At 71.1% G+C, this 43,647-nt stretch carries 38 protein-coding genes, 1 tRNA gene, 1 pseudogene and 1 riboswitch (1 of these 41 cut by a window edge); of the genes and pseudogenes, 15 read left to right on the top strand and 25 right to left on the bottom strand.

What is annotated here, in order from left to right:
- Positions 1-556: 556 nt before the first annotated feature.
- Positions 557-1,777, top strand: coding sequence for an acetyl-CoA C-acetyltransferase (locus IE198_RS14610; protein WP_189886516.1), 1,221 nt, complete (start codon positions 557-559; stop codon positions 1,775-1,777).
- Between the two features lie 363 nt (positions 1,778-2,140).
- Complete coding sequence (locus tag IE198_RS14605; RefSeq protein ID WP_189886554.1) at positions 2,141-2,995, top strand: hypothetical protein; 855 nt, start codon at positions 2,141-2,143, stop codon at positions 2,993-2,995.
- A gap of 33 nt (positions 2,996-3,028) precedes the next feature.
- Here IE198_RS14605 and IE198_RS14600 read toward each other — a convergent pair whose 3' ends face one another.
- Positions 3,029-3,352, bottom strand: coding sequence for a hypothetical protein (locus tag IE198_RS14600; RefSeq protein ID WP_189886514.1), 324 nt, complete (start codon positions 3,350-3,352; stop codon positions 3,029-3,031).
- 98 nt (positions 3,353-3,450) lie between these two features.
- Between IE198_RS14600 and IE198_RS14595 the strand changes: the two genes are divergently transcribed.
- Positions 3,451-3,681 carry a DUF4287 domain-containing protein gene (locus IE198_RS14595; protein WP_100107483.1) on the top strand — a complete coding sequence of 77 codons (231 nt, stop codon included), beginning with the start codon at positions 3,451-3,453 and terminating at the stop codon, positions 3,679-3,681.
- A 100-nt stretch (positions 3,682-3,781) separates the two neighbouring features.
- Here the strand turns inward: IE198_RS14595 and IE198_RS14590 are convergent, their stop codons facing one another.
- The gene (locus IE198_RS14590; RefSeq protein ID WP_189886513.1) at positions 3,782-4,654 is read right to left on the bottom strand and encodes a Bax inhibitor-1/YccA family protein; all 873 of its coding nucleotides are present in this window, start codon (positions 4,652-4,654) and stop codon (positions 3,782-3,784) included.
- 423 nt (positions 4,655-5,077) lie between these two features.
- Between IE198_RS14590 and IE198_RS14585 the strand changes: the two genes are divergently transcribed.
- Complete coding sequence (locus IE198_RS14585) at positions 5,078-5,557, top strand: DUF5110 domain-containing protein (protein ID WP_189886511.1); 480 nt, start codon at positions 5,078-5,080, stop codon at positions 5,555-5,557.
- Positions 5,558-5,641: 84 nt separating this feature from the next.
- On the opposite strand, the gene IE198_RS14580 is transcribed toward IE198_RS14585, so the two are convergent.
- A tRNA-Leu gene (locus IE198_RS14580) sits at positions 5,642-5,723 on the bottom strand.
- Between the two features lie 366 nt (positions 5,724-6,089).
- Here IE198_RS14580 and IE198_RS14575 point away from each other — a divergent pair.
- Positions 6,090-6,860 carry an ABC transporter ATP-binding protein gene (locus IE198_RS14575; RefSeq protein ID WP_100107486.1) on the top strand — a complete coding sequence of 257 codons (771 nt, stop codon included), beginning with the start codon at positions 6,090-6,092 and terminating at the stop codon, positions 6,858-6,860.
- Between the two features lie 113 nt (positions 6,861-6,973).
- Positions 6,974-9,511 carry an ABC transporter permease gene (locus IE198_RS14570; RefSeq protein WP_189886509.1) on the top strand — a complete coding sequence of 846 codons (2,538 nt, stop codon included), beginning with the start codon at positions 6,974-6,976 and terminating at the stop codon, positions 9,509-9,511.
- A 67-nt stretch (positions 9,512-9,578) separates the two neighbouring features.
- Here IE198_RS14570 and IE198_RS14565 read toward each other — a convergent pair whose 3' ends face one another.
- The 3 genes from IE198_RS14565 to IE198_RS14555 form a co-directional block, all read right to left on the bottom strand.
- Positions 9,579-10,868, bottom strand: coding sequence for a class I SAM-dependent methyltransferase (locus IE198_RS14565; RefSeq protein WP_189886507.1), 1,290 nt, complete (start codon positions 10,866-10,868; stop codon positions 9,579-9,581).
- 428 nt (positions 10,869-11,296) lie between these two features.
- A complete protein-coding gene (locus IE198_RS14560; RefSeq protein ID WP_189886505.1) occupies positions 11,297-12,676 on the bottom strand; it encodes an NAD(P)/FAD-dependent oxidoreductase in 1,380 nt (459 codons plus the stop codon).
- A 729-nt stretch (positions 12,677-13,405) separates the two neighbouring features.
- A complete protein-coding gene (locus IE198_RS14555) occupies positions 13,406-14,287 on the bottom strand; it encodes an NAD(P)-dependent oxidoreductase (protein WP_189886503.1) in 882 nt (293 codons plus the stop codon).
- 96 nt (positions 14,288-14,383) lie between these two features.
- Between IE198_RS14555 and IE198_RS14550 the strand changes: the two genes are divergently transcribed.
- Both IE198_RS14550 and IE198_RS14545 read left to right on the top strand, forming a co-directional pair.
- Entirely contained in the window at positions 14,384-14,740 is a 357-nt protein-coding gene (locus tag IE198_RS14550; protein ID WP_189886501.1) for a winged helix-turn-helix transcriptional regulator, read from the top strand.
- 235 nt (positions 14,741-14,975) lie between these two features.
- Positions 14,976-15,782 (top strand): VOC family protein, encoded by an 807-nt coding sequence (locus IE198_RS14545; protein ID WP_189886499.1) that lies wholly within the window; start codon positions 14,976-14,978, stop codon positions 15,780-15,782.
- Here IE198_RS14545 and IE198_RS14540 read toward each other — a convergent pair.
- The 11 genes from IE198_RS14540 to IE198_RS14490 all read right to left on the bottom strand — a co-directional run bounded on the left by IE198_RS14540 (position 15,779) and on the right by IE198_RS14490 (position 26,198).
- The gene (locus IE198_RS14540; protein ID WP_189886496.1) at positions 15,779-16,726 is read right to left on the bottom strand and encodes a Ppx/GppA phosphatase family protein; all 948 of its coding nucleotides are present in this window, start codon (positions 16,724-16,726) and stop codon (positions 15,779-15,781) included. The genes IE198_RS14545 and IE198_RS14540 overlap by 4 nt on opposite strands.
- On the bottom strand, positions 16,723-17,259 hold the full coding sequence (locus IE198_RS14535; protein WP_189886494.1) for a DUF501 domain-containing protein: 537 nt from the start codon (positions 17,257-17,259) through the stop codon (positions 16,723-16,725). The genes IE198_RS14540 and IE198_RS14535 overlap by 4 nt, the downstream gene beginning before the upstream one ends.
- A 19-nt stretch (positions 17,260-17,278) precedes the next feature.
- Complete coding sequence (locus tag IE198_RS14530) at positions 17,279-17,761, bottom strand: FtsB family cell division protein (RefSeq protein ID WP_189886492.1); 483 nt, start codon at positions 17,759-17,761, stop codon at positions 17,279-17,281.
- 91 nt (positions 17,762-17,852) lie between these two features.
- The gene (gene eno / locus IE198_RS14525; protein ID WP_100107495.1) at positions 17,853-19,145 is read right to left on the bottom strand and encodes a phosphopyruvate hydratase; all 1,293 of its coding nucleotides are present in this window, start codon (positions 19,143-19,145) and stop codon (positions 17,853-17,855) included.
- A 280-nt stretch (positions 19,146-19,425) separates the two neighbouring features.
- Positions 19,426-20,100: a LysM peptidoglycan-binding domain-containing protein gene (locus tag IE198_RS14520; protein WP_308426808.1), complete on the bottom strand. Its 675-nt coding sequence runs from the start codon at positions 20,098-20,100 to the stop codon at positions 19,426-19,428.
- A gap of 3 nt (positions 20,101-20,103) precedes the next feature.
- Positions 20,104-20,290, bottom strand: a riboswitch (cyclic di-AMP (ydaO/yuaA leader).
- A gap of 270 nt (positions 20,291-20,560) precedes the next feature.
- Positions 20,561-21,478, bottom strand: coding sequence for a transglycosylase family protein (locus tag IE198_RS14515; RefSeq protein WP_308426807.1), 918 nt, complete (start codon positions 21,476-21,478; stop codon positions 20,561-20,563).
- A gap of 207 nt (positions 21,479-21,685) precedes the next feature.
- The gene (locus tag IE198_RS14510; RefSeq protein WP_189886488.1) at positions 21,686-22,966 is read right to left on the bottom strand and encodes a cytochrome P450 family protein; all 1,281 of its coding nucleotides are present in this window, start codon (positions 22,964-22,966) and stop codon (positions 21,686-21,688) included.
- Complete coding sequence (locus IE198_RS14505) at positions 22,963-23,955, bottom strand: nucleoside triphosphate pyrophosphohydrolase (RefSeq protein ID WP_189886487.1); 993 nt, start codon at positions 23,953-23,955, stop codon at positions 22,963-22,965. The genes IE198_RS14510 and IE198_RS14505 overlap by 4 nt, the downstream gene beginning before the upstream one ends.
- A gap of 22 nt (positions 23,956-23,977) precedes the next feature.
- Positions 23,978-24,628 (bottom strand): SurA N-terminal domain-containing protein, encoded by a 651-nt coding sequence (locus tag IE198_RS14500; RefSeq protein ID WP_189886485.1) that lies wholly within the window; start codon positions 24,626-24,628, stop codon positions 23,978-23,980.
- A 176-nt stretch (positions 24,629-24,804) separates the two neighbouring features.
- The gene (locus tag IE198_RS14495; protein ID WP_189886483.1) at positions 24,805-25,224 is read right to left on the bottom strand and encodes a GtrA family protein; all 420 of its coding nucleotides are present in this window, start codon (positions 25,222-25,224) and stop codon (positions 24,805-24,807) included.
- A complete protein-coding gene (locus IE198_RS14490) occupies positions 25,221-26,198 on the bottom strand; it encodes a glycosyltransferase family 2 protein (protein ID WP_189886481.1) in 978 nt (325 codons plus the stop codon). Before IE198_RS14490 ends, IE198_RS14495 begins: the two co-directional genes overlap by 4 nt.
- Before the next feature lie 124 nt (positions 26,199-26,322).
- Between IE198_RS14490 and IE198_RS14485 the strand changes: the two genes are divergently transcribed.
- Both IE198_RS14485 and IE198_RS14480 read left to right on the top strand, forming a co-directional pair.
- Positions 26,323-28,839 (top strand): YfhO family protein, encoded by a 2,517-nt coding sequence (locus IE198_RS14485; protein WP_189886479.1) that lies wholly within the window; start codon positions 26,323-26,325, stop codon positions 28,837-28,839.
- A 49-nt stretch (positions 28,840-28,888) separates the two neighbouring features.
- On the top strand, positions 28,889-29,788 hold the full coding sequence (locus IE198_RS14480; protein ID WP_189886477.1) for a class I SAM-dependent methyltransferase: 900 nt from the start codon (positions 28,889-28,891) through the stop codon (positions 29,786-29,788).
- 31 nt (positions 29,789-29,819) lie between these two features.
- Here IE198_RS14480 and IE198_RS14475 read toward each other — a convergent pair whose 3' ends face one another.
- The 3 genes from IE198_RS14475 to IE198_RS14465 all read right to left on the bottom strand — a co-directional run bounded on the left by IE198_RS14475 (position 29,820) and on the right by IE198_RS14465 (position 34,232).
- Positions 29,820-31,334, bottom strand: a complete 1,515-nt coding sequence (locus IE198_RS14475) for a serine/threonine-protein kinase (RefSeq protein WP_189886476.1) — start codon at positions 31,332-31,334, stop codon at positions 29,820-29,822.
- Positions 31,331-32,008 carry a hypothetical protein gene (locus IE198_RS14470; protein WP_189886474.1) on the bottom strand — a complete coding sequence of 226 codons (678 nt, stop codon included), beginning with the start codon at positions 32,006-32,008 and terminating at the stop codon, positions 31,331-31,333. The genes IE198_RS14475 and IE198_RS14470 overlap by 4 nt, the downstream gene beginning before the upstream one ends.
- Positions 32,009-32,183: 175 nt before the next feature.
- Positions 32,184-34,232, bottom strand: a complete 2,049-nt coding sequence (locus IE198_RS14465; RefSeq protein ID WP_189886472.1) for an N-6 DNA methylase — start codon at positions 34,230-34,232, stop codon at positions 32,184-32,186.
- Between the two features lie 197 nt (positions 34,233-34,429).
- Between IE198_RS14465 and IE198_RS14460 the strand changes: the two genes are divergently transcribed.
- Positions 34,430-35,212, top strand: a complete 783-nt coding sequence (locus tag IE198_RS14460) for a DUF4352 domain-containing protein (protein WP_189886470.1) — start codon at positions 34,430-34,432, stop codon at positions 35,210-35,212.
- A 303-nt stretch (positions 35,213-35,515) separates the two neighbouring features.
- On the opposite strand, the gene IE198_RS14455 is transcribed toward IE198_RS14460, so the two are convergent.
- From IE198_RS14455 to IE198_RS14445, 3 genes are read right to left on the bottom strand one after another with little or no spacing between them, the layout of a single operon-like run.
- Positions 35,516-36,262, bottom strand: a complete 747-nt coding sequence (locus tag IE198_RS14455; protein ID WP_189886468.1) for an N-acetyltransferase — start codon at positions 36,260-36,262, stop codon at positions 35,516-35,518.
- Between the two features lie 39 nt (positions 36,263-36,301).
- Positions 36,302-37,072 carry an HNH endonuclease family protein gene (locus tag IE198_RS14450; RefSeq protein WP_189886466.1) on the bottom strand — a complete coding sequence of 257 codons (771 nt, stop codon included), beginning with the start codon at positions 37,070-37,072 and terminating at the stop codon, positions 36,302-36,304.
- 22 nt (positions 37,073-37,094) lie between these two features.
- Positions 37,095-37,961 carry an SCO6745 family protein gene (locus tag IE198_RS14445; protein WP_189886464.1) on the bottom strand — a complete coding sequence of 289 codons (867 nt, stop codon included), beginning with the start codon at positions 37,959-37,961 and terminating at the stop codon, positions 37,095-37,097.
- 90 nt (positions 37,962-38,051) lie between these two features.
- Here IE198_RS14445 and IE198_RS14440 point away from each other — a divergent pair, with 90 nt between their 5' ends.
- Both IE198_RS14440 and IE198_RS14435 read left to right on the top strand, forming a co-directional pair.
- Positions 38,052-38,630, top strand: a complete 579-nt coding sequence (locus IE198_RS14440) for a TetR/AcrR family transcriptional regulator (RefSeq protein ID WP_189886462.1) — start codon at positions 38,052-38,054, stop codon at positions 38,628-38,630.
- Positions 38,631-38,637: 7 nt separating this feature from the next.
- Positions 38,638-38,829: pseudogene (locus IE198_RS14435) on the top strand (SGNH/GDSL hydrolase family protein); the annotation flags it as partial.
- Between the two features lie 67 nt (positions 38,830-38,896).
- Here the strand turns inward: IE198_RS14435 and mfd are convergent.
- Entirely contained in the window at positions 38,897-42,430 is a 3,534-nt protein-coding gene (gene mfd / locus IE198_RS14430) for a transcription-repair coupling factor (RefSeq protein ID WP_189886460.1), read from the bottom strand.
- A 213-nt stretch (positions 42,431-42,643) separates the two neighbouring features.
- Between mfd and IE198_RS14425 the strand changes: the two genes are divergently transcribed.
- A complete protein-coding gene (locus IE198_RS14425; protein WP_189886458.1) occupies positions 42,644-42,907 on the top strand; it encodes a type II toxin-antitoxin system Phd/YefM family antitoxin in 264 nt (87 codons plus the stop codon).
- Entirely contained in the window at positions 42,904-43,278 is a 375-nt protein-coding gene (locus IE198_RS14420) for a type II toxin-antitoxin system VapC family toxin (protein ID WP_189886456.1), read from the top strand. The genes IE198_RS14425 and IE198_RS14420 overlap by 4 nt, the downstream gene beginning before the upstream one ends.
- Positions 43,279-43,379: 101 nt before the next feature.
- On the opposite strand, the gene IE198_RS14415 is transcribed toward IE198_RS14420, so the two are convergent.
- Positions 43,380-43,647, bottom strand: partial view of an ABC transporter permease gene (locus tag IE198_RS14415; protein ID WP_189886455.1) — the 3' end only. 2,303 nt of this gene lie beyond the right edge of the window; 268 of the gene's 2,571 nt are visible here — the last part of the coding sequence; its start codon lies beyond the right edge, outside the window; the stop codon is at positions 43,380-43,382.

Here is a 43,647-nt window from a genome sequence, read left to right as displayed (position 1 = left end):
GTTCGTTACGTGCTGGCCTGGGCATCGGGCCGTTCTCGCGCATCCACGTTATGCAGACCTGCCGCCCGCGGATGGCTGGGCATTGCGCCCGGCCAGGCGGTGGTCGGACCTCTCATCAGCGTCTCCGACGGCACCTCTCGGGCCCGGTGACACCACCCCCCAGGTCATCCGTTCGACAGGGGGCAAAAGTCATGCCGGGCCCGGAGGCCAGCGGCCCTCTTGCAGGACCGCGGAAAACATAACGGGGGTGCCGCTGTTCGGAGCCTCGCCGGCGATTGAGGCGCGGGGCTCGGGGCAGAGCACCGACACGACCGGCACACCCCGGCCCGTCGGCAGGTTAGGTGCGGGAGGGGGGCGGCGCCCACGTCAAGGGGCCGAGCCTGCCCCCGTTTCCGGAAGGGGCGCGGTGGGGAAGAAGCCACCGGTCACAGACGTAAGCAAGCGCCCGCTTAGAAAAGAGGCCCGCATCACAGCATCCGCACAGTGACCCAAGCTGTACGTCGGGGTAACTTCCCAACAGCCCTTCCTTCCGCCTTCCTTCCCTCATGGAGCCGTGATGCCCGAAGCCGTGATCGTCTCTGCCGCCCGTTCCCCGATCGGCCGGGCCTTCAAGGGCTCGCTCAAGGATGTCCGTCCCGACGATCTGACCGCCGAGATCATCAAGGCCGCGCTCGCCAAGGTGCCCGAGCTCGACCCGCGTGACATCGACGACCTGATGCTCGGCTGCGGCCTGCCCGGTGGCGAGCAGGGCAACAACCTGGGCCGCATCGTGGCCGTCCAGATGGGGATGGACCACCTCCCCGGCTGTACCGTCACCCGCTACTGCTCCTCCTCCCTCCAGACCTCCCGCATGGCGCTGCACGCCATCAAGGCAGGCGAGGGCGACGTCTTCATCTCCGCGGGCGTCGAGACGGTGTCGAGGTTCGTGAAGGGCAACTCCGACAGCCTGCCGGACACGCACAACCCGTTCTTCGCCGAGGCCGAGGCACGTACCGCCGCCGTTGCCGAGTCCGAGGGCTCCACCTGGCACGACCCGCGTGAGGACGGCCTCGTCCCGGACGCGTACATCGCCATGGGGCAGACCGCGGAGAATCTGGCGCGCATCAAGGGCATCACCCGCCAGGACATGGACGAGTTCGGCGTCCGGTCGCAGAACCTCGCCGAGGAAGCCATCAAGAACGGCTTCTGGGAGCGCGAGATCACCCCGGTGACGACCCCTGACGGCACCGTCGTCAGCAAGGACGACGGCCCGCGCGCCGGCGTCACCCTCGAGGCCGTGCAGGGCCTCAAGCCTGTCTTCCGCCCCGACGGCCTCGTCAGCGCCGCCAACTGCTGCCCGCTGAACGACGGCGCCGCCGCGCTCGTCATCATGAGCGACACCAAGGCCCGCGAGCTCGGGCTGACCCCGCTCGCCCGGATCGTGTCCACCGGCGTCACGGGCCTCTCCCCGGAGATCATGGGCCTCGGCCCGGTCGAGGCGTCCAAGCAGGCGCTGCAGCGCGCCGGTCTGACCGCCTCGGACATCGACCTGGTCGAGATCAACGAGGCGTTCGCCGCGCAGGTCATCCCCTCGTACCGCGAGCTCGGCTTCGACCTGGACAAGGTCAACGTCAACGGCGGCGCGATCGCGGTGGGCCACCCCTTCGGCATGACCGGCGCGCGGATCACCGGCACGCTGATCAACAGCCTCCAGTTCCACGACAAGCAGTTCGGTCTGGAGACGATGTGCGTGGGCGGCGGCCAGGGCATGGCGATGGTCATCGAGCGGCTCAGCTGAGCCGGAGCGGAGGGTAGGGGTCGCCCGAGGAACGAGGGCGGCACCTGCCCGCAGCGGTGGCGAAGCGGACCGCGACCGACAGAGCCGAGCGGCTCAGCTGCCCCGACGCCGAGTTGGACCGTGCCGATCCGAGCCGGACGCCCGCGTCGGATCTCAGTTCGTGACTGAATCTCCCCCAGGATGTGACCTACCTCCTGGGGGAGACCTCTTTACGCAGGTCACAGCCACCCCACTGCTAAACACCGGACCCAAAGTCCTGTCCAATTCGTGACGTAATGCACTGACAGGGGGCGCGGGTTCATCGCAAGCTGATGTAGAAGTCGGGGGGATCCGATTGAAACCGGGAGTACGTCAGTGAGCGCCATGTCTCTTGCCCTGCTGCTGACCACGGCCGCCGCCACGGCCGTGGGCGCCGCTGCCCTGCACGCCGCCCACGGGCTCCGTAAGCAGGTCACGGCCCTGCGCACCGAGCTCGCCGCGTCGTCCGGGCCCGCCCGTACCGCCGCCATTCCGCAGGCCCGCAGCGGTGACGCCGCCGAGATACGCGCGGCCGTCGCCGAGGCGCTCGCCGAGGAGCGGGAGCGCGAACTGGCCGAGGCTCGGGCCTTCTGGGCCGCGCAGGAGGCACGCGACGCCGCGGACGCCTCCGCGCGCTACGCCGGCGAGGGGTCCGCGTCCGCGCTGGGCGGCCTGTCCGGTGCCGGTGACGACTTCCCGCCGTTCTACGTCCCGCGCCAGGCCGACCTCGTGGGCCTGGAGTCGATGGACCTGGACGCCATCGACGGGCTCGACGCGCTCGACGACATGGCCGACCTGCCCGAGGTGACCGAGTTCGCCGAGGACTCCCCCGAACTGGCCGCGGCCCGCCGCCGCCACCCCTCGCACCCCGATTTCGTGCCGGTCCAGACGCCGGTCGTCACCGACCACGAGCGCACCGTGTCCAAGCTCGAGGAGCTGGCCGAGACGGGCACCGAGCTGGCGGACGTCCGTCCCGGCCCGCTGGGCACACTGGACGTGTACGTCTTCGCCGACGGTACGACCCTGTGCATGACCCCGGGCCACCGCGAGACCGCCGAACGCCTCGCGGACGCGCTGCGCGCGGGCGACGCCCCGGTGCTGCTGGGCGGGTCCGGCGTCTCCGGCGCGTACGCGCTGACGTTCTCCTGCGGCGAGGAGAGCGTGTACATCCTCGCTGACCGCGTGATCGCCTCCCACTGACCCTCCCGGGCGCGCGGATGCCCTGAGGGACCTCTACAGCCCCGACCTCTCGGCCGCCGCCCTCACCAGCGCAACGGCCTCGTCAACCGCGTGTGGCGAGACGGGCACCGAACGAAACGCTTCGGCCAAATCGTTCGCGGCAACCAATACCTGGTCCGCGACCACGAAGACCCCCGAGTCCGGCATCGTTCTCGGCTGCCGGCCCGGCTCCTCAGCCCGCTGGGCCATGGCGGACAGTTCCCTGGCCAGAGCCAGCCCCTCCTCCGCCGCACCCCTCTGCAGCCGGCTCTGCGGCGCGGCCCGCAGACGGTCCGCGAAGCGCTCCGCGGCAGCGGTCAGTTCCGTCGTATCAAGCACCCCGCGACCCTACGCGCCCGCCCCGGACTGTTGCCAATACGCCAAGGCTCAGGCACGGTGGCGTGAAGAGCACACGCGCAATGCGTCCGGAGGCGCCGATGTCCCAAGTCTTCTCCGAAGAGACCCACCGAAATCTGCTCTCCCGAATCCCCGAGTGCACCGGTCGTGCCATCTCCGACTGGCTCCGCACCGTCGAGGAAGGGCCGTCTCTCTTCAACTTCGAGGAGAAGGTCAGCTGGCTCCGAGGCGAACACAATCTCGCCTACGGCCATGCGAAAGCGATCATCCACGAGTACGACCTGAGGCGCGCCGCGCGCAAGCTGCTCTAGACGCCTCAGGTGCCGCACACGACGGAAGGGCCCGCAGGCAGTGCCTGCGGGCCCTTCGTGCGGCTGTCACCCGGCCGCGGGGGCCGGGCGGCGGGGCCGACTAGTCGTCGCCGCTGAAGATCGCCACCAGACGCAGCATCTCCAGGTAGATCCAGACCAGCGTCACGGTCAGTCCGAAGGCGGCCAGCCAGGACTCCTGACGCGGCGCACCGTAGCTGATGCCGTCCTCGATCTCCTTGAAGTTCAAGGTGAGGAAGAAGCAGCCGATCAGGATGGCGAGGATGCCGACGATCGCGCCGATCGGGCCGAAGCTGCGCAGACCGCCGTCTTCGGCGACGCCGAAGACGACCAGCAGCAGGTTCACCATCATCACGGCGATGAAGGCGAGCGCGATGGTCATGCCGATGCGGGCGTACCGCGCGGTGACCCGGATCCAGCGCTGCTTGTACACGAACAGCATGGCGCCGGTGACGGCCATGGTGCCGATCACCGCCTGGAACGGTGCACCGTCCCACCGGCTGTTGTACATCTCGCTGATCACGCCGAGGAAGATGCCCTCGAAGGCCGCGTAGCTCAGGATCAGCGCGGGCGACGGCGTCCGCTTGAAGGACTGGACGATCGCGAGGACGAACGCCACCAGGGCCGAGCCGATGGCGATCCCGTAGCTGCTCGGCGACACCGGCAGAACGGCCCAGGCGAGGACCGCACCGACAATCACGGTGCCCAGAGTCATGGCGGTGCGCGTGACGACGTCGTCCATCGTCATGACATCCGTACGGACCGGCGCGGGGGCGCCGTACTGCGTGTCCGCCGGGGCGTAGGGGTTGGTCACGTAAGGGTTGCCGGCGCCCTGGGCGTAGGGGTTGGTTCCTACGGCGGGGCCCCCGGCCTGCGGCTGCTGCGCGTTGAAGCCGGCGTAGCCGTTGTCGCGGCTGAAACCCCGTCGCGAGAAGACCGGGTTGCTGCTCCTCATCTCACTCCTCCTTGGCCACCGTGCGCGGCACTAGGAGTCAAGAGTAATGCGGAAGCAAAGGGATCGGCCTAGTGCTCGGGGAGGATCTTTCCGAGATCGTTGCCACTTCGGCATGCACACCTGCAGTGACAGCAGCAGCACAGCGGGGTTGCGGGGTCGGCCACCACCCCTCCGAACGGTTGATTTTCTCTGCACCTTCCGGCATGGATCCAAGCAGCAATGTCCGTCGTGCGCGTTGACCCGCGTGCGGGCACCGGGCTCGTATGCGCAGCGGCCCCTCCGCCTACTCCCGGAGCATGTTCATGAACCACCGGCGAGCCGGACTCTGCGTCCCGGTCCCGGCGACCGTCCTCATGGGGGCGTCCATGACGACCGCAGGCGCCGCCCCACCCGCGGACGACGCCTCCGCGGTCGAGAGGCTCGGTGACATCACCGGCTTCGAGGCGAACGGCGACGCGTACACCGTGGCTCGCCCCCGTCCACGAGGACAGCGCCGTCCGCGACGGCATCCACCTGCCCGAGGGCCACTGGGCCGACCACTGGACCGGCCGGGCCCACGAGGGCAGGCAGACGATCGACGGCTACCGGGCCCTGCTGGACACGCTGCCGCTGTTCGGCCGGGCGGGCGCGGTCGTGCCGATGTTCCCCGAGGGGGCCACGGACTGGAAGCAGGGCAAGGACGCGGGCCGGCTCGACCTCGACATCCATCCCGAGGGCCGCTCGTCCTTCACCGTCCACGAGGACGACGGCCGCACCCGCGCCCACGAAGCCGGCGCCTCGGCGACCCAGAGGGTCGACGTGAGCGCTCCCGAGGCGCGGCGTTCCGGCACCGTCGACGTCACCGTCGGCGCGCTGAAGGGGGGACGTACATGGGCACGGCCCCGGTGCGCCAGGGCCGCCTGACGGGTGCTCACGGACCGAGGGGCTCCTGCCGCCGTCGGGCGGCGGGAGCCCTCAGCCGTGTCCCGACAGGGGATGGGCAGCGAGTGCCCGGAGCCGGACTTGAACCGGCACGCCCCGAGGGGCAGCGAGGTTTAAGCTCGCCGTGTCTGCATTCCACCACCCGGGCGTGGCGCGAGGGCTCCGCGTCGGCTCACGACCCTATCGGTGCGGGCCGCTCCGCAGGCGGGCCGATGGCCCGATCTTGACTGGTACCAAAGGCTCCTGAGGGTGTGTCAGGCCAGGTAACAGGGTATTCGCACCCTCCTCGTACCGCCCGGGGGCACTGCCTCACGCACCTGGGATTGACGGAAAAGCGCCCTCCTTCGGCCCCCATGGACCCTCAGGGACATCGTCATCCCAAAGGAGGAGGAACGTGCCGTACGGTCCGACCCGAGAGGGCCCCCGGAACGGGCACCGGGGCTGACGATCCGCGGCGCCGGCGCCGACAGGATGGTGTCGTCCCCGCGGCACCGTCCCGACAGGAGCTCTTCTCGTGACCACCACCCCCATCGCTCACCGCGCCACCGCAGTGGCGGCCCGCGCCACGGATCTGTCCAAGGTGTACGGACAGGGCGAGACCCAGGTGGTCGCGCTGGACCATGTGAGCGTCGACTTCCGGCAGGCCGAGTTCACCGCGATCATGGGCCCGTCCGGCTCCGGCAAGTCGACGCTGATGCACTGCGTCGCCGGTCTGGACAGCTTCAGCTCCGGCTCCGTACGCATCGGCGACACCGAGCTCGGCAGCCTGAAGGACAAGCAGCTCACGCAACTGCGCCGCGACAAGATCGGCTTCATCTTCCAGGCGTTCAACCTGCTGCCGACCCTGACCGCGCAGGAGAACATCACACTCCCGATGGACATCGCCGGCCGCAAGCCCGACCAGGAGTGGCTGCAGCGGGTCATCGACATGGTGGGCCTGCGGGACCGGCTCAGTCACCGGCCGACGCAGCTCTCCGGCGGCCAGCAGCAGCGCGTGGCAGTCGCCCGCGCCCTGGCGTCCCGGCCGGAGATCATCTTCGGTGACGAGCCGACCGGCAACCTGGACTCCCGCTCGGGCGCCGAGGTCCTCGGCTTCCTGCGCAACTCGGTGCGCGAGCTCGGTCAGACCGTGGTCATGGTGACGCACGACCCGGTGGCCGCCTCCTACGCCGACCGGGTGATCTTCCTGGCGGACGGCGCGATCGTCGACGAGATGCACAACCCGTCCGCGGACGGCGTCCTCGACCGTATGAAGGCCTTCGACGCCAAGGGCCGTACGAGCTGACGCGCGCCGGGGCGACTTCGCCCCGCGCCCCCTCCCAGATCTTCTTCCCGTCGGCCACGGCCGGCCCAAAGGGCCGGCCGTCGCGCCCCGACGCCCACTTCCAGGACACCCACATGTTCCGTACCGCCTTGCGCAATGTGCTTGCGCACAAGGCCAGGCTGCTGATGACCGTGCTCGCCGTGATGCTCGGCGTGGCCTTCGTCTCCGGCACCCTGGTCTTCACCGACACCCTCGGCAACGCCTACCGCAACCAGTCGGCGAAGAGCTACGACGACGTCGCGGTCGCCGTGACGACCTACATCGACCAGACGGGAAGCGAGAAGGACGCAGGGATCGACGAGAAGACCCTGCAGAAGATCCGGGGCGTCGACGGGGTGGCCGGTGCCACCGGCCGGGTCTCCGGCTTCGCCGGCGTCGCCGACCGGGACGGCAAGCTCATCGGCAACGGCTGGTCCAACACCGGCGCGAACTTCGCCCCCGGCAAGGACGGCAAGGACGCCGCGTACACGTTCACCGACGGCGACGGACCGCGCGAGGACGGCGAGATCGCCCTCGACAAGGACTCCGCCGACAAGGGCGAGTACAAGGTCGGTGACACCGTGCGGGTGGCCACCAACGGCCCGGTGAAGGAGTACGCCCTCGCCGGTGTCTTCACCACCGAGGACGGCGCGGTCAACGCGGGCGGCAGCCTGGTCCTCTTCGACACCGACGTGGCCCAGAAGCTGTACCTGCAGCCCGGCTATTTCTCCGACGTCACCGTGACCGCCGAGCCCGGCGCCTCCGACACGAAGATCCTCACCTCCCTCGAGCCGCTGCTGCCCAAGGACTCCGAGGCGCAGACCGGCAAGGAGCTGGCGGATGACCAGGCACGGCAGATCGAGAGCGGTCTGTCGAACATGAACACGATGCTGCTGGCGTTCGCGGCCATCGCCCTCTTCGTCGGCGTCTTCCTGATCGCCAACACCTTCACCATGCTGGTCGCCCAGCGCACCAGGGAACTGGCGCTGTTGCGTGCCGTCGGCGCCTCCCGCCGCCAGGTCAAGCGCTCCGTGATCCTCGAGGCGCTGGTCGTCGGGGCGGTCGCGTCGGTGGTCGGCTTCCTGCTCGGCCTGGGGCTTGCGACGGGCCTGCGGTCGGCGATGAGCACCTTCGGCGCGAAGGTGCCCGCGGGACCGCTCGTCGTCTCCCCCACCGCCGTGGCAGCCGCCCTTGCCGTCGGTGTGCTCATCACGGTGCTGGCGGCGTGGCTGCCCGCCCGCCGGGCCGCGAAGATCCCGCCGGTGGCGGCGATGAGCAGCGTGCACGCGGTGGCGACCACCAAGTCGCTGGTGCTGCGGAACACCATCGGCGGTGTGCTCACCCTGCTCGGCGCGGCCGCGATCGTCGCCGGTGCGGCGGCGGGCTCCGACGGGCGCATGATCATCGGGGGCGGCGCATTCCTGGCGCTGGTCGGCGTCATCGTCCTGATCCCGCTGCTTTCCCGGCCGGTGATCGCGCTGGTGCGGCCGCTGTTGAAGGGCGCCTTCGGGGTGTCCGGCAAGCTCGCCGGGCAGAACGCGGTGCGCAACCCGCGCCGTACGGGTGCCACCGCCTCCGCGCTGGCGATCGGGCTCACCCTGGTCACCGGGATCTCGGTGCTCGGCGCCACGATGGGCCGGGCAGTGGACCGGATGACCACCGACAACATCAGGGCCGACTACATGGTCTCGATGGCCGGCGGCGGCGCGCTGGACAAGTCGGCGCTCGACGCGATCGAGAAGGCGAAGGGCATCAGCGCCGTCTCCCCGCAGCAGGCCTCGTCCATGGAGATCAAGGGAGAGTGGCACTCGGCGTCCGCGGTCACCCCGGGCGACGTGGAGAAGGTCTTCGACCTGGAGACGGTCTCCGGCTCGCTCGCCACGCTCGGCAAGGGGCAGATCGCGGTCGACGACGACACCGCCGAGTCGAACGGCTGGAAGACCGGTGACACGCTGCCCGCCGAGTTCGGCCAGGAGGGCAGGAAGGAGACCAAGAACCTGACGGTCGGCGCCGTCTACAAGGGCAACGAGTTCCTGTCGCCGATCCTGGTCGCCACCGACGTCGTCGCCCCGTACGAGCCCAAGCCGTACATCCCGGAGATCTGGGTGAAGATGGACGACGGCGCGACAGAGGCGAACGAGCAGGCGCTGGTCGACGCCCTGGGCGACAACCCGGCGATGAGCATCATGGACCAGCAGGACATCCGGAACATGTTCGGCGGATTCATCAACACGGCGCTGAACATCATGTACGGACTGCTGGCGATGGCCCTGATCATCGCGGTGCTCGGGGTCATCAACACCCTGGCGATGTCCGTCTTCGAGCGTCAGCAGGAGATCGGCATGCTGCGGGCGATCGGCCTGGACCGCGGCAAGGTGAAGCGGATGATTCGGCTGGAGGCTGTGGTGATCTCGGTCTTCGGCGCGGTGATCGGCATCGGCCTCGGCTCGTTCCTCGCCTGGGCGATCGGCGAGACGATCCGCAAGGAGATCCCCGGCTACGTGCTGGTCATGCCGTGGGACCGGATCGGGATCTTCCTGCTGCTGGCCGGTGTGGTCGGCGTGCTGGCCGCGCTGTGGCCGGCGCGGAGCGCGGCGAAGCTGAACATGCTGACGGCGATCAAGACGGAGTAGAGACTCCGCCGAAGGCCCCCTGTGGTGTCTGCCGTACACACCACAGGGGGCCTTCGGCGTTCCGCGTTCAGCGCCAGTCGCGGGTCCGCAGCAGCACTCCCGAGCTGCCGCCATCCGGGGTCTTCACGGCGAGGATCTGGTTGACGCCGATCCTGTTGCGCTCGAAGGAGACCGCGGAGGCGGCCATGTAGAGCCGCCAGACCCGGGCTCGTCCGACGGAGGTGAGCCGCGCGGCCTGCGGCCAGGCGCGCTCCAGGTTGGCGACCCAGGCGCGCAGGGTGCGGGCGTAGTGCTCGCGGATGGCCTGGACGTCGCGGACCTCGAAGCCCGCGTCCTCCAGGGTGGCGACGGTACGGCCCAGGGGCGCGAGCTCGCCGTCGGGGAAGACGTACCGGTCGATGAACTCGTCGATGCGGTAGGCGGATTCGTCCTTCTCGGGGCGGCGGGCGATCTGGTGGTTGAGCAGCCGGCCGCCGGGCACGAGGAGGGAGAACAGCTGGCCGGCGTACTCGCGGTAGCGGACACGCCCCACGTGCTCGGCCATCCCGATGGACGAAACGGCGTCGTACGGGCCGTCCCTGACGTCGCGGTAGTCCTGGACCCGGATCTCGATGCGGTCCGTGAGGCCCTCGTCCGCGATGCGCTTACGAGCGTAGACGGCCTGTTCCCGGGAGAGAGTCACGCCCGTGACCCGGGCGCCGTACTCACGGGCCGCGTGCATGGCCATGGAGCCCCAGCCGCAGCCCACGTCGAGCAGCCGGTCGCCCGCCCTCAGCCCGAGCTTGCGGCAGACCAGGTCGAGCTTGTCGCGCTGGGCGTCCTCCAGGGTGCCGGCGTCGTCCCAGTAGGCGCACGAGTAGACCATGGACGGCCCGAGCACGAGCTCGTAGAAGTCGTTGCCGACGTCGTAGTGGTGGCTGATGGCCTCCTTGTCGCGCCGCCTGGTGTGCAGCGGGCCGGTGCGGCGGCGCACCTCCTCGGCGGGCGGGGGCGGGGGCGGCAGGGCCCCGCCCAGCTTCAGCAGGCCGCGGGCGGCGGCCCGCAGCCGCGGGTCGCGTACCGGGTGAACGGCGGTCTTCTGGTCGGAGCCGCGTTCCCAGACGAGCCCGGCGAGCAGATCCAGCGTCTCGTACAGATCGCCGTCGATGTCGATCTCCCCGGCGACCCAGGCCCGCGCAAGCCCCAGCTCGCCCGGCCGCCACAACAGCCGCCGCAGGGCGCGCCGGTGGCGTACCACGAGGGTGGGCACGCCCGGGGGTCCGGACTCGCTGCCGTCCCAGGCGCGGATGCGTACGGGGAGCGGGGCTCCCAGCAGCTCCTCGGCAAGAGTGGTCAGCCGCAGCGCGGCATCGGCCATGGCGCACACCTCCGTGACGGTGGTTCCCGCGAACGCCCGGCAACCCCGCGCCGGCGGGCTTGCACGGTGCAGTTCCTTCAACAATGCGACCACCGTGTGTGCTTCCCCGCACTACGCAACGCACAGGCAATTCGGCCACGGATGACACCTGGTCGGAGTCAGGTCACGCCCCGGGGGAGCCCTGGTCGGGCCGGCGGCGTCGGCGATCCGGCGGCCCGGCGCCGCGGCGCCGCACGGGGGCGTACGGGGGCATACGGGGGCGTCGCGGTGCGGGGGCGTGGGCCACGGAGCGGCGGCGCGGCGCCGCATGCGGGCGCACGGGGACGTCGCGGTGCGGAGGCGCGCGCCGGACGCGGGCGCAGGGGGACGGCGAAGGGGCCGCCCGCACCACGGATGGCGGGCGGCCCCTTCAAAGGGCGGGGGTACCGCTAGGAGGCCTTGGCCTTCTCGGCCTCCGGCTTGGCGGCGGCCGGAGCGGGCTTGGCCGCCTCGTAGAACTCCTCGCGCGGGGTCTCCATCGCACCGAGGGAGACGACCTCGCGCTTCAGGAACACCGCCAGCGTCCAGTCGGCGAGCACACGGATCTTGCGGTTCCAGGTCGGCATGGCCATGCCGTGGTAGCCGCGGTGCATGTACCAGGCCAGCCGGCCCTTGAGCTTGATCTTCACCTTGCCCAGGACGATCATCGCGACACCCTTGTGCAGGCCGAGTCCGGCGACCGCACCCTTGTTCGCGTGCTCGTAGGTCTTCTGCGGGAAGCCGCGCATCCCGGAGATGACGTTGTCGCCGAGGACCCTGGCCTGGCGCAGCGCGTGCTGGGCGTTCGGCGGGCACCAGGCGTTCTCGACGCCGGCCTTGCGGGCGGCCATGTCCGGGACCTGGGCGTTGTCGCCGGCGGCCCAGATGTAGTCGCTGCCCGTGACCTGGAGGGTCTCGGTGCAGTCGACGTGGCCGCGCGGGCCCAGCGGCAGGCCGTAGCGGGCGAGCGCCGGGTTCGGCTTCACGCCGGCCGTCCACACGATGGTGTTCGAGTCGACCTCGAGGCCGTTCTTCAGCACCACGTGACCGTCCACGCACGAGTCCATGGAGGTGGAGAGGTAGACCTCGACCCCACGACCCTCGAGGTGCTCCTTGCCGTACTTGCCCAGCTTCGGGCCGACCTCGGGAAGGATCTTGTCGGCGGCGTCGACCAGGATGAAGCGCATGTCCTCGCGCTTCACGTTGCTGTAGTACTTGGCCGCGTCGCGGGCCAGGTCCTCGACCTCGCCTATGGTCTCGGCGCCGGCGAAGCCGCCGCCGACGAAGACGAAGGTGAGCGCCTTGCGGCGGACGTCCTCGTCGGTCGTCGAGTCGGCCTTGTCGAGCTGCTCGAGGACGTGGTTGCGCAGACCGATGGCCTCTTCGATGCCCTTCATACCGATGCCCTGCTCGGCGAGGCCGGGGATCGGGAAGGTGCGGGAGATCGCGCCGAGCGCGATCACCAGGTAGTCGAAGGGCAGCTCGTACGCCTCGCCGACGAGCGGCGAGATCGTCGCGACCTTGCGGTCCTGGTCGATGGTCGTGACCCGACCGGTGAGAACCTCTGCCTTGGGCAGCACGCGTCGCAGCGGGACGACGACATGCCGAGGCGAGATGCTGCCGGCGGCAGCTTCGGGGAGGAAGGGCTGGTACGTCATGTACGACCGCGGGTCGACGACCGTGACGGTCGCCTCGCCGTAGCGCATCTTCTTGAGAATGCGCCGAGCCGCGTACAGGCCTACGTACCCACCGCCTACAACGAGGATCCTGGGACGCTCCGTGGTGCTCATGCCATCGAGTATCCACCCCCCTCGGAGGGGGTGCTCGTGAGCCCCTTCACAAGCACTTCCGCCCTCTCTGTTACACTGCCCCGCCCACGTGACCGAGGTCATGGCCTCGACGGGGAACGGCGCCACCCCGGGATGCGTCGATCAGCCCTCTGAACTGGCCCGTAGGGCGTATGGGCAACCGGACCACCGCCCCTTTCGCTCTGGGGGCCGACGTGTCCGTACACCTTCGAATGTGCCGGTTCCGATCCCAACAAGCGGGCGCGGGCGGGCTATCGGGGTTCCGGCGGCCGCATCGGGACGCTTTTCCTTGTGAAGAACTTCACGAAGTTTCTCGCGAGGGGCCGCCGGGCCGGTCCAAGAGGCCCGTCCGGGCCGCCCGCGCCCCCTCCGCGAGCGGCTTCCGGGCACCCCCGGTCCCGGCGACGAGAGCGGTCGGCGGACGGCCCGGCGTCCGCTCGGAGCGGCCCGGTCGGCGGGCAAAGCCCTGCCCCCTTCGCACCCGCGGTCGCGCCGGGCGCGATCCCGCGCTCCGGCCGCGCGCAGTCCCCGGCGCAGCGCGTCCGGGTCCCCGATCCGGCTGCGCACGGCCGGCCGGGTCGGTGAGCAACCCGGCTCGACCGTCCTGTCCCGGGCCTTCCGCACGCCCGGGGGAAGGGGGAAGCCGGACTGCCCCGGGCCCACCGCACCGCCGGCCGGACCGGGCGCTCGTCGGGGCCACCGGCCAACGGCTCACCGGACCAGCAGGTCGATCGCGCCGGTGCCGTCCTCTTCGCCGTGCCCGTCCTGGAGATGCCGCGCCATCAGCGCCATGTAGGGGGTCAGCAGTTCGGGGCTGACGCCCTGCTCTTCCGCGGTGCGCAGCAACGTGGCGTCTCCGGCGACCATCATGGCGAGGTTGGACACGACGCCCGTCGTGCGGTCCCCGCTCTCCAGCCGGTCCCCGGTCGTGTGCACCATGGACGCCATGGCGACCAGCCAGTCCGCGAGCAGCGCGGCGAACCCCTTCGGCGCGATGTCCTCCTTGCGAATCAGCGCGAAGGCGTGGTGCACCCCGGCGAACATTCCGGTCATCGCGCTGAGCAGCGCCACGTCGTGCAGCGCCGCGAAGCCGGGGTCCTCCCCCACGTACCTCGTGCCGGAAGGCACCGCGAGGGTGTCCCGGTGGGTGTCGAAGAGGTCGCGGGAGCCGCTGTAGAAGACATAGCCCCCGGTCTCGGGGACTCCGATCATCGGCGGTACGGCCATGATGCCGCCGTCCAGCAGACGCGCCCCACGCTCCCGCGCCCATTCGGCGCGGGCCCGGGCGTCGGCGGGACTGCCGGTCGTGAGGTTCACCAGGTCCTTGCCGGACAGGTCCGCCTCCGCGAGCGCCTCGCCGACGGAGTCGTCGTCGAGCAGGCAGAGCACCACCAGTGCGTTCGCCGCCACGGCCTCCGCGGCGGAGGCGGCGACCGACGCACCCGCCGCCGCGAGCGGCTCGGCCCGTGCGGGTGTGCGGTTCCAGACGGTGACCGGATGACCGGCGGCGAGCCAGGCGAAGGCCAGAGCGGCACCCATGGCGCCGAGCCCGAGAACGGACAGGGGACGTTTTCCAACGGTGTTGTCAGTCATGCCGTTTAGCCTTGTCCCGGGCCCCGGGACCATCAAGTACGCACTTTCGAGTGGGTGGTTACCCGGGGGTGAGCGAGCAGGCAGGAGGGCCGGCACATGGCGACCACGCGCAGGCCGGGGGCGTACCACTGCGGGATCGACGCGGCGATGGACGTGATCAGCGGGAAGTGGAAGGTACTGATCCTCTGGGCGCTCGCCGAGCAGGCGTGCCGTTTCGGCGAGCTGCGCCGACTGCTGCCGGGCGTGACGGAGAAGGTCCTCGCCTCGCACCTGAGGGAGCTGGAGGCGGACGGCATCGTGCACCGCGAGGAGTACGACGAAGTTCCGCCGCGCGTCGAGTACTCCCTCACACCGCGCGGCGCGACGCTCAACGCGGCGCTGGAGCCGCTGGGCGCGTGGGGGCGCGAGCATGTGATCGACAGCGTGCCGGAGCACTCGGGGCCGATGCCGTAGCGGACCGTCGGCGTTGATCCTCGGGACGGACCTCGTGACGGACCAGCCCGATGCGGCCGGACCTCGGCACAACCAGGCACGGACCTCGCCATGCATCTCGCGGCGAACCGTCGTGGTGAACCGCACCGCGGGTCGACGGGCCTGGGCCCACGCGTGGTGCCAGGCTGAACGCAACACCTCACAGATCCACAGAACCCCGGACAGAACCGGGTGAATCATGGAGAAAGGGAAGCGTGTGATCACCACTGACTTCGTCCCCGGCTCCCCCGCCTGGATCGACCTGGGCGCCCCCGACGTGGACGCGGCGGCGACCTTCTACGGCGCCGTGTTCGGCTGGGAGGCCCAGGCCTTCGACCCGGAGATGAGCACCTACAAGTCCTTCCGTCTCGACGGCAAGGTGGTGGGCGCGGTCGGGCAGCTCACCGAGGAGGGCGCCCGCTCGGCCTGGATGATCTACTTCCACACCCCGGACATCGAGGCGAGCGTCAAGGCCGTCGAGCAGGCCGGCGGCTCCGTCCGCACCCCGCCGTCCGAGGTGTCGGAAGAGGGCCGGTTCGCCCAGGTCACCGATGCGCAGGGCGCCCAGTTCGCGCTCTGGCAGCCCGGCAGCTACCCCGGCATCCAGGCCGCCGACGGGCCCGGCAGCCTCGGCTGGGTCGAGCTCTACACCACCGACTCGCAGGCGGCGCAGGAGTTCTACCGCACCGTATTCGGCTGGACCGGCCAGGACATGGAGCTCCCGGGCGGCGGCGGCACGTACACGATGGTGACGCCCAAGGACTGCCCGCCGGAGCGGATGTTCGGCGGCGTGATGGCGGTCCCCGACATGTTCGCGTCCGGGGATGTACGGCCGTACTGGCACCCCGTCTTCGGCTCCGCCGACTGCGACGCCACGGTCGCCCTCGTACGGGAGAACGGCGGGTCGGTCTCGATGGGCCCCGAGGACGCGGAGGGCGTCGGCCGGCTCGCGGTGTGCAGCGACCCGGCCGGGGCGGAATTCGTCGTGCTCACCCCGGCCCCGGAGCCGGCGGCCGCGTCCTAGTCCCCGGCCTGGCCCTGGTCGGCGACGCTGAAGGCGATGCCGTCGAGGATGTCGTGCTCGCTCACGACCACCTCGCGGGCCCCGATGCGTCGCATGACCGTCAGCAGCACCAGCGCCCCGGCCGCGATCACGTCGACGCGGCCGGGGTGCATCACGCCGATCGCGGCGCGCTCGTCGTGCGTGGAGTTCAGCAGCATGGTGGTGACCTCCTCGACCTGCTCGTAGGAGATCCGCGAGTGGTGGATCGCCTCGGAGTCGTACTCGTCCAGGCCGAGCGCGATCCCGGCGACCGTCGTCACCGAGCCGGCGAGCCCGACGAGGGTGTGCGCCTGCCTGATCGGCACGGTCTTCTCGACGTCGTCGAGCGCCGCCTCGATGTCCGCGGTGATGGCGGCGATCTGTTCCGGCGTCGCCGGGCCGGCCGGCGCGTGCCGCTCGGTCATCCGTACGCAGCCGATGTCGACGGACCGGGCGGCCCGGGCATGCTCCTCGCCGACCACGAACTCGGTGGAACCGCCGCCGATGTCGACGACGAGATAGGGCTTGCCGAGGTCGGAACGGCCGTCGAGGGAGTTCGTGGCGCCGGTGAAGGAGAACTCGGCCTCCTGGTCACCGGTGATCACTTCGGGCTCGACGCCGAGGATGTCGAGGACACCGGCGACGAACTCGTCCCGGTTCTCGGCGTCCCGGGACGCGGACGTGGCGACGAAGCGCAGGCGGTGGGCACCGTGCTGTTCGATGGCGGCGGCGTATTCGCGGCAGGCGGCGAACGTCCGCTCCAGCGCCTCGGGGGCGAGCCGGCCGGTGCGGTCGACGTCCTGACCGAGGCGGACGATCGTCATACGACGGTCGAGGTCGACCAGTTTGCCGGTGGCGGGGTCCACGTCCGCGACCAGCAGGCGGATGGAGTTGGTGCCGCAGTCGATGGCGGCGACGCGGGTCATTCGGCGTCCTTTCCCTGGGCGCACGGGGTCACGCACGGACCCTTCGCCCACCACTGCGGCAGCATCGCGATCGCCTCGTCGCCCAGCGGGTTGACGCCGGGGCCGGCCGCCAGCGAGTGGCCGACCAGGACGTGCAGGCACTTCACGCGGTCCGGCATGCCGCCGGCGCTGGGGAAGCCCTCCAGCACCTCGATGGCGTCACGGCGCGCGATGTAGTCCTCGTGGGCGGCCCGGTACGCGGCGGCGAGTTCGGGGTCGGCCGCCAGGCGGTCGGTCATCTCCTTCATGACGCCGTTCGCCTCCAGCGTGCCGATCGCCGAGGCGGCCCGCGGACACGTCAGGTAGTACAGCGTCGGGAAGGGGGTCCCGTCGGGGAGCCGCGGCGCGGTCTCGACGACGTCGGGCTGCCCGCAGGGGCAGCGGTGCGCGATCGAGCGCAGACCGCGCGGCGGCCGGCCGAGCTGCTCCTTGAACGCGGCGACGTCCGCGTCGGTGGGCTCGGTGGGCTCGGTGGTGGGAGGAGGAGTTTCCATGCCTGCCTTGCTCGCTGACTTACTTCTGCTGCGGACCGTCGGCGCTGTCCACGCCGTTCCATACGTTCGAGTACCACGGCCGTTCGGCCGCGCCGCCCTCTTCGCGCTGCGCCTCCGCGGCCTCGGGGTCGATCATGGTGTAGCCGGTCTCCCCCGGGAGCACGTAGTGCAGGTGCTCGCGGGCGAGCCGCCGGACGTACATGTCGTCCTGGAGACGCGCCTTCTCGTCCCTGAGCTGATCGACCTGCTCGCGCGCCTCGTCCATCAGGCGTTCCTGCTCGGCGATGTCCGCCCGCTGGGAGACGTACTGGCGCATCGGGTACGCCAGCGCCACGACGAGCGAGCAGACGACCAGGGCGAGGAAGGCCGCCCGACCGGTGAGCCGGGAGCGGCGGGCCTGGCGGCGGTTCTGGGAGCGGTAGACGCGCTCGGCGGTCTGCTCGCCGAGCAGCCGCAGCCTGGTCGCGGTGGAGAACCGGTCCGCTTCCGGCCTGCGCGCCATTCCTGTCGCCTCCCCTTCACACGCCTACGTCCCCGGACACGGTACGGGACCGTGGCCGGGGACGTACGTGCGACAGGGCGTCAGCCGGTGATCAGCCCTCGTACTTGAAGCGCGGGAACGCGCTGCGGCCCGCGTACACGGCCGCGTCGTCGAGGATCTCCTCGATGCGGAGCAGCTGGTTGTACTTGGCGACGCGCTCGGAGCGGGCCGGGGCACCGGTCTTGATCTGGCCGCAGTTGGTGGCGACGGCCAGGTCGGCGATGGTGACGTCCTCGGTCTCGCCGGAACGGTGGGACATCATGCACTTGAAGCCGTTGCGCTGGGCGAGCTCGACGGCGTCGAGGGTCTCGGTCAGCGAGCCGATCTGGTTGACCTTGACGAGCAGCGCGTTGGCGGCGCCCTCCTCGATGCCACGGGCCAGGCGCTCCGGGTTGGTGACGAACAGGTCGTCGCCCACCAGCTGCACCTTGGCGCCGAGCTTCTCCGTGATGGTCTGCCAGCCGGCCCAGTCGTCCTCGAACAGCGGGTCCTCGATGGAGACCAGCGGGTAGGAGGCGACGAGCTCCTCGTAGTACTCGGTCATCTCGGCGGCCGAGCGGGACTTGCCCTCGAACTCGTACGAGCCGTCCTTGTAGAACTCGGACGCGGCGACGTCGAGCGCGAGCGCGATGTCCTTGCCCGGCGCGTAGCCGGCTTCCTTGATGGCCTCGAGGATGAGGTCGAGGGCGGCACGGTTGGAGTCGAGGTTCGGCGCGAAGCCGCCCTCGTCGCCGAGGCCGGTGGACAGCCCCTTCTGCTTCAGGACCTTCTTGAGGGTGTGGTAGACCTCGGTGCCCCAGCGCAGCGCCTCGGAGAAGGACTCGGCGCCGATCGGCGCGATCATGAACTCCTGGATGTCCACGTTGGAGTCGGCGTGCGAGCCGCCGTTCAGGATGTTCATCATCGGAACCGGCAGCAGGTGCGCGTTCGGGCCGCCCAGGTAGCGGAAGAGCGGCAGGTCGGAGGCCTCGGAGGCTGCGTGCGCCACGGCGAGGGAGACGCCGAGGATGGCGTTGGCGCCGAGGGAGGACTTGTCCGGGGTGGCGTCCAGGTCGAACATCGCCTGGTCGATCAGGCGCTGCTCGGTGGCGTCGTAGCCGACGAGCTCCGGGCCGATCTGCTCGATGACGGCGAGGACGGCCTTCTCGACGCCCTTGCCCTGGTAGCGGTTCTGGTCACCGTCGCGGAGCTCGAGAGCCTCGAACGCACCGGTGGAGGCGCCGGACGGAACTGCAGCACGACCCGTGCTGCCGTCGTCGAGGCCAACCTCGACCTCGACCGTGGGGTTACCTCGGGAGTCCAGGATTTCCCGGGCTACGACGACGTCGATGGACGGCACGAGCATCTCCTTCTGGGATGTGACGCGAGAAAAGTGCAAAGGTCTGCTTGGCCTTGCGGCAAGAGCCTAACCGGACCGGGCGCAAAGGCCGGCCGATGCCCGCCCCCTGGGACGAAAAAGGGCATCAAGACCCCTGGGGCGGGACGAATCGGGCGGTATCTACCTGCCGGTAACCGATTCGCGGACCCCGCCGACGGTCCCTGGACGGACCGAACCCCGGCCCGGCGCGTACGGGGGAAGGCGCGCCGGACCGGGGTGCTCGGGTCCCGTTTCGAACGGGTGGGGGTCAGCTCAGGTGGAGTTGCTGGCCCGGGTGGATCACGTCGGCGTCCTCGAGGATGTCCTTGTTGAGGTCGAACAGCTTCTCCCAGCCGCCCTTGACCTTCTCGGTCTCCGCGATCTTGCTCAGGGTGTCGCCGGCCTTGACCTCGTACTCGCCGTCGCCCTTCTTGAAGGGCTTGCCGGCGGCGGGCTTCTCGGCCTTCTTCGCCGGGGCCTCTGCGCGCTCGGAGCGCGTGGTGGGGACCTCGGCGCGCTCCTGGGACGGCTGGGCGGGCTCCGCCTCGGCGGAGCCGCCGTCGTAGGCGGCGTCGGACAGGCCGACGCCGCAGCTCGGCCAGGCACCCTTGCCCTGGCCGGCCAGGACCTTCTCGGCTATCTCGATCTGCTGCGCCTTGGACGCCTGGTCGGCGGTCGAGGCGTAGGCGGTGCCGCCGTACGCGGCCCAGGTCGAGGCGGAGAACTGCAGGCCGCCGTAGTAGCCGTTGCCCGTGTTGATGGACCAGTTGCCGCCGGACTCGCACTGGGCGACGGCGTCCCACTCGGAGGCAGTGGCGGCGGAGGCGGAGGTGGCACCGAGAACCGGAGCGGCGATGGCGGCACCGGCGACACCGGCGAGCGCGACGAGACGGGTGACCTTCGACGGGCGACGGTGCTTGGCCTTGCCGGAAGAACGCAGCATGGAACTTCTCCTCACCGACGCCTACGAGGTGAGCTGTCGGGTTCGGGCCCGTGAGTTGCCCGGCCGCACGTCGGTGTGACGCGCGGGCTTCACCCCCAGCCGGTTCCGGTCCGCCGATCTCCACGATCGAGGCGGACGGTCCCGGCGCTTACCTTGGGTCCCCCGCTCCTGCCGTCGGCGCTGTGAGCGACGACTGTTCCCCCCGACCGACGGCAGGATTCGGCGTATCGGTCGACGGTGCCCGCGATGGCGAGCGGTTCAGACCGTAGACACAGGACTCCCCGATGTTCAAAGTCGAACATCGGGGAGAAAACGCCCGAACCGGCCACCGATGAGTGTCCGTTTTCGCAGGTGAGGGGCGGAGTGGTCGAATTCGCCGGGCGATTTGCTCCAGTTGCAGCAAAGAGACCCTTGTCTCACTCGAACGAAGCGGACATAAGCCTGCGAACCGCCTCGCGAACTAGCCCTGCGCCGCGCCCAGATCGAGGCGCTGACCGGGAAGGATGAGGTCCGGGTCGCCGCCGACCGTCTCCTCGTTCGCCTCATAGAGGGCCGGCCACCCGCCGGGGACCTCCTGCGCGGTGGCGATGTCGCACAGGTTGTCGCCGGGCTGAACGGTGTACGCGCCAGGGCCGGTTGACCCGTCCACACCATCCCGTCCTGAACTGTCACCACGTGAGGCATGACGACCGGTTTCGCGGTCGTCGTCCGCATTGCCCGTTTCGGCTTCGTCATCGGCGGGCACGCCGCGGTGCTTGCCGGTACCGGACGTCGCGTCGTCGGAGGGGGCGGCATCGCCCGCGGGAGCCGTTTCGGCGTCGCCGCCCTCGGGGACCGGCTGTCCGGTGGCGTCACCGGACGGCTCGGACGCGTCACCGTCGCCCGATGCGCCGGACTCACCCGAAGCGCTCGAAGAGTCCTCGGAGGCCCCACTGCCGGTGACGTCGGTCGGCTCGGCCGGGTCGAGGGCGCCGGAGGTCTCCGAGGCGTCCGGCGACGCCCCGTCGGCCGGTGCGTCACTTCCCTGCGGCAGCGGCAGGATGCCGGGGTCGACGCCGGTGTCCGCGCCGTCGTCCTGCAGTCCCGCGAGAGGGCCGCACGCCGGCCAGGCATCCGGGCCTTCGGCGGCAAGCACCTTCTCCGCCACGGCTATCTGCTGCGATCGGCTCGCGAGGTCGGCGCTCGGTGCGTAGGCGGTGCCGCCGTAGGCGGCCCAGGTCTCCTGCGAGAACTGCAGTCCGCCGTAGAAGCCGTTGCCGAAGTCGGCGCTCCAGGCTCCGCCGCTCTCGCACTCCGCGACGCGGTCCCAGGTGCTCGCTTCGGCCGCGGACGCCGAGCCCGCGCCGAGCAGCGGGATGGCGATGGCCGAACCGGTCACCCCTGCTGCGACGATGAGGGCCGGAGCCTGGCGGGGTCGGCGGTGTCGTCCGTTCCCGGAGAGCATGCGGTTGCCTTTCGCGTGACAGTTGTTAACCCTGCGGCCTGCTGATGCCTGCCGAGTCGACGGTGAACGTAGCCGCATTCGAACGTAAGTCACAAGTCGATGCAGCGCAGATCACGTGAAAGTCACAGATCTGATGCATCGTCAGTTGGTTTGCGCCGTGCCGGGCTTGATTCCCCCGGGGGCGCCCCCGGGTCCCCAGGCAACGGGCAGAGTGCGCAAACCACGCATGATGAGCCCTCCACGCCACCGCAAATCGGTTGGATCTTCCGCAAGTCGCAGGTCGGGCACTCTGCGGAGCAGCGTGGCCAGCGCGGTCTGCCCCTCGAGCCGGGCCAGCGGTGCGCCGAGGCAGTAGTGGATGCCGTGGCCGTACCCCAGATGCTGGTTGTCGCTCCGTGACAGGTCGAGCGCGTCCGGGTCGGCGAAGCGTTCGGGGTCTCGGTCCGCGGCGGCGAGGACGACGAGTACGGGGTCCCCGGCTGCGATCCGCTGCCCGCCGACGGTGAGCGCCTCGGTGGCGAACCGCCACGTCGCGAGCTCCACCGGACCGTCGTAGCGGAGCAGTTCCTCGACGCCCGTCTCCAGCAGCCCCCGTTCCCCTGCGGCGAGCGAGGCCTGCAGGCGCTCGCGTTGCTCCGGATTGCGCAGCAACGCGTACACGCCGTTGCCGATGAGGTTGACGGTGGTTTCGAACCCGGCGAAGAGGAGGATGAAGGCCATCGCGGCGGCCTCGTTCTCCGTGAGGTGCTCGCCGTGGTCGGACGCCTTGATGAGGCCCGAGATGAGGTCGTCGCCCGGCTGTTCCCGCTTGCGGTGGATCAGCTCGGCCAGGTATCCCCGCATCCTCTTCACAGAGCGGGCGACGCCGCCGCGCGGACCCCCGCCATGACGGATCATCATGCCCGCCCAGTCACGGAAGTCGTCCTGGTCCTCGCGCGGGACGCCGAGCATGTCGCAGATGGCGTAGATGGGGAGCGGGAACGCGAACTCGTGGATCAGGTCCGCCTCCCCCTTGTCGACGAAGGCGTCGATGAGCCGGTCCGTCAGCTCCTGCACCCGGGGCGCGAACTCGGCCACCCGCCGCGGCGTGAACGCCTTGGAGACGAGCCGGCGCAGCCGGGTGTGGTCCGGCGGGTCGATGTTCAGCAGATGCGTCATCAGCTCTGCCTTGCGCTCGCCGGGAATGCCCGTCTTCCCCTTGGCATGCGCGGGTTCGTCATGATGCGCCGGGTTCTTCGACAGCCGCTGGTCGGCGAGCGCCTGCCGGGCGTCCGTGTAACGGGTCACCAGCCACGCCTCGACCCCGCTGGGCAGTCGGGTCCTGTGCACGGGCGAGTGCTCGCGCAGCCAGGCGTAGGCGGGGTACGGGTCGGTCGCGAACTCCCAGGTGAAGAGTTCGGGCGCGGTGCTCGGGTCGTTCACCCCTCGACGTTACCGGCCGCGCCGCCCTGCTCCGCCGCCCGGATCGCGTCCCGGTACGCGCGGGCCGCGGCCCGCAGCGCCGCCTCCGGGTCGACGCCGTCCGCCTCTGCGCGGACGGCGAGCGCCAGCAGCTCGTAGCCGATGCCCTGGCCGGCGGGGAGCTCCACACCGAGACCGGCCGTACGGACGCGGGACGCCAGCTTCGCCGCCAGCGCGAGGCCCGGCTGGCCGAGCGGGACACCGTCGGTCACCGACTCGCGCTGCTTCTCGACCGCCTTGGTGCGCAGCCAGTGCGCCTTGACCTCCTCGGGCGTCGAGGCCGTCTCCTCACCGAAGACATGCGGGTGCCGGTGGATCAGCTTCTCGACGATCGTGGCCGCGACGTCGTCGACCGAGAACGGCTCTTCCGCGTCCTCCTCTGCGATGCGCGCGTGGAAGACGACCTGGAGCAGCACGTCCCCGAGCTCCTCGCGCAGCTCCTCCCGGTCGCCGTCCTCGATGGCCTCGACGAGCTCGTACGCCTCCTCGATGCCGTACTTGGCCAGCCCCTTGTGGGTCTGCTGCGACGACCAGGGGCACTCGCGGCGGATCCGGTCCATGACCTCGACGAGGTCCAGCAGCCGCGCGCCCGGCAGGTCGTAGGCGCCGGGGAGCAGCTCCAGGTCCGGCATCCGCACCCGGCCGGAGCCGCCGAGGCGGGCCAGGCCGTCGGTGAGCGCCGTGTCGCCCTCGCCGGAGGCCAGGAGGACGACCGTTCGGCCGCCCGCCGAGCAGTAGTCGACGAGCTCCTGCGCGGCCGGCGCGGCGTGCTCCACGGTGATGCCCGCCTCGCGCAGGTAGGACAGCTGCCGGTGCGCCGCGTCGGCGCACAGCACCCGGTCCGCGGCGTGCAGCGTCTGCCAGGCGGGCCAGGACAGCAGTCCGGGCGCGACACGGTGGCTGGCGGTGAGCAGGACGATACGGCCGGCGGCGGGTGCTTCTGTGGTCACACCCCGAACCTACCGCTCGCGGTTACGCGCCTGCCTCGACGGGCTCCGTGACCTGGGAGACCTGGGTGATCCAGGGCGCCTTGTACGTGCCGAGCTCGAGCTTCGTGTCGTCCCAGGCGCCGTAGCGCGGGTTCACATCGATGTCCAGGGACTTCGCCGCGGCGGTGAACGTCTCGTTCAGCTGCTGCTGGCCCCGCGGGCTGTTGGTGGCGCCGATGGCCGTGGCGATCTTGCCGACCAGGATGTCGCGGCGCACGGCGTCGTCGAGCTGACCAGGGGCGACGCCGCGCTGCTGCAGATACATCGCGGCGAGCTGCTCCTCGCCGCCGGACTGCTTGGTGAGCGTGTCGCGCTCGTCCTGGATCTCCTTGCGGCTGACGCTCACCCCTGCGTCGTCGGCGGCACGCTGCACGACTCGGTCGACGATCAGGTCGTACAGCTTGGCGCGGCCGAGCTGCCCGGTGTCCTTGATCAGCTGGGCGGACTGCGGCGAAGCCTGCTGCGCGTCGCGGACGTCCCGGACCTTCGCCTGGACGGCGGCGACCTCGATCCGCTCCCCGCCGATGACGGCGGCTGCACCCGGGTGGGCCTCGTTGCCGCAGGCGGCGAGGAGGGGCACGGCGGCGAAGAGAGCGGCGGAGACGGTGAGCGCGGTGCGACGACGGCGGTGCAAAGGAGCCTCCCGGGGGCCGAGATTGTGCATCGGTGCACAAAGCCTTGCGGTGATCGATGTTAGGCAGCTTCAGTGGCGCGGGCCACTGATTCGCCAAACGATTCGTCGGCCCTTGGGGTGCGGCGACGAGACGACCGCGCCGTCATCGTGCGGGTTCGGTCTTCTTCCGGGGCCACTCAGCGGGCCGGGGCCCGCTCCTCCTCCGGCGCGGGCTCCACCGAGCGGCGCTCCGGGCCGAGCATGATCACGCGGGAAACCGCGAACGTGATCGGGATCGCCGCGGCCGCCGCGATCAGCGGCGCGTACGTGCGCTCGAAGCGGAACACGTCCACCAGCAGATAGACCCCGCTCGTGGTGACCACGAAGTTCGCCGCGTTGGTCAGCGGGAACAGCAGGAACTTCCGCCATGTGGGCCGGGTGCGGTACGTGAAGTACGAGGTCAGGAAGAACGACCCGACCATGCTGAGCAGGAAGGCGACGACATGCGCCGCCACGTACGGCAGCACGGTCAGCAGCGCCAGGTACAGGCCGTAGTACGTCCCGGTGTTCACGACGCCGACCAGGGCGAACCTGACGATCTGGCCGCGTACCGTCATTTCCCTACCAGTTCCCCCGCGCGCCTGTTCCGCTCGTCGTCGTCCTTTCGGGGAAGGCCGGCGTTGGTCGCCTTCACCAGGAAGTGCGGCCGCCGCTTCACCTCGTAATAGATGCGGCCGACGTACTCGCCGACCACTCCCAGCATCAGCATCTGTACACCGGCGAGCGCGATGACCGCCACGAGTAGGGTGACATACCCGGGGGTGTCCACGCCGTTCACCAGGGCGACGCCGACGATCCAGGCCGCGTACACCATGGCGACCGCGAGAAGCAGCATTCCGAGATAGATCGCGGCCCTCAGCGGTTTGTTGTTGAAGGACAACAGGCCGTCGAGACCGTAGTTGAGCAGCTTCCCGAAACTCCATTTGGAACGGCCCTGCTCGCGCACCGCATTCTCGTACTCGAATGTCGTCGTGCGGAATCCCACCCAGGCGAAGATGCCCTTGGAGAACCGGTTGTACTCGCTCAGTTCCAGGACGGCGTCGACCGTGCGGCGCGAGAGCAGCCGGAAGTCCCCGACGCCGTCCACCAGCTCGACGTCGACGAGCCGGTTGATCAGCCAGTAGTAGGCGCGCGCGGTGACGGTGCGGGTGACCCGGTCGCCCTTGCGGGTGCGCTTGGCGATGACCTGGTCGAATCCCTCCTGGTGCAGCTGGAGCATGCGCCGGACCAGCTCCGGCGGATGCTGGAGGTCCGCGTCCATGATGACGACGGCGTCGCCTCCGGCGTGCCGGAGACCGGCGAGCATCGCCGCCTCCTTGCCGAAGTTACGGCTGAAGGAGACGTAGCGCGTACGGGAGTCGGCAGCGGCGATCTCCCTCAGGAGGGGGAGGGTCCGGTCCGAGCTTCCGTCGTCCACATAGACCAGCTCGAATTCTTCCCCGAGAAGAGCGAGTTCCGCGGTCACGTGTTCATGGAAGCGGCCGATGATCTCCTCTTCGTTGAAGCACGGAACAACTATCGAGATCAGCACAGGAGAACAACAACGGAGCCGCGTGTATCCGACGGATTCATCACATGACAATCAGGGGACCGTCAGGTGAACTGAAGTGTGGGTGGCGTGATTTGGCGACACTCGCTGCCATATTCGAACCATCATGTGGACTCTGCAATCCGCGCGCGGCCGTGCCGCCGCGCTCGCCGCGCTGATCACCGTCGGGACCGTGTGCACCGGCGACGCCGTCGCCCGTAGCTTCCCCTTCGGCCCGCACACGCGCAATGTGAACGACCTCGGCAACCAGTTCGTCCCGTTCCACACCCGGCTGTGGGACCTGCTGCACGGACGGGCGGACGGCGGAGTGCTCCTCAACTGGCAGTCCGGGTACGGCACGAGCTTCCTGCCGGACCTCGGCACCTACCTCACGAGCCCGTTCTCGGTGCTCGTCGCGCTCTTCCCGCGGGACGAGACGGACCTGGCCGTTTACGTGGTCACGCTGGTCAAGATGGCGGCTGCCGCCGCCGCGATGACCTGGCTGCTCACCGCGCTGCGCCGGGGCGCGGACCGAAGATGGGCGGCGGCCGTGCTCGGCGCCTCGTACGCCCTGTGCGGCTGGTCGGTCGCAGAGGCGGTGTACAACCCGATGTGGATGGACGGGCTGATCGCCTTCCCGGTGCTGTGCCTGGCGGGCGAGTGGGCACGCACCGGCCGGCGTCCGGTGCTCGGTCCGGTGCTGGTGGCCCTCGCCTGGATCGCCAACTTCTACACCGCGTACATGGCCACCCTGGGCGCGGCGCTCGTCCTCGTACTGCGGCTGCTGCTCGAGGACGCGGAACGGCGGGAGCGGATACGGGCGCTGCTGCGTGCGGTGCGGACCGTGCTGCTCGGCATCGCGCTGGCCGCGCCGGTCCTCCTCCCGGTGTTCCTCGGCACGAGGCACGCCTACCCGGGCTGGAAGCGGGAGTTCGGACCGGCCGCGTGGTCCGACGTCTTCGCCCGCATGCTGCCGGCCACATACAGCTTCTTCACCCCGGCGCTGTTCCTCGGGACCGGGACGCTGCTGCTGGCCTGCGCTCTCGCCTTCCACCGGGCGGTGCCGGGACGCGAGAGGTGGGGCTGGGCGGGGCTGGTTGCGGCGGTGGCGCTGTCGCTGCAGTGGGGGCCGACCCATCTGCTCTGGCACGCGTTCGCGACACCCAACGGCAGCCCCTACCGGCAGACCTTCGTGCTGGCCGGAGTCATCGTGGTCGCGGCCTGGACCGCGGTCGCGCACGCCTGGCCGGACCGCCGCGCGCTGCTCGGAGGCGGGGCGGTGCTCCTCGCCGGCGCGGCCACGACGACGTGGAGCTCCTTGATCACCGGGTGGACGTATCCGCTGTTCCTGGCCGGACTCGCGGCCGTGGCGGGCGGGCTGATACTGGCCCGGCGCGGCAGGCGGTTCGCGGTGCTCGCCGCCGTGCTGCTGATCGGCGCGCAGGCCGGCCAGGCCGCGGCGACGACCGCCTATGCGGACCGCCAGCGGCTGAACCGGCTCGACGACTACGCGCCCTGGGGCGAGCGCCAGCGGTTGCAGGCCGACGCCGTGGCGAGCGCGGACGGCTGGCCCCGGTACCGCACGGACCCGGGGCGGGAGCAGACCACCGTCAACGACCCGATGACGGTGGGGGGTCAGGGAGCCGCCTACTACAGCAGCCACACCCCCGACGTACTGACCCGCACCTTCGTCGCCCTCGGCAGCGGCTGGACGTCGGGCGGCCGCGCCCTGCACAGCCTCGACAACCCGGTCACCGATGCGATCTTCTCCGTGGGCGCGCGGGTGCACGTTCCGCGCGACCCGCACCAGGGATGGAACAGACCGGACAGCCGGCCCACCACGGTGACCCGGCAGGACGTACCGCCGCTGGTGACCCTGCGACCGCACCCGGACGCCTCCGTACGTCTCGGCCGCTCGCCCTACCGCAACCAGGAGACGCTGCTCGGCGCCTCCGTCTACACCGTGCCCCGGGCCCGGCTGCGGACCGGGACCGGGGCGCCCGTCCCCGGCGCGGACCGCACCGACCATCGCCTGGCACCCGGCCGTTACTCACTGACCGCCGAGTGCCCGGCCGGCAGCGAGGTCTTCCTGTGGGCGCCCGACCTGTTCGGCACCGCACGCATCGGCTCGGGCGAGATGGTCGACTTCCGCGGCGAACTGCCGAGCCGTCGCGCCGCTCTGGCGCATGTCGGCCGCGCCGGCGGCAGCACTGCGGTGACCGTGTCACTGCACGCGGTCCGGCGGGGAACGCTTCCCCACGACGCGGTCGGCTGCCTGGACCGGGACCGGCTGTCCGCCGCCGTCGCCGGTCTGAAGCGCACGGGTGCGGTCTCCGTCGACGTCACCGGCAACGGCGTACGCGCGGAACTGCCCGAGGGCACAAGCGGAATCGCCGTGCTGGCCGCGCCCCGGATCGCCGGCTGGAGCTGCGGCGGTCGCCCCGCCGACTCGTACCTGGGACTGGTGGCGACCCCGCTGGACGCCGGCCGGACGTCCGTGGAGTGCACCTTCCGGCCACCGGGGCTGCGCGCGGGGGCGGCCGTCGCGGTGGCGGGGCTGCTGGGGCTCGCCGCCGTGCCGCTGGGCCGGGCGATGGGCTCCGGATTCCGTCGCCGCGGCGACACCAAGACTTCATCTTCCTAGCACTGGAGCTTGGTGGGCGTGGGCGTTGTTCACGCGTACGTTCCCGGGCATGCCCATTCTCCGCAACCGTCTGACCAAGCGCGCCCTGCGTCCCGCCCTGACCGTGCTCGAGCAGCGCGTCAGACGCGGAATGCAGCCCGATCTCGACACTCTGCGCCGGGAGGTGGCCGAGATGCGGAGGCAGCAGCACGCGGTGGGGCTGCTGCTCGACAGCACCGGCAGAGGCACCCACCGGACCCCGACGGCCCACGAGATCGACCGGCTGGTGAAGGAGATCCGGAACGTCAGCGGCAGCGACCACGCCCGCCGCAGCGTCGTCGTCGCCTTCCGCACGGTCGTCGCGCTGGAGGCGCTCGGCGTGGGCCGGCTGGCGGGTTCGACGTCCAACATCTGCGGCAAGCTCGCCACCGTGCCGCTGCTGTCCCCGCCGAACGGCACGATCCTGGAGATCGGCACCCTGTACGGGCTGTTCGCCTCCGCGCTGGTCCGCATGGTGCACCGGGCGGGCATCGAGCCCGATCTGACGATCGTCGACCCGCTGGCCGGGTCCCAGCTCCAGCCGGGCACGGTGCAGGCCGCCGACCCGACGGGCACGCCGGTGCGGGAGGACGTCGTACGGGCCAACCTGGCGCTGGGCGGCTCCCCCGGCGCGTACACCGCGCGGGTCCAGCAGGGCTTCTCCTCCGACGCCGAGGTGCGGGCCGCCGTCTCCGACCGGAAGTACGGGGTGATCATCGTCGACGGCGACCACTCCGAGGACGGGGTGCGGGCCGACCTGGGATGGGTCGAGGAGATCGTCGCCCCCGGCGGGATCGTGGTCCTCGACGACTACGGCGACAACAAGTGGCCCGGTGTGCAGGACGCGCTGGACAAGCACCTGGCCGAGGGCAGCTCCCGGCTGCGGATGCTGGGGCGGGTGTCCACCTCGGCGTTCCTGCGGGCGGACTGAACCCACGGCGTCACCCTCGGCCTCGGCCCCTCTATCTGTCCGTGCGGAACTGCTGCTGGCGCTCCAGGGCGCGGCGCAGTTCCGCGGGGAGCTGATGGTAGGGGCCGTACGCGCGCTCCGCGTCGTACAGCAGTGACTGGAACTGCTGGTGCGCCGCCGTGTGGTCGCCGACCGCGATCAGCAGATGGCCGATGCGGTGGCGGACCTGGAGCGCGCGGTCGCGGTCGGAGCTCTCGTAGTACGGCAGGACCGCGCGGTACTCGGCGAGCGCCGCGGCGGGCCGGCCGAGCTGTTCCAGACAGAGGGCCGCGTCGTGGCGGAACTGCAGCGACTGCGGGTCGGCCGGGCCGGCCTCCGCGGTGCGGTCGTCCGCGAGGCGGCGCAATTCGGGCAGGGCGCGGCGGTACTGGCCGTCGTCCATCAGGGTCGCCGCGTACTGCTTGCGCAGGATGCGCACGACGGGCGAGTGCTCGCCGTGCTCCGCGGCCGCGGCCGGCAGGATGCCCCCGAGGATGTCCACGGCCCGGGTGATACTCCCCTCGCCGAGCAGGCGCTTGACCTCGTCGACGGCGGCGGCGACGTCCGGCTTGGGCTCCGCCGCGACCGGGGGTGCGACCGGCGCGGGCGGGGCGGCGGAGACCCGGTCGGGCCAGGGCGCGTGCGGACGCAGGAACGGGCGGGCCGGGTCGAGCGGCCCGGCCGGGGCGCCGCGCGCGGGCAGCAGCGGCGCCAGCGCCTCGTACACCTCCTGCGCGCCGGACGGCCGGTGCTCCGGATCCTTGGCGAGCAGGCGCAGGACGAGGGCCTCCAGCGGCTCGGGGACCTCGGGGCGCAGCTGCCGGACCGGGAGCGGCGGCTCGTAGAGATGGCGGTGGAGGACGCCGAGCGCGGTGGAGCCCGCGAAGGGGACGTTGCCGCTGAGGAGTTCGTGCAGCAGGACGCCGAGGGCGTACAGGTCGGTGTAAGGGCCGACAGCACCGCCCATCGCCTGTTCGGGGGCCATGTAGGCGGGGCTGCCGATGGGCGATCCGGTGTGGGTGAGCCGGGTGGTGTCCGTGTCGATGACGGAGGCGACTCCGAGGTCCAGCACGGTGACCGTCCCGTCGGGTTTGACCATCACGTTGCGCGGCTTGAGGTCGCGGTGGACGATCGGCACGGCGTGGACCGCGCCGAGCACCGCGCACAGCTGGGCGGCCACGCTGACGGCCCACTCCCACGGGTAGGGGTCGTGCTCCGCGAGGTGGTCGGCGAGGTCGGCGCCCTCGACGTACTGCATCACGAGGTACAGGTCGTCGTCGTCGCTGCCGGCGTCGTGGACCGTGACCAGCCCGGGGTGGCTGACCTGGGCCGTCACCCGGCACTCGCGCACGAAGCGGCGGCGCATCTCGTCGGCGGCGGTGGCGGCGGCCATGTGGTCGGGGCGCAGCAGCTTGACGGCGACGCGGCGGTCGAGGCGCCCGTCGTACGCCGTCCAGACCTGGCCCATGCCGCCCTGCCCTATGAGCGCGGACAGCTCGTAACGGTTCGCGATGACGCGGCCGTTCACTTGTCCTCTTCCTTGCGGAGCAGGTCGCTGAGCTCGTCGAGTTCGGCGCGGACCTGGTCGATCCGCCCGATGGCGGGCGCGGAGGCCGGCGGTGACGACGGGGCGGGCGTCGGTATCGGGGGCGCCGGGGGCCGGCCGGACGGGGCCTGGACCTGAGGCTGCGCGGGCCCGACCTGGGCCGGGGGCTGCGCGGGCGGGTAGCCGTATCCCGCCGACTGCTGCCGCGGCATCCCGTACGGCCCCCCGGTCGCTGCCGCCGGACCGTACGGCGAGCCCGTCGGCAGCGGCGGCGGCCATGCCGCGGCCGTTTGCGGCTCCTGGTAGTGGCGGATGTCGGCGACCAGGTAGTGCGTCGGCACACCGAGCGCCAGCCCCAGCATGGCGAGGAGACACACGTAGTCCACCGGCCTCGGGGGCGCATCGGCCGCCGGTGTCTCGCCTTCGGAGGAGAACTCCCCGATGACGACGAGGCAGGTCACGACGATCGCGAGCGACAGCCAGAACAGCAGCCAGTCCGACCGCCGCCCCCTCATGATCGCGATGCGCAGCATCGTGCCCCAGGCCAGAAGTCCGAAGCTGAGCAGCGCGAGCGCCACGAAGACGATGCGCACGACGACGAGCAGCGCTGTCGAAGGGCGCCGAGGTTGCGGCGGCGCGAAGCCGTGGCCGTGCATCCCTGCTCCTGGAGGACTGGACGGGGGAAAAGGACTCAAGCGGACTGAAGCGTATACACCGACGAGTACAAGCGGTTGCCGGTTGTGCGGAACCGTTGTCCGACGCGTCAGCCCGAGATCGACGGCCCCGGTCGCGCGGTTCGCTCCGTGCGCTACGGCCCTGCTGCCGAGCCGGTCATTCCGGCAGGACGCTGCCGTCCGTGAGACCGTCGTGCAGCCCCTGCACCAGTTGTTCGCCGAGCCTGCCGGCGAGACGCAGCGCCTCCTCGAACTCGCCCAGCGCGCGGAAGCGCTCGCCGTAGCGCCGCTGGTCGGCGAGCGCCAGCCGGGGCAGCTGGAGGCGGCGGACGTCGAGCCGGGTCGCGGTCGAGGCGTAGCTGCTGGCCTGGCGCTGGTTGGCACTGCCGCGCAGGAAGCCGGCGAGGAACCAGGGGTCGAGCGCGGCCGGGTCGGGGCGCAGCAGTTGGAGGTTGCGGCCGAGCGCGGCACCGGCCAGTTCCTCGTCCGCCACGCGCACGATCGTGCCGGCACCGAGGACCGGGACGACGACGTCGCCCGCCTCGATCAGCACGGGCTCCTCCTCGGGGCCGGCCGGAAGTGTGCCCGAGGGGTTCCGGCCTGCGAGGACGTCCTGCTCGGTGAGGACTGCCACCGGCCCGTCCGCTGGTGCGGCGCCGGTGCCGCCTGCGCGCAGGACGAGGGCGCCGGCGCGGGCGAGTTCACCGACGGTGGTGGAGGGCCAGTGCACGGGGGCGGCGGGCGGGGCGGAGCGTGCCTGCCGGGGAGTGAGCTCGGCGGTCCGGCCGAGCGTCTGCGTCAACCGCTCGCGGACGCGACCCAGTTCGGCGGTGCCCCCACCCGCGGCGGGGAGCGGCAGGTGACGCGCGGGGGCCAGGTCCACGTCGTCGTCGAGGAGTTCGATGACCGGGACGCACCGGCTCACACCTGGGGTCTCCGCCACGGACCCGTGCCGCTCGAAGGGCCGCCAGGCGTCGAGCACCACGGTGCGGATGGCCTGCCAGTCGAGTCTGTCGCGGCCCGCGGCGGCGTGCTCGGTCGTGGCGGCATCGACGACGAGCAGCTCCGGCGACGGGCGTTCGGTGGCGTCGGGCCTGCACAGCACCCACAGATGGAGCGGGATGCCGTACGGGGGCGCGGCGCCGGCGGGGAGGGCGATGACCGCCCGCAGCGCACCGCGGCGCAGCAGCCCGGCCCGGACGCGGCGCCCGGAGCGGCGGGAGGCGGCGGCGGGAGGCATCAGCAGCACGGCGGTGCCACCGGGGCGCAGGCGGGCGAGCGCGTGCTGGACCCAGGCGAGCTCGGACTCGGTGCGGGCGGGGAAGCCGTACTCCCAGCGCGGGTCGTAGGCCAGTTCCTCGTGGCCCCAGTTGCGCTCGTTGAACGGCGGGTGGCACAGGACGGCGTCCACGGCGAGCGCGGGGAACGCGTCCGCGCGCAGGGCGTCGCCGGCCGCTGCCCGTACGTCGGCGTCCGTGTGCAGGGCGAGGCGCAGTGCGGTGAGCGCGGCCAGGTCGCGGTCGCTCTCCTGGGCGTGGAGGGCCGCGGGACGGTCGACGGCGCGCAGCAGGGTGCCGGTCCCGGAGGCGGGGTCGAGCACGGTCCTCGCCGGCCCGGCGAGGGCGGCCATCAGCGCGGCGGGCTCGGCCGGGGTGAGTGTGTACTGGCGCGGGTTGGCATCGAGATGGCGACCCAGCAGGAACTCGAACGCCTGGCGGGCACCGGTCTCCGATGCGAGCGCCGCGGCCCCGCGGATGAGGGGCACGGAGGGCCCGAGCTCGCCCGCGACCGGTGTCCGTACGGCTCGCGGGGCGCCGAAGCGCAGGGTCAGCACCTCCTCGAGCGCGGCGGGCAGCGTCTCGGCGATCCGGGCGTCGGAGACGGCGCTCAGGGCGGGCCAGCCCGAGGGCCGGTGGTGGACGAGGAGGAGCGCACAGCCGGCGTGGACGAGTGCGGTGACGGCTCCGGCCGGGTGGCCGGAGAGTTGTTGCCAGACCCGTTCACGGAGCGGTACCTCTGCCAGCTTTCCCTGGTCGCGCAGCCAGCGCTCGACATCGGTGAGGGCGAAGGACGGGCTGGTCTCCGTCCCGCCGACGGGCTTGGGGAAGTCGGCGTGCCGGCGCCGCCAGTTGCTCACGGCGGCACGGCCCACGCCGGCGAGCCTGGCGATTTCGGCGGCCGTCACCTCTGGTTCGTTCTCCGGCACTCGGCTGTCTCCCCGTCACAGTTCCGCTTGTGCTGTGACCGGCACTGTACTCGGGTTCACACCCAGCGGCGCTTCACAACATGAAATTGAAGAACCAACTACAACGCTGTTGACTCGGTTCACAAGCTCTGCTGTCATTGACCCATGGCAGCACGGGCCACGGCAATCGGGCCCGCCACAACCAATGGGGGGGACCCATGTCGCAGTACACCCAGCCGCAGCCGGGCTTCACGGCGCCGAGCCCGGCGCGCAACGGCCTCGGCACCGCCGCCCTGGTGCTCGGAATCATCGGCATCATCTTCGGAGTGATCCCGTTCCTCTTCTGGATCGGCACGATCCTCGGACTGCTCGCCCTGATCCTCGGCCTCGTCGGCCGGGGTCGCGCCAAGCGCGGAGAGGCCACCAACAAGGGCACGGCGACGGCCGGTACGGTGCTGGGCCTGCTGGCACTGATCGCGAGCGTCGTCATCGGCATCGTCACGGTGATGGCGGTGGACGAAGCGGTCGACGAGATCAACAAGTCGGTCGAGAACACCGCCCCCAAGGACACCACCACGGGCGGCCAGGACGGCGCGGCCAAGGAGAAGGGCAATGCCCTCGCCGCCGACGAGACGTCCGTCTACGACGACGACGTGCGGGTCACCGTTTCCGCGCCCGAGCCGTACACGCCCGGCGAGTTCGCGGTCGGCCACACCAAGGGCAACAAGGCCTACCAGGTCACCATCACCATCGAGAACGCCGGCAAGGAGAAGTACGACGCGAACCTCGTCACCGTCGACGCCCGCGCCGGCAAGGACGGCGTGACCGCCGAGCAGATCTTCGACGACAAGGCGGGCGCCGGCTTCGAGGGCACGATCCTGCCCGGCAAGAAGGCCACGGTCACCTTCGCCTTCGACGCCCCGGCCGACGCGAAGAACCTGACGGTGGAGGTCTCCCCCGGCTTCGACTACGACGCCTCGCACTGGGAGCTGACGGTCTGACCGTCCCGCCCCTGTCAGCCGGGGAGGCCGCCGAAGCAGGCGGCCTCCCCGGCTGACTCGTTCTCCCTCCGCGGACAAGTCCGGTCGGCGCGGCGACGGAAGCGACCGGAACCGGGCCGGCTCCGAAGCGGAGCCGATCCACCGGACCCTTGTCCGGTGGCGGAGCGCATCCGTCCGGCCGAGGTCGACCCGCTGCCGAGGACGGACGTCGTCATCGCCGCCTCCGTCTTCGAGGTCCCGTGCGTCGCCGCCGCGACCCGACCCCGCGAGCGGGCATCCGCCGGGACGGCCCCGCCCCGCACGTCACAACCGGTGCCGCACCCAGACGTTCGGCTCCACGTACACCGCGTAGCCGCGTTCCACCTCGCAGTGCACCGGCACCAGAGCGCCCGGAACCTCGACCTGACCGGTCATGTCGAACGGCAGTCCGGTCCACTTGCGCCACTGGTCCAGCGAACCGGTGACGGTCATCGACGTGTGCGCAACCTTCTCGATGACACCGCCGGCCCGCACATGCACCCGCAGCCACGGGTCGTGCGGCAGGCCGTCCGCCCCGCGGGTGCGGTGGGCGTACTCGTCGATCAGGGTCTGCGGTTCGGCCTTCTTCGCGCTCGGCCGCACCGGAGCAATCACCTGGTCGAAGCCGAGACGGCGGGCGTTGTCCCGCATCGCGGCCAGCATCCGGCCCGATATCCCCTGGCCCTGTCGGTCGGTGGCCACAGTGATCTCGATGGCGCTCACGATGTCCGGCTTCCGACCGTGCCGCAGGTCGGAGAACGCCCACAGCATCACCTGGTCCCAGCCGCCGGCGGGCAGCTCCCGGCGTCCGTCCACGTCCATGGCCAGCGGGACGCTGAACGCCCGTGCCACGACCTTCCCTTCAGGGTCGGTCGCCACCAGCACATACTCGGGCAGCTCGCCGACGATCCGTCCGACGTACGCCCAGCCCACCGGGTCGTTGACGATGAACTCGTCCCAGGTGTCGAGCATCTGCCACATGGGGCCCTGGAGTTCGGGGCGCTCGGCGAGCGTAGTGATCTCAAGTTCCATGGCCGCAGGCTAACCAGCGACACCCGCGGACCCCACCGGTTATCCGCCGCACTGGTCCAGCATGCTCCGTTTGTCGGCGGCCGTCACCGGCAGGTCGTACTTCACGGCGACCTGCGCGAAACGCACGGCATAGGAGCAGCGGATCTCCTTGTTCGGCGGCAGCCACGAGGCGGGGCCGGAGTCGCTCTTCGCGCTGTTCGCCCGGCCTTCCACCGGCAGCAGGTTCAGCGGGTCGTTGGCCAACTGCCGGCGCTTGGCCTCGTCCCAGCGGGCCGCACCCATCTGCCAGCTGTACGACAGCGGTACGACATGGTCTATCTGCACCTCGGCGGCCTGCTGCTTGCGCCACTCGATGGTCGTCCCGGTGTACGGGTCGTGGACGGTCATCTCCACGACGACGCAGTCGGAGCCGGCGCGGAAGGCGAGGCGCTGCCCGTCACGGGCGAGCATGTCGTTGCGTGTGTCGCAGCCGTTGCGCGCCAGAGGTACGCCGTCGGCCGTGTCCATCCAGGCGTAGCCGTACTCGTCCCGGTCGTAACCGGTCCTCGGGCCGCGCCCCTTGGTGGCCACCTTCGCCATCAGCGCACGGGCGGCTGCCTTTTCCTGCTCGGTGGTGAGGGCGGCCAGCCCCGGCTCCGTGCCCCGGGGATTGGCGAGCGGACTCGTGCCGCCGCCGCCCGGAGCGGCGTGCGTCGTGCCCCCGTCGCCCTCGGCGCCGCCCTCGTCGATGCCGGCGGCGTCGCAACCGGTCAGCAGCAGCGCCGCGAGCAGCGCCGCCGTCCCTCCCCCGACCACCCCATGTCTGTTCACGGTCCGTACCGTACTGCCGGACTCAGACCTTGCCGATGCCGAGGGTGTTCTGCGCGGGCAGCAGTCCGGTGCCGAGTATCGCGACCCAGTACGCGCCGAGCAGTTCGGACAGACGCGCCGTGTCCTCGGGACCGAGCGCCGCCCACGGGGCGGCGGCCATCTCGTCCGTACGCCGCTCGACCTCGGCCCGCAGTGCGCGCCCGTCGGCGGTGGCCGTGCCGTCGGCTGCCGACAGACCGCGCGCCACCAGCCTTGCGTGTGCGGCCGTCCACTCCGCCTCGCTCCAGCCGCGGCTCGCGAAGGTCTCGACCGGGGCGGCGCCGATGCCGGCGAAGGAGACGAGCGACTCGACGGGATCGAGGCGGGCCGTCAACAGCGCGGCGAGGTGCCCGTCGCCCCGGTGCTCGCGCAGCCGGGTGGCGGCCTGCCACAGGACGAGGTGCGGCTCGTCGGCCCAGGGAAGGGCGGAGTTGGCCGCCGCGAGCGGACGCCCGGCACAGTCCGCGGCCTCCGCGGCGCGCCGAGCGAGCCCGGCGGCCTCCGCGAGCTCCTTCGACGCGACGGCGTCGCCGAGGACGTCCCGGTAGGTGCGGTCCACGGCGCGCAGCCGGGCGGCGATCACCTCCGCGGGCGATGCCACGCGCCAGGCGTCGGGGACGTAGCGGCGCACCATCGCCGGGCTGAAGCTGTAGAACGCCGAGCCGACCTGTGCCGCTCCGGCCTCTCCGAGGGGTGCGGCACGCCAGGCGAAGTAGCTGGGCCAGCGCTCGTCGGTCCGGTGGCCGAGGGCTGCCGCCTCCTCGAAGGCCTGCGGCGCGTAGTAGAGCACGGCGTGCAGGGGCTCGAGCAGATGCCACATCTGCCGCACGCGTCCGAGTTCGTCGGTCATGACTCCCGCCTCCATGTCATCTAGTCATCGTCTAGATTGCACAGGCGTCGCTGAACTTGTCAATGCCTAGATTGCGGGTAGCCTGGCTCCATGAGCAGCGAGCGCACCTACCACCACGGTGACCTGCGACGGGCCGTCCTCTCCGCGGCCCTCGACGTCATCCGCGCCGAAGGCCCGTCCGCCGTGAGGCTGCGCGACCTCGCCCGCCGCGCGGGCGTCTCGCACGCGGCCCCCGCCCACCACTTCAAGGACCGGACCGGCCTGCTGACGGCCATCGCGGCCGAAGGCTACGAGCTGCTGGCCGACGCCCTGTCCGAGGCCCCGGACCTGCGGGAGCGGGGGGTCGCTTACGTCCGCTTCGCGCTCGGCCACCCGGCGCACTTCCAGGTCATGTTCCAGCCGGAGCTGCACCGCCGCGACGACTCCGGGCTGCTCGCGGCCAAGGAGCGGGCCTCGGCCGAACTCCGCGCGGGGATCACCACCCTTGACACGGTCCCCGAACCGCGCACCGCCGGCATCGCGGCCTGGTCCCTGGCGCACGGTTTCGCGACCCTGCTGCTGACCCACAACCTGGACGAGCCGGTGGGAGACCGGGATCCCGCTGACGCCTTCCGGTCGCTCGCCGACCTGCTCTTCGCACCCGGTGCCGTGCAAGTGCCGGGGAAATAGCGGGAAGGCGTTCAACCACTGGGTCGGTACGTCCGGCGAGTACGACGCCGTGGCCGACTTCGATCGCGCCCCGGCCGACCCGGCCGACCCGGCCGACCCAGACCGCATCCTCCCCGCGTACGACTCGGGCGACCATCTGCACCCGGGTGACGCGGGGTACCGCGCGATGGCCGAAGCCCTGGACCTCGACGCGTTCTGACCACCGTGGTCACCGAGGCCGTCGGCCGTGCCCGGCTCGGCCGACGACCGAAGAAATCACACGCGGCTCACGAACCCAGGATCGTCGTCAGGAACTCGCCCGTCCACGCCAGCAGTTCCCGGCCCACCACGGGCTTGCCGCCGATCTTCCCCGCCGCCGGGCGCGGCACCAGGATCTGGTGGACCCCGGGCTTGATCACCGTACGCGGGTACAGCCGCTTCAGCCGCAGCTCCTGCGACTCGCGCAACTCCACCGGTGCGAAGCGGATGTTCGCCCCCTGGAGCACGATCTCGCCCACACCGCACGCGCGCGCCAGCATTCGCAGACCGGCCACCAGCAGCAGGTTCTCCACGGGCTCCGGCAGCTTGCCGTAGCGGTCGGTGAGCTCCTCGCGGACCGCCTTGATGTCCTCCTCCGTGTTGGCGGAGGCGATCGCCCGGTACGCCTGGAGCCGCAGCCGCTCGCCGGGCGCGTAGTCGTGCGGCACGTGCGCGTCGACCGGGAGCTCGATCTTGACCTCGAGCGGCGGCTCCTCCTCCACACCGCCCTCGAGCGACGCGCGGTAGTCGGCGACCGCCTCGCCGACCATGCGGACGTACAGGTCGAAGCCGACGCCCGCGATGTGGCCCGACTGCTCGCCGCCGAGCAGATTGCCCGCGCCGCGGATCTCCAGGTCCTTCATGGCGACGTACATGCCCGCGCCCATCTCGGTGTGCTGGGCGATGGTCGCAAGACGCTCGTGAGCGGTCTCGGTGAGCGGCTTCTCCGGCGGGTAGAGGAAGTACGCGTAGCCCCGCTCGCGGCCGCGGCCGACGCGGCCGCGCAGCTGGTGCAGCTGCGAGAGGCCGAAGTTGTCGCCGCGCTCCACGATGAGCGTGTTGGCGTTGGAGATGTCGATACCGGACTCGACGATCGTCGTGGAGACCAGCACGTCGAACTTCTTCTCCCAGAAGTCGACGACGACCTGCTCCAGCGCCGACTCCGACATCTGGCCGTGGGCGGTGGCGATACGCGCCTCGGGAATGATCTCCCGGAGCCGGGCCGCCGCCCGGTCGATGGACTCGACGCGGTTGTGAATGTAGAAGACCTGGCCCTCGCGCAGCAGTTCACGCCGGACGGCCGCGCCGATCTGCTTCTCCTCGTACGGGCCGACGAAGGTCAGCACCGGGTGCCGCTCCTCCGGCGGGGTGGTGATCGTGGACATCTCGCGGATGCCGGTCACCGCCATCTCCAGCGTGCGCGGAATGGGGGTCGCGGACATGGTCAGCACGTCGACGTTGGCCCGCAGCTTCTTCAGCTGCTCCTTGTGCTCGACACCGAACCGCTGCTCCTCGTCGACGACGACGAGACCCAGGTCCTTGAACCTGGTCTCCGAGGAGAACAGCCGGTGCGTGCCGATCACGATGTCGACCGAGCCGTCCCGCAGCCCCTCCAGCGTCGCCTTCGCCTCGGCCTCCGACTGGAAACGGGACAACGCGCGCGTGACGACGGGGAACTGCGAGTACCGCTCGGAGAACGTACCGAAGTGCTGCTGGACGAGGAGGGTCGTCGGGACGAGGACGGCGACCTGCTTGCCGTCCTGGACCGCCTTGAAGGCCGCCCTGACCGCGATCTCCGTCTTGCCGTAGCCCACGTCGCCGCAGATCAGACGGTCCATCGGAACCGTCTTCTCCATGTCCTCCTTGACCTCGGCGATCGTGGACAACTGGTCGGGCGTCTCGACGTACGCGAAGGCGTCCTCCAACTCCCGCTGCCACGGGGTGTCCGGCCCGAAGGCATGGCCGGGTGCGGCCATCCGGGCCGAGTAGAGCTTGATCAGGTCCGCGGCGATCTCCTTGACCGCCTTCTTCGCGCGCGCCTTGGTCTTCGTCCAGTCGGCGCCGCCCAGCCGGTGCAGCGTCGGGGCCTCGCCGCCCACGTACTTGGTGACCTGCTCCAGCTGCTCCGTGGGGATGTAGAGCCGGTCGCCGGGCTGGCCGCGCTTGGCCGGGGCGTACTCGACGAGCAGGTACTCCCGGGTCGCGCCCTGGACCGTGCGCTGCACCATCTCGATGTAGCGGCCCACGCCGTGCTGCTCGTGGACGATGTAGTCGCCGGCCTCGAGGGTCAGCGGGTCGATGGTCTTGCGGCGCCGCGTGGGCATCCGCTGGCCGTCCTTGCCCGCCGCCTTCTGGCCGGTCAGGTCGGTCTCCGTGAGGACCACCAGCTTGAGCGCCGGGTCGACGAAGCCGTACTCGACCGAACCGCAGGCGACATGGACGACGGACGGCGTGATGTCGGCCAGGTCGGCGTCCAGCCGGGCCGCGATGCCCTCGCCGCCGAGCACCTCGACCGTCCGGGACGCGGGTCCGTGCGCCTCGGTCACGAAGACGGTGCGCCAGCCGTCGGCCAGCCAGCCCTTGGTGTCGGCCAGCGCCCGGGCGGTGTCGCCGCGGTACGCCTCCGGGGCGTGCATGCCGAGCTTGAGGGTGTCGTCCGCCACGTCGGAGGCGTCGGCGGCGAACGGGGACACGGACCACCACATCATGCCGAGTTCGCGCGCCCGGTCCCGTACGTCGGCGAGGCCCCACAGCGACGCGGCGTCGACGTCGATCGGGGCCTGGCCACCGCCCGCCGTCGCCGCCCAGGACGCCTGGAGGAACTCCTGGCTGGTGGCGACCAGGTCCGCCGCCCGCGTACGCACCCGCTCCGGGTCGCACACCACGGCCATCGCGCCCTCGGGCAGCACGTCCAGCAGTAGTTCCATCTCGTCGACGAGCACCGGCGCCAGCGACTCCATGCCCTCGACCGCGATGCCCTCGGCGATCTTGCCGAGCAGTTCGCCCAGCTCCGGATGGGCCTCCGCGAGCGCGGCGGCCCGCTGCCGCACGTCGTCCGTCAGCAGCAGCTCACGGCACGGCGGCGCCCACAGACCGTGCTCCGCCACCTCCAGGGAGCGCTGGTCGGCCACCTTGAAGTAACGGATCTCCTCGACGTCGTCGCCCCAGAACTCCACCCGAAGGGGGTGCTCCTCGGTCGGCGGGAAGACGTCCAGGATGCCGCCGCGCACCGCGAACTCGCCCCGCTTCTCGACCAGTTCCACCCGCGAGTACGCCGCGGCCGCCAGCCCCTCCACGACCTCTTCGAGGTCGGCCTGCCGTCCGGTGCGCAGCGCAACGGGCTCCAGGTCGCCGAGGCCCTTGACCTGTGGCTGCAGCACGGACCGTACGGGAGCGACGACGACCTGCACGGGGCCCGTGGCCGGGTCGTCGGACGAGGGGTGCGCCAGGCGGCGCAGCACGGCCAGGCGGCGGCCGACGGTGTCGGAGCGGGGCGAGAGCCGCTCGTGCGGCAGCGTCTCCCAGGACGGGTACTCGACGACGCCCTCGCCGGGCAGCAGCGAGCGCAGCGCGGCGGCCAGGTCCTCGGCCTCCCGCCCGGTGGCGGTGACGGCCAGCACGGGTCGGCCCGAGTCACGGGCCAGCGCGGCCACGGCGAAGGGCCGCGCGGCGGGCGGTCCCACCAGGTCGACGTGCATACGGTGGCCGTCCGCGGCCGTCCTGACCGCTTCGGCGAGCGCCGGGTCGGATACGACGGCATCGAGCAGACCGTGCAGGCTCATGAAGGGGTTCCGTCCAGGAGGAGCGAGGGGGGTGGGCAACGCGATGCGCCCGACACGTCGAACGGGCCGGGGGGTCTCCAGCCTACGACGTGCGTATGTCACTCGCTCGACGGATCGACGTCACTCCGGAGAGTGCACGAGCTGGCTCGGATGCCGAGGGGACCGCTAAACTAAGTCCACTCCTTAGTCCATCCCTTCATCGGTGAGGCCGCGATGGAAGCAGCCCGGCAGTACAACGTCCACGAGGCGAAGACCCACTTCTCCAAGATCCTCGAAGCGGTCGCCACCGGCGAAGAGGTGATCATCAGCAAGGCGGGCGCACCTGTGGCCAAGGTGATCCCGCTCGCTTCGAAGGTCCGCAGGACGGCACGGGGATCACTGCCCGAGCCGGTCGTCTTCCACGACGACTTCGACGACATCTCCGACGACGAAGGCTTCGCCGACGCCTTCGGTCTCTCCACGGAGAACGGCCGGTGAAACTGCTCGCAGACACCCACATCGTGGTGTGGTGGTTGCTCGACTCGCCTCAACTGTCCGAAGAGACGAAGGAACTGCTCGACACGGAAGCACTTGCCTATGTCAGCGCCGTGACTCCATGGGAACTCGCCGTCAAGCAGGTTCTGGGAAAGCTGGACGGTCCTGAGGACCTACCGGAACGAGCCCGCGACTGCCAGCTCAAACCGCTCCCCATTACAGGCCTGCACGGCATCCGCGCCGGACAGCTCCCGTTCCACCACCGCGATCCGTTCGACCGGATGCTGATCGCCCAGGCCCAGACGGAGGGCCTGACCCTGGTCACCCGCGACAAGCGCATTCCGATGTACGACGTCCCGGTGCTCCAGGTCTGACACGTTCCCGCAGACGACGGCCCCGGGTGTCCGCCATGGACACCCGGGGCCGTCGCGTGCCCGCCGGCCCCGACCCCCGTACGGGACCGGCAGACCGTCGACTACTCGGTCGCGATCGCGTTCAGCACGTTCATCCGGCCCGCCCGGAACGCCGGAACCAGGGCCGCGAACAGGCCCACGAACGCCGACCCCACGAAGACCGTGATGATCGTCGGCCACGGGATGTCCAGGACACCCAGGCCCTCCAGCGCCAGCAGCTTCTGGGCCGACGTGCCCCAGCCCATGCCCAGACCGAGGCCGAGCAGCGCCCCGAAGAGGGCGATGACCACCGACTCCAGGCGGATCATGCGGCGCAGCTGGCGCCGCGAG

Origin of the sequence: Streptomyces xantholiticus, assembly GCF_014651015.1 — a bacterium.
GTDB lineage: Bacteria > Actinomycetota > Actinomycetes > Streptomycetales > Streptomycetaceae > Streptomyces > Streptomyces xantholiticus.
This window is presented reverse-complemented; position numbering and strand designations above follow the sequence as displayed.

Coding starts and splice junctions, on each gene's coding strand:
- IE198_RS14610 (WP_189886516.1), top strand. CDS start 557: ATGCCCGAAGCCGTGATCGTCTCTGCCGCCCGTTCCCCGATCGGCCGG.
- IE198_RS14605 (WP_189886554.1), top strand. CDS start 2,141: ATGTCTCTTGCCCTGCTGCTGACCACGGCCGCCGCCACGGCCGTGGGC.
- IE198_RS14595 (WP_100107483.1), top strand. CDS start 3,451: ATGTCCCAAGTCTTCTCCGAAGAGACCCACCGAAATCTGCTCTCCCGA.
- IE198_RS14590 (WP_189886513.1), bottom strand. CDS start 4,654: ATGAGGAGCAGCAACCCGGTCTTCTCGCGACGGGGTTTCAGCCGCGAC.
- IE198_RS14570 (WP_189886509.1), top strand. CDS start 6,974: ATGTTCCGTACCGCCTTGCGCAATGTGCTTGCGCACAAGGCCAGGCTG.
- IE198_RS14565 (WP_189886507.1), bottom strand. CDS start 10,868: ATGGCCGATGCCGCGCTGCGGCTGACCACTCTTGCCGAGGAGCTGCTG.
- IE198_RS14560 (WP_189886505.1), bottom strand. CDS start 12,676: ATGAGCACCACGGAGCGTCCCAGGATCCTCGTTGTAGGCGGTGGGTAC.
- IE198_RS14555 (WP_189886503.1), bottom strand. CDS start 14,287: ATGACTGACAACACCGTTGGAAAACGTCCCCTGTCCGTTCTCGGGCTC.
- IE198_RS14550 (WP_189886501.1), top strand. CDS start 14,384: ATGGCGACCACGCGCAGGCCGGGGGCGTACCACTGCGGGATCGACGCG.
- IE198_RS14540 (WP_189886496.1), bottom strand. CDS start 16,726: ATGACCCGCGTCGCCGCCATCGACTGCGGCACCAACTCCATCCGCCTG.
- IE198_RS14535 (WP_189886494.1), bottom strand. CDS start 17,259: ATGGAAACTCCTCCTCCCACCACCGAGCCCACCGAGCCCACCGACGCG.
- IE198_RS14530 (WP_189886492.1), bottom strand. CDS start 17,761: ATGGCGCGCAGGCCGGAAGCGGACCGGTTCTCCACCGCGACCAGGCTG.
- eno (WP_100107495.1), bottom strand. CDS start 19,145: ATGCTCGTGCCGTCCATCGACGTCGTCGTAGCCCGGGAAATCCTGGAC.
- IE198_RS14520 (WP_308426808.1), bottom strand. CDS start 20,100: ATGCTGCGTTCTTCCGGCAAGGCCAAGCACCGTCGCCCGTCGAAGGTC.
- IE198_RS14495 (WP_189886483.1), bottom strand. CDS start 25,224: ATGACGGTACGCGGCCAGATCGTCAGGTTCGCCCTGGTCGGCGTCGTG.
- IE198_RS14485 (WP_189886479.1), top strand. CDS start 26,323: ATGTGGACTCTGCAATCCGCGCGCGGCCGTGCCGCCGCGCTCGCCGCG.
- IE198_RS14480 (WP_189886477.1), top strand. CDS start 28,889: ATGCCCATTCTCCGCAACCGTCTGACCAAGCGCGCCCTGCGTCCCGCC.
- IE198_RS14470 (WP_189886474.1), bottom strand. CDS start 32,008: ATGCACGGCCACGGCTTCGCGCCGCCGCAACCTCGGCGCCCTTCGACA.
- IE198_RS14460 (WP_189886470.1), top strand. CDS start 34,430: ATGTCGCAGTACACCCAGCCGCAGCCGGGCTTCACGGCGCCGAGCCCG.
- IE198_RS14455 (WP_189886468.1), bottom strand. CDS start 36,262: ATGGAACTTGAGATCACTACGCTCGCCGAGCGCCCCGAACTCCAGGGC.
- IE198_RS14445 (WP_189886464.1), bottom strand. CDS start 37,961: ATGACCGACGAACTCGGACGCGTGCGGCAGATGTGGCATCTGCTCGAG.
- IE198_RS14440 (WP_189886462.1), top strand. CDS start 38,052: ATGAGCAGCGAGCGCACCTACCACCACGGTGACCTGCGACGGGCCGTC.
- mfd (WP_189886460.1), bottom strand. CDS start 42,430: ATGAGCCTGCACGGTCTGCTCGATGCCGTCGTATCCGACCCGGCGCTC.
- IE198_RS14425 (WP_189886458.1), top strand. CDS start 42,644: ATGGAAGCAGCCCGGCAGTACAACGTCCACGAGGCGAAGACCCACTTC.